At 44.9% G+C, this 42276-nt stretch carries 38 protein-coding genes (1 of these 38 running past the window's edge); 13 read left to right on the forward strand and 25 right to left on the reverse strand.

Annotation, left to right across the window (positions count from 1 at the left end):
* From AB5150_RS13710 to AB5150_RS13720, 3 genes are all read right to left on the reverse strand, one after another.
* Positions 1-124, reverse strand: the start of a protein-coding gene (locus tag AB5150_RS13710; RefSeq protein ID WP_349092866.1) for a PTS sugar transporter subunit IIB. It extends 896 nt beyond the left edge of the window; 124 of the gene's 1020 nt are visible here — the first part of the coding sequence; it begins with the start codon at positions 122-124; its stop codon lies beyond the left edge, outside the window.
* A 39-nt stretch (positions 125-163) separates the two neighbouring features.
* Positions 164-964: a DNA alkylation repair protein gene (locus tag AB5150_RS13715; RefSeq protein ID WP_015534538.1), complete on the reverse strand. Its 801-nt coding sequence runs from the start codon at positions 962-964 to the stop codon at positions 164-166.
* A gap of 62 nt (positions 965-1026) precedes the next feature.
* Positions 1027-1980 carry a D-2-hydroxyacid dehydrogenase gene (locus AB5150_RS13720; protein WP_055147368.1) on the reverse strand — a complete coding sequence of 318 codons (954 nt, stop codon included), beginning with the start codon at positions 1978-1980 and terminating at the stop codon, positions 1027-1029.
* Between the two features lie 257 nt (positions 1981-2237).
* Here AB5150_RS13720 and AB5150_RS13725 point away from each other — a divergent pair, with 257 nt between their 5' ends.
* The 3 genes from AB5150_RS13725 (at position 2238) to AB5150_RS13735 (ending at position 4324) form a co-directional block, all read left to right on the forward strand.
* Positions 2238-2489: an acyl carrier protein gene (locus AB5150_RS13725; RefSeq protein ID WP_015534536.1), complete on the forward strand. Its 252-nt coding sequence runs from the start codon at positions 2238-2240 to the stop codon at positions 2487-2489.
* A 39-nt stretch (positions 2490-2528) separates the two neighbouring features.
* A complete protein-coding gene (locus AB5150_RS13730) occupies positions 2529-3572 on the forward strand; it encodes a hypothetical protein (RefSeq protein WP_015534535.1) in 1044 nt (347 codons plus the stop codon).
* A gap of 185 nt (positions 3573-3757) precedes the next feature.
* Positions 3758-4324 (forward strand): TIGR00730 family Rossman fold protein, encoded by a 567-nt coding sequence (locus AB5150_RS13735; RefSeq protein WP_015534534.1) that lies wholly within the window; start codon positions 3758-3760, stop codon positions 4322-4324.
* On the opposite strand, the gene udp is transcribed toward AB5150_RS13735, so the two are convergent.
* The 3 genes from udp to AB5150_RS13750 all read right to left on the reverse strand — a co-directional run bounded on the left by udp (position 4314) and on the right by AB5150_RS13750 (position 5774).
* Entirely contained in the window at positions 4314-5078 is a 765-nt protein-coding gene (gene udp / locus AB5150_RS13740) for a uridine phosphorylase (protein ID WP_055147365.1), read from the reverse strand. The two genes, AB5150_RS13735 and udp, sit on opposite strands and share 11 nt — an antisense overlap.
* Positions 5079-5176: 98 nt before the next feature.
* Complete coding sequence (locus tag AB5150_RS13745; protein ID WP_015534532.1) at positions 5177-5410, reverse strand: HPr family phosphocarrier protein; 234 nt, start codon at positions 5408-5410, stop codon at positions 5177-5179.
* Positions 5411-5528: 118 nt separating this feature from the next.
* Positions 5529-5774 carry an HPr family phosphocarrier protein gene (locus AB5150_RS13750; protein WP_015534531.1) on the reverse strand — a complete coding sequence of 82 codons (246 nt, stop codon included), beginning with the start codon at positions 5772-5774 and terminating at the stop codon, positions 5529-5531.
* A gap of 377 nt (positions 5775-6151) precedes the next feature.
* On the opposite strand from AB5150_RS13750, the gene AB5150_RS13755 reads away from it, so the two are divergent.
* Positions 6152-7984, forward strand: coding sequence for an ABC-F family ATP-binding cassette domain-containing protein (locus AB5150_RS13755; RefSeq protein WP_117874381.1), 1833 nt, complete (start codon positions 6152-6154; stop codon positions 7982-7984).
* 67 nt (positions 7985-8051) lie between these two features.
* On the opposite strand, the gene AB5150_RS13760 is transcribed toward AB5150_RS13755, so the two are convergent.
* Complete coding sequence (locus AB5150_RS13760) at positions 8052-8228, reverse strand: DUF6472 family protein (protein WP_165852774.1); 177 nt, start codon at positions 8226-8228, stop codon at positions 8052-8054.
* Between the two features lie 174 nt (positions 8229-8402).
* Here AB5150_RS13760 and AB5150_RS13765 point away from each other — a divergent pair, with 174 nt between their 5' ends.
* Positions 8403-9677, forward strand: coding sequence for a transglutaminase domain-containing protein (locus AB5150_RS13765; protein WP_015534528.1), 1275 nt, complete (start codon positions 8403-8405; stop codon positions 9675-9677).
* Positions 9678-9775: 98 nt separating this feature from the next.
* Here AB5150_RS13765 and AB5150_RS13770 read toward each other — a convergent pair whose 3' ends face one another.
* Complete coding sequence (locus tag AB5150_RS13770) at positions 9776-10693, reverse strand: hypothetical protein (protein WP_349092865.1); 918 nt, start codon at positions 10691-10693, stop codon at positions 9776-9778.
* A 147-nt stretch (positions 10694-10840) separates the two neighbouring features.
* Between AB5150_RS13770 and AB5150_RS13775 the strand changes: the two genes are divergently transcribed.
* Both AB5150_RS13775 and AB5150_RS13780 read left to right on the forward strand, forming a co-directional pair.
* Positions 10841-12196, forward strand: coding sequence for a citrate synthase (locus AB5150_RS13775; RefSeq protein ID WP_015534527.1), 1356 nt, complete (start codon positions 10841-10843; stop codon positions 12194-12196).
* Between the two features lie 6 nt (positions 12197-12202).
* Positions 12203-12763, forward strand: a complete 561-nt coding sequence (locus AB5150_RS13780; RefSeq protein WP_349092864.1) for a SprT family zinc-dependent metalloprotease — start codon at positions 12203-12205, stop codon at positions 12761-12763.
* A gap of 5 nt (positions 12764-12768) precedes the next feature.
* Here the strand turns inward: AB5150_RS13780 and AB5150_RS13785 are convergent, their stop codons facing one another.
* The 8 genes from AB5150_RS13785 to AB5150_RS13820 form a co-directional block, all read right to left on the reverse strand.
* Positions 12769-13731: a beta-ketoacyl-ACP synthase III gene (locus tag AB5150_RS13785; RefSeq protein ID WP_022215985.1), complete on the reverse strand. Its 963-nt coding sequence runs from the start codon at positions 13729-13731 to the stop codon at positions 12769-12771.
* Between the two features lie 33 nt (positions 13732-13764).
* Entirely contained in the window at positions 13765-14817 is a 1053-nt protein-coding gene (locus tag AB5150_RS13790) for a glycoside hydrolase family 5 protein (RefSeq protein ID WP_022215986.1), read from the reverse strand.
* 154 nt (positions 14818-14971) lie between these two features.
* On the reverse strand, positions 14972-16708 hold the full coding sequence (locus tag AB5150_RS13795; RefSeq protein ID WP_015534523.1) for an acetyl-CoA carboxylase carboxyl transferase subunit: 1737 nt from the start codon (positions 16706-16708) through the stop codon (positions 14972-14974).
* A gap of 5 nt (positions 16709-16713) precedes the next feature.
* On the reverse strand, positions 16714-17952 hold the full coding sequence (gene fabF / locus AB5150_RS13800; RefSeq protein WP_055222324.1) for a beta-ketoacyl-ACP synthase II: 1239 nt from the start codon (positions 17950-17952) through the stop codon (positions 16714-16716).
* A gap of 141 nt (positions 17953-18093) precedes the next feature.
* Positions 18094-18519 (reverse strand): GtrA family protein, encoded by a 426-nt coding sequence (locus AB5150_RS13805; RefSeq protein ID WP_015534521.1) that lies wholly within the window; start codon positions 18517-18519, stop codon positions 18094-18096.
* On the reverse strand, positions 18506-19351 hold the full coding sequence (locus AB5150_RS13810) for a DUF6734 family protein (protein ID WP_015534520.1): 846 nt from the start codon (positions 19349-19351) through the stop codon (positions 18506-18508). The genes AB5150_RS13805 and AB5150_RS13810 overlap by 14 nt, the downstream gene beginning before the upstream one ends.
* 25 nt (positions 19352-19376) lie before the next feature.
* On the reverse strand, positions 19377-20321 hold the full coding sequence (locus tag AB5150_RS13815; RefSeq protein ID WP_208896152.1) for a hypothetical protein: 945 nt from the start codon (positions 20319-20321) through the stop codon (positions 19377-19379).
* Between the two features lie 142 nt (positions 20322-20463).
* Positions 20464-22254: a CAP domain-containing protein gene (locus tag AB5150_RS13820; RefSeq protein ID WP_055222326.1), complete on the reverse strand. Its 1791-nt coding sequence runs from the start codon at positions 22252-22254 to the stop codon at positions 20464-20466.
* A gap of 258 nt (positions 22255-22512) precedes the next feature.
* Here AB5150_RS13820 and AB5150_RS13825 point away from each other — a divergent pair, with 258 nt between their 5' ends.
* From AB5150_RS13825 to AB5150_RS13835, 3 genes are all read left to right on the forward strand, one after another.
* The gene (locus AB5150_RS13825) at positions 22513-23712 is read left to right on the forward strand and encodes a class I SAM-dependent rRNA methyltransferase (RefSeq protein ID WP_022215990.1); all 1200 of its coding nucleotides are present in this window, start codon (positions 22513-22515) and stop codon (positions 23710-23712) included.
* Positions 23713-23716: 4 nt separating this feature from the next.
* Complete coding sequence (locus tag AB5150_RS13830) at positions 23717-24319, forward strand: transglutaminase family protein (protein WP_015534517.1); 603 nt, start codon at positions 23717-23719, stop codon at positions 24317-24319.
* A gap of 70 nt (positions 24320-24389) precedes the next feature.
* Positions 24390-24974 carry a rhomboid family intramembrane serine protease gene (locus tag AB5150_RS13835; RefSeq protein ID WP_015534516.1) on the forward strand — a complete coding sequence of 195 codons (585 nt, stop codon included), beginning with the start codon at positions 24390-24392 and terminating at the stop codon, positions 24972-24974.
* Positions 24975-25308: 334 nt separating this feature from the next.
* Here the strand turns inward: AB5150_RS13835 and AB5150_RS13840 are convergent, their stop codons facing one another.
* From AB5150_RS13840 to AB5150_RS13870, 7 genes are all read right to left on the reverse strand, one after another.
* A complete protein-coding gene (locus AB5150_RS13840) occupies positions 25309-25971 on the reverse strand; it encodes an HAD hydrolase-like protein (protein ID WP_055272058.1) in 663 nt (220 codons plus the stop codon).
* A 128-nt stretch (positions 25972-26099) separates the two neighbouring features.
* The gene (fabV, locus tag AB5150_RS13845; protein WP_015534514.1) at positions 26100-27263 is read right to left on the reverse strand and encodes an enoyl-ACP reductase FabV; all 1164 of its coding nucleotides are present in this window, start codon (positions 27261-27263) and stop codon (positions 26100-26102) included.
* A 30-nt stretch (positions 27264-27293) separates the two neighbouring features.
* Entirely contained in the window at positions 27294-28625 is a 1332-nt protein-coding gene (gene dnaB / locus AB5150_RS13850; RefSeq protein ID WP_015534513.1) for a replicative DNA helicase, read from the reverse strand.
* 16 nt (positions 28626-28641) lie between these two features.
* Entirely contained in the window at positions 28642-29088 is a 447-nt protein-coding gene (rplI, locus tag AB5150_RS13855; RefSeq protein WP_015534512.1) for a 50S ribosomal protein L9, read from the reverse strand.
* A gap of 3 nt (positions 29089-29091) precedes the next feature.
* Positions 29092-31230, reverse strand: coding sequence for a DHH family phosphoesterase (locus tag AB5150_RS13860; RefSeq protein WP_368292071.1), 2139 nt, complete (start codon positions 31228-31230; stop codon positions 29092-29094).
* Between the two features lie 180 nt (positions 31231-31410).
* On the reverse strand, positions 31411-32766 hold the full coding sequence (locus tag AB5150_RS13865; protein ID WP_015534510.1) for a glucose-6-phosphate isomerase: 1356 nt from the start codon (positions 32764-32766) through the stop codon (positions 31411-31413).
* A gap of 148 nt (positions 32767-32914) precedes the next feature.
* The gene (locus AB5150_RS13870) at positions 32915-37723 is read right to left on the reverse strand and encodes a YDG domain-containing protein (RefSeq protein ID WP_368292073.1); all 4809 of its coding nucleotides are present in this window, start codon (positions 37721-37723) and stop codon (positions 32915-32917) included.
* 215 nt (positions 37724-37938) lie between these two features.
* On the opposite strand from AB5150_RS13870, the gene AB5150_RS13875 reads away from it, so the two are divergent.
* On the forward strand, positions 37939-38742 hold the full coding sequence (locus tag AB5150_RS13875) for a MerR family transcriptional regulator (RefSeq protein ID WP_161171399.1): 804 nt from the start codon (positions 37939-37941) through the stop codon (positions 38740-38742).
* 31 nt (positions 38743-38773) lie between these two features.
* On the opposite strand, the gene AB5150_RS13880 is transcribed toward AB5150_RS13875, so the two are convergent.
* Positions 38774-39751, reverse strand: coding sequence for a polysaccharide deacetylase family protein (locus tag AB5150_RS13880; protein ID WP_368292075.1), 978 nt, complete (start codon positions 39749-39751; stop codon positions 38774-38776).
* An 85-nt stretch (positions 39752-39836) separates the two neighbouring features.
* Complete coding sequence (locus tag AB5150_RS13885) at positions 39837-40535, reverse strand: hypothetical protein (protein WP_238051074.1); 699 nt, start codon at positions 40533-40535, stop codon at positions 39837-39839.
* A 253-nt stretch (positions 40536-40788) separates the two neighbouring features.
* On the opposite strand from AB5150_RS13885, the gene AB5150_RS13890 reads away from it, so the two are divergent.
* The gene (locus AB5150_RS13890) at positions 40789-41037 is read left to right on the forward strand and encodes a TIGR03905 family TSCPD domain-containing protein (protein ID WP_015534506.1); all 249 of its coding nucleotides are present in this window, start codon (positions 40789-40791) and stop codon (positions 41035-41037) included.
* 20 nt (positions 41038-41057) lie between these two features.
* Positions 41058-42131, forward strand: coding sequence for an undecaprenyldiphospho-muramoylpentapeptide beta-N-acetylglucosaminyltransferase (locus tag AB5150_RS13895; protein ID WP_173795007.1), 1074 nt, complete (start codon positions 41058-41060; stop codon positions 42129-42131).
* Positions 42132-42276: the final 145 nt, after the last annotated feature.

A 42276-nucleotide genomic window follows, 5' to 3' on the forward strand; every position in this document is an offset into this window, starting at 1 on the left:
TCAGACATACCGCAGCCGCCAAACAGACAATCACCAGCACCATTGCCACCATAAACTCATTTTCAATATTATTGATCTCAGCCAAAGCAAAAAGGACATCCATATCCGCATTCAAATTTCTCATAAGAATTCCTCCTGCAAATATAATGTCCTTCTCTTAATTTTAATATTCATTTATAACTTCCGCAAACCTGTTCACATCCGCTTCCGGCAGCCTGTATATCTTCTCTATCTTGTTCTTCGTCATCTCCAGAATCTGCCTGTCAAACTGTGCACCTTTTATGTACTCAATCGTCTTGTCCGGGAACACGAAATAGCTCTCCGCCAGGCCAAAGGCTACACCGTCCTTTGCATAGTAGCCGCCATCCTGCATATGTTCAAATGCATAAAGGCATTTGTCGATATACTTGTCATTCACAAAGTAGCACTTCAGCATGATAGCCACGAACCTGAGTCTGAAGTCATCGGACATATCCTGCCAGGTTCCTACTGCGATGCCTCCCTGTCCCTCTGGAATCTCTGCCTCCTCCTTCTTTCTCCACGCAGGATTCAGCTCGGAATCTCCCATATACTTCATGATGAATTCCCACACTATCTCCGGGTACATGGATGCCGCCACAAATGTACTGCAGAACGAGTCACACACCCACCAGTTGTCTATCTTGGGAACAAATTCATCGGCATATGCAAGTATCTCCTCCAGCTTGCCCTGTGCGAATCCAAGGACAAGCCCCTGAATGACCACATCCTCCAGCGTATCATCCGGCGCATGCTTCAGATACTCCTTCCAGTTTATGTCGGCTATCTGTCTGGCTATCTCCTTCAGGTCATCCAGCCTCACACCTATTATATTGCCACAGCCCGGAAGGTTCATGGCCAGATATTTGCCAAATTCCGGATCCATGTGCTCATACAGTTCAGACCTAACCAGTCTGTTCACATCCTCAAAAGAACTGCTCTCCATCTTCCTGATCTATCCTTTCTTCTTACAGCTAAATTTCTGCTCAATGGCTAATCTTATTCTTTTTATACTGTATTTACAGGCTTTCCATTGAGAAACGCCTCTATATTGCCACCCGCTATATTGAGAAGTCTCTCCCTGACCTCCTTCGGTGCCCAGGCGATATGTGGTGTTATGATCACATTCTTTGCCGTGAGAAGCGGATTGTCCGCCGCCATAGGCTCCTGTGCTATGACATCCACCGCGGCTCCAGCTATACGTTCCTCGTTCAGGGCATCTGCCAGATCCTTCTCCACTATGCAGCCGCCTCTGGCAGTGTTTATGATGAATGTAGTCTTCTTCATCCGGCCTATCGCACTCCTGTCTATCATTCCCTCCGTCTCAGGGAACAGAGGACAGTGTATGCTTATCACATCCGACTGTGCGAACAGTTCATCCCTCTCAGCCCAGCTTATCCAATCGCCATCCGGCAGGGCTTTCCTCGTCCGGCTGTTCACCAGCACCCTCATGCCAAATGCATGTGCGATCTCAGCCACCTTCATACCTATACTGCCATAGCCTATGATACCCATAGTCTTGCCCGCAAGCTCCATGGTCGGCATCACACTGTAGGAGAAATCCTTACTTCTCACCCAGCCACCGTCCTTCACTGACGCATCATGCGCCCCGACCCTGTTTGCCAGTTCCAGAAGCAGTGCAAATGTAAACTGCGCCACAGCATCCGTACTGTATGCCGGAACATTTGTAACCACTATGCCGTGCTCATGTGCCGCCTCCACATCGACCACATTGTAGCCGGTGGCAAGCACACCTATATATCTGAGGTTCGGACAGGCCTCGATCACAGCCCTGTCTATCACCGTCTTGTTCGTTGTTATGATCTCCGCATCGCCTATCCTTGAGACCACCTCTGACCTGTCGGTTCTGTCATACACCGTCAGCTCGCCATACTTGCCAATACTGTCCCAGCTAATATCGCCGGAATTCGCCGCACATCCATCCAGAACAACTATCTTCATGTCCATCACCCTGCCTTATCGTATATTGTTGTTCTATATTTTACATCAACTGTCTGATTTTTTTAAAAAAATTATAATATTTTATTCAACTATACCATATTTTACACCATATACTTCACGGTAATTTTAACATTTAACACAAAAATGCACAAATATTTCTGTACGGATTGAATAATTTTATTGAAAAATACTGTCAAACACATTAAAATATAAGTAACGTGCATTGGTAACATATCAAAACGAATGGGAGGTTTGAAATGGACAAAGACACATTAACAAAAAAAGTATTGGAGGTTTTTTCTGATATTCTTCCAGACATAGATGCGGGCAAGCTGGACATGACTGCAGAACTCACCACCGAATATGGCGTGAATTCCGTTTCCATCATTCAGTTCATCGTCGGACTTGAGCAGGCTTTTAACATTGAATTTGATGATTCTGAGCTTGCACTTGGTCTCTACTATGACATGAACGATGTAGTCAAGGCTGTAGCAGCCAAGGTCAGCTAACATCACGTAATCTTAATATGAAATGGAGGTAATAAGCACATGAGCAAAAAGATTTTGCCAATAAGCTATCCAATGATAACATCCTGGCAGTGGCATGCCACACTTTTCTCGATCATAGGGGACGACGAGAAAGCCAAGAATTGGATATTCAGCAATTATATACAGTTAAGATGTTACAACATCGAAGAGATCTTCACAGGAGATGAGATGCTTCTTGCAGATATGATGCCGGGAAGCAGTTCACTTAAGGAATGTCCTTATCTTCTCTTCTCTCTCATGACAAAGGAGCAGGTGGAGAGCTACTGCGGAGATATTCTCACTTTCATCAAGAAGACCATCAATCTGGGCGGATATGTATACGGAGTATTTGACGAGGCTAAGATCCTCTGCGATTCCGGTGCCGACTACAAATTCCCACACGAGCTCTTCATCTACGGATATGACGACGAGGAGCAGCAGTTCTATGTTGGAGATTTCACATTTGGCGAGCATTATTCCTACTCAAAAGTATCATACTCAGATGTGAGAAACGGCTACGACACAATCACAGCCCAGGAGGATCATATTTTCAAGGACGACTACAAGGGACGCCGTGGAATATACGTGATCCAGAAGAATCTGGCTGATACATACTACGAACTCGACACACAGTATATCAAGGATACCATCATCGAGTACCTTGAGTCAAAGGATACCAAGAATCACTTCCGTATGATGAGGAATCGTTTTAAGGACACAGTATTTGGGGTTGATGTCTACGATGCGGTTCTGAAGCAGATCGGCAAGCAGCTTTCAGCAGAGGATCCAGACTTTGATATACGTGCTCTTCACATCCTGTATGACCACAAGGTTCTCATGATGGAGAGACTCAAGTACATGATGGATCACGGATATATCGAATTCAACGGTGATATCCTGAATGATTATATGGAGGTTGAGAACACCATGCTCACCGCCAGAAACCTTCTCATCAAGACTTCCATCACAGGCAAGGTTGACTGTATGGACAGATTTGAGAAGTACCTTATGGGTGCAAAAGAAAAAGAGATCGCAGTTCTGGGCAAAGTTGTTGAGCTTCTGTAATCTCATATCATTCTTTTCATGTTTTCCCTTTGCGGGGCAGTCCTATGGCTGCTCCGCATTTTTTTGCGATTTTACATTATTTTATAAATAATTTCTTCCAAATTATCATTTACTTCTATATACTGTTTAATAAATGGTTTTTCGGCAGTTCAGGAATACCTGGCATTGTCACATTGGAGGTTTTTATGAATATATGTGTATACGGCGCGTCAAGCAACGACATTGACAGATCTTATATAGAAGAAACAGAATATTTAGGAAGGGAAATCGCCAAAAGAGGCCACACTCTTGTGTACGGCGCTGGAGCAAATGGGCTCATGGGCGCAGTGGCAAGGGGTGTATACGAGGAAAATGGCACCATAATAGGCGTCACTCCTTCATTCTTTAATGTTGACGGAATACTGTTTGAGAATGTCTCCGAGCTGATAACCACTGAGACCATGAGAGAGCGCAAACAGATCATGGAAGATAAGGCAGACGCTTTCATCGTAACGCCCGGCGGAATTGGCACTCTCGAGGAATTCTTTGAGATCCTCACGCTCAAGCAGCTCGGACGCCACGGCAAAGCAATCGTAATTTTCAATCAGAACGGATTCTACGATCATCTTCTGTCCATGCTCAAAGAGACGTCGGACAAAGGCTTTATGACGCCTGCGACCAACGAGATATATACCGTCATGGATAATTCAGATGAGATCCTTGACTATCTTGAAAGCTACAAGACAGACATAGGTCGTGTATTCAAGTTCTGATAAGCTTCTTCACAGCTTCAATAGCCACACGTATGGCTTTATCGGTGTCGTGTACCTCAGGATTCGGGAGACCGGCTGCAGCCCTCTCCTGATTCGCCACCACAAGGAAGCACGCACCGACCCTGACCCGCAGGAACGCTCCAACTATGAACAATGCAGCAGATTCCATCTCAGAGGCCTTGCAGCCCATCTTCTTCCACGCTTCCCATTTGTTCATAAGCTCATATCCAACCGGCATGATTCCCGGCGAATGCTGTCCATAAAATGAGTCCTTGCTCTGAACCACACCTGTGTGTGCCGTCACTCCAAGTGCTCCTGCTGACTCTCTGAGCGCATTCACCACATCTATATCCGCAACCGCAGGGTACTCTATAGGCGCATACTCTCTTGACGTGCCCTCCATCCTGACAGCTCCCGTGGCGATCACCACGTCTCCGCCGACGATCTCAGTCTGCATACCGCCACAGGTTCCAACCCTGATAAAAGTGTGGGCACCGGCGTGCACCAGCTCCTGCATGGCTATGGCCGCCGACGGGCCGCCTATACCTGTGGACGTGACACTGACCTTCTCTCCATCCAGATAGCCTGTATACGTGACAAATTCCCTGCTGTCCGCCACCAGCTCCGCATCTTCGAGATACGCTGCTATCGCCTTACATCTCTTAGGATCCCCCGGCATGATAACATACTGGCCTATCATATCCTCATTTACCTTTATATGGTATTCCAACCCCTGATCCGCTTCGTATATCATAATCATCCCTCCTGACACTTGTCTCACAGCATAGGAAAAGCAGGCTTGCAGAAAATCTGCAGCCTGCTTTTCTAAGCTTTCTTATGTATCCTATAGAATTAGCACTTAAACTCATCAAGCTTTGCCTGAAGCTCTGGTGCAACTTCTCCATGAAATTTCACTGTAAGTGGCTTCTCAAGATTTAAACTGAACACACCTAAGATTGACTTTCCATCTACGACGTACTGAGCTGATGAAACGTCAACATCATTTGGAAACTGATTCAGGTATGCAACAAACTTCTTGATGTCATCCATAGTGTTAACTTTAGCTTTCATCTCTGTAATCTGCATTGGCTGCGCCCCCTAATATCTCTTAATATTTATAAGGACATTCTAACACTCCATCAACGAATGTGTCAATGCATACAGACCACGAATTAGCTATGAAAATTATTGTAATAAATACTCCTTATGCAGCCAGCATAAATGGCTGTAATGTATTTATAAACGACTCTGTCGCTCCGTTATAGAACTTTACTGTGAGTTCCTGATCAAGTCCAAGACTAAAAACTCCCAGTATTGATTTGCCATCTACAAGATAATTCCTGTTGGATGAATATACATCAACGTCTCCATCATATTTTCTCATTGTCTCTACAAACTGTCTTACCTGCTCTACTGAATTGAGCTTAACCCTGATATTTGTTGATTCCATGATAATTACCTCCATTCCTGTCCGTAATCAATGTTCAATTTATACTACTTTTTGGAATAATTTGCAAATTACAAAATTGTAATTTTGTAAACCAATTTGTGCAAATGGCTTGTTTTTATTAACCTAAAGCGCCTTTTCAGGTTATTTTTTAGTCATGTTGTATAAATTCAGGAATGTTTTTTTACAAATATACTGTCGGGTGGAGATCATTGTCTTATATATTTTCGTCTATTTTTAATTATTCTCAAATGGTATTTCTATTATGATATGCTTCTTGACTCGTCAATTCTCCCCAATTACAATAATACTTACATGCAAAGCCGTTTTCACGGCTCATTTTGACGAAAGGGCGGGCACAAAGCCCCATAAGAACATATATGAACCTACTTACAATAAAAGGATTTTCAAAAGCATACACTGACAAGATTCTGTTCGATGACGCAGACTTTTCAGTAAATTCAGGAGAAAAGATCGGTGTCATAGGCGTAAACGGCACGGGTAAATCAACACTCCTCAAGATCATAGCCGGCATAGACGAATGTGATTCAGGACAGTTGTCAAAGGGAAACAACGTGGTCATAAAATATCTTCCACAGACCCCCGACTTCGCAGAGAAGGTCAGCATATACGACTATGTCATCACTGCAAATGTCGACGAGGAGAACAAATGGAGCATAGAGGGTGATGCCAAGGCATTTCTTCACCGTCTCGGATTTGACGACACCAGCCTCATGGTGAGCACACTTTCAGGAGGTCAGCGAAAAAAGGTCGCTCTGGCTGCGGCACTGCTGTCAAGATGTGACATTCTTGTTCTGGACGAGCCCACCAACCACCTCGACAACGATATGACAGAATATCTGGAGGATTACCTTAACAACTACAAGGGCGCTCTGGTCATGGTCACCCACGACAGATACTTTCTTGACAAGGTGTGCAACCGCATAGTAGAGATCGACAAAGGCAAAACCTACAGCTACAATACCAACTACGAAGGCTATCTCATGCTGAAGGCAGAGCGTGAGAACATCGCACTTGCCACTCAGAACAAACATCAGAATATCCTGCGCAAGGAGATCGCATGGATGCAGAGAGGTGCTAGAGCCAGAAGCACAAAGCAGAAAGCCCATATCCAGAGATATGAGAAGCTTGCAAGTGAGGAGCTTATAAAGGAAACTCAGTCTGTTACCATGAGCTCAATCGCGAGCCGGCTGGGAAACAAAACAATAGAGCTCTCCCATATAGCCAAGACCTGGCCGGGCAGACCAAGTCCGGTCATAACGGACTTCTCATACAACTTCCTGAGGACTGACAGGATAGGTGTTGTTGGCCCAAACGGCTGTGGCAAGACAACGCTCATGAAGCTCATAACCGGTGTCACCAAGCCGGACAGCGGAACCATAGAGATCGGAGACACCGTAAGGATAGGATATTTCTCTCAGGAAAATGAAGCCTTGGATCCCAACATGAAGGTACTCGACTACGTCAAAGAAACCGCAGAGTATATCCAGACCACCGAAGGTCTCATGTCAGCATCCACAATGTGTGAGAGATTTTTATTTGACGGCACTCTGCAGCACCAGCGCATAGAGAAGCTCTCAGGAGGCGAGAAGCGAAGACTGTATTTGTTGAAGGTTCTCGTATCATCTCCAAATGTACTGATCCTTGACGAGCCGACCAACGATCTGGACATTTCCACACTGTGTATACTTGAGGACTATCTCGATTCCTTCCAGGGCATATTGATAGTCGTATCACACGACAGATATTTTCTGGACAGAGTCATAAGAAAGCTTCTGGTGTTTGACGGCTGCGGCGGGATCTCACAGTTTGAGGGCGGTTATACCGATTATTATCTGACCCACGGTTCATTTGCCAACAGCACATCGGCAGGGGCAAATACCCAGACAAAGCCGGAGCGTGTCAGCACAGCGGACAAGGAACCTGCCCAGAAAAAGAAAACGCAGAATCCATCCGTGAAGAAAAAGTTCTCCTTCAATGAACAGAGGGAATATGACACCATAGAGGACACCATCGCCCAGAAAGAAGCTGAGATAGAGCAGACGGAGACCGATATCAACAACTCTGTGTCAGATTTCGTGAAGCTTAACGAACTCACGCAGAAAAAGGAACAGCTTGAATCAGAGCTGGATCAGCTTCTGGAGAGGTATGTGTATCTCACGGAGCTGGCGGAGTCATTTGAAAAGAACTGATCACATTGATCATTTGCCAGAAAAACGGGAGACGCGCTGCTGCACATCTCCCGTTTTTCTTCAATCGTCACATCTGATGTCTCACTATCCTGTATTCATCATCCAACTGAAAATACGGACAATTGTCGTAGCCTCTTGCCACAAATCTGGCAAAGTCATCCTCATCCATATTCACCAGGCACTCATAAAAATCATCTTCGTCATCGTACACATAGTGTGCACACATATCGCAACTGGAAGCCATGTGTTTCCTCCTTCCATCCGTTAACCATCAGGTTTTTACTATTATACACATATGCGAAGCAAAATCCAACCGCTTTAACCCATTTTCTCTGGCAATAATAACCATAATGTGTTATTATTGAAGGAAGTATATAAAGGGGCTTTGCATAAGCAAAAGAAGGAGTGTGTTCCAGTTATGAAGAAAAAATTTCTTGTACTGCTGCTTACGCTTACCATGATATTATCATTTTCTCCATATGTCGCAAAGGCGGCGGATACAGATGATACGGACAGCAGTAACAAAACCGATACCATAGATGGCAGAACTTATTTCTATGACCAGTTTGACAACAGTGCGTACAGAACCGTCTACAAACAGATCAACGATGCAGCTCAGAAATTCAACGAGTCGACATCCAATGCTTCTTATCAGGACGGCGGATATTACACAGCATTTACATTGTCGGTCAGCAACAAAGACTGGGAAGTTATCGGAAACGATGGAATGGATCAGATCGTCAACGCTGTACTCGCCGATCATCCTGAGTATTTCTGGATGTCCGACAGCTATCAGTGCAAGCAGGAATCCTCGGGAGAACTCAGATATACAGCTCTCACCATCGAGTGCTATTCACTGTATGCCAACGGAGATACACGTTCCATATACAAGAACAACTTTGACCTGACCGTCAAGAATTATGCAGCTTCTCTGGATGAGAGCGCAAAGGATTACGAGAAGGTATATCTCATACATAATTCGATCATCAACAAAGTTTATTATGCCTCAGATGCAACATCTAAGAGCAAGGACAACATATACGCATACACCGCAGACGGCGTGTTCAACTCCAAGTATCAGTCGGCAGTCACCTACGGATATGCAAAGGCTTTCAAGGCCATTATGGATTACGTCGGTGTGCCATGTCTGTACATTGAGGGACAGAATTCAGATCTTCTGGACGACTCGATGGACACACAGAAGCAGCTCAAAGAAGAGAGTTACATCAACAACTGTGCATGGAATGCCGTTTATCTCGGCGGAGAGTGGTATCTCATCAATCTCGGTCTGGACGATCCTATAACCACAACAGGTAAGGAGGCATTGTCATATACATACTTCAATGTAACCGACGAACAGGCAAGCAACCTTACAGCCATCACATCAAGACTTCCGGGTATACCAAAGTGTACCGGAACAAAGTACTGCCTCTCAAAGGTTCAGGCAGATCTTGAAGCGGATGGACTGTGGGAGAAGTCAAGCTACAACATAATCGACAAGATACTGGACAAATACGGTTTATCCGTAGTCCTCATAAGCATAGGTCTCATCCTGCTTCTGGTGGTAATGCTCATCAAGAACATACACAAGAGCAGATCGAAGAAGAAAAAGGAAAAGGTTAAAAAGACCAAGACAACAGTGGTTGACAACTCAGAGCTGGATGCAGAGCTGAGAAAGCCGCCTATCTCATAAAATACTAAAATCAAAAAGCTCAATGCTTTCGGATTTCATCCCCGTCAGCATTGAGCTTTTTTCTGTCATTTTTCAAGATATTTTATTTCGTTCACACCCTACTCATCAAAGTTACTCTTGAGTACATTTACGATGATCTGTCTGGACGCCTTGTTGCCTGCCCAGTCCTCCGCTGTGAGAGTCACTGTTACGGTTCTCTCCTTGCTTGTGTCCACATCCTGAGAAGCTTTAAGCGAATCCTGCACATCCGGATCCTCATCTGTGACATTGTAATAATCACTCCAGTTTATATCCGTTCCCATAGAAACGTCTATCTCGTCCGGGCCGTCTATGTATGGATTTACCTCATCAACAACATTTATCACAGCCTTTTTTGTCTTGCTTAACTTTCCACGTCTGATCTTATATTTGATGGTGTACTTACCAAGCTTATCCGGTGCAAATTCTGAGTTGTCATATTCCAGCCTGGCATCATTGCTGTCCGGCTCAATATAGTTTGTTATATCAAATATATCACCCATATTATAATCCGTCTGGATCTGCTTGACCCTGAGCATGCTGGATCTCATGATCATCGTGATCACAAGTGCAAGCACTATTCCAACCACCAGAGCCGCCACGACCATCATTTTCGTATTCAGCTCATATCGCTTCTTTTTATTTCTGCTCTGCGCGGATTTTTTACCGGAACCTGTTGACGATCTGCTATTCGCCGGTCTCCTGGTCTTGCTTCCTGAAGACACGGACTTCACCGACTTTTCAAGTGGACGTCCCGTACTTGTGCGCCTTTTGTCCTGCGCAGTTGCACTTTTCGGACGACTCGCCGATGATAAGTGGCTGCCCGATGCCGGACGATTTCCCGACACAGGACGGCTGCCTGATGCTGACCGACTGCCTGACGCTACTCCCTTGCCCGGCTGTGTCTTTTTCACACTGCTCGTTGTTGCACGGCTCACAGTTCCCTTATGAGCTCCTGCGCTCCCTTTATTCTGCCCCATATCCTGTCTGTCTGCCAATTTATATTACCTCCTAAAACATTTGTCTTAACTTTATTCTCAGTACATTATACATAATATTTTACACCCATACAATCATTTCGGATTGCAATAGTTGTAAATAAGTGAGATAATTCAATGAAGACTTACCTGAAAGGAGTATTATATATGTCAATCAATAATCTTAGTTCATTTACGAAGGAGCGTCTTGGTCTCTGTATTGAGAACGATACCATAGATAACAACCTCTACGAGGAATACGGCGTAAAGCGTGGACTTCGCGATCTGAATGGAATAGGAATAAATGCCGGCATCACCAACATTTCACTAAGCCGGGCGTATACAATGGAGGACGGAAAGCATACTCCTGCTGACGGTGAATTATATTACAGAGGTTACGAGATCCGCCAGTTGATAGACGGATTTACAAAGGAAGGACGATTCGGTTTCGAGGAGTGTACATATCTGTTACTGTTTGGAAAGCTTCCGGACGAGAATGAGCTTGCCAAGTTCAAACAGGTCCTCAACCTTGCATACGACCTTCCACACAACTTTATACAAGATGTCATAATGAAGAACCCTACCAAGGATATCATTTCAAATATGACCAAGAGTATCCTTGCCCTCGGATCATACGATAAGTCTGAGACGGATATATCTCTGGACAACGTTCTTCAGCAGTGTCTTATGATAATAAGTGTATTCCCAAGACTCGCTGTATATTCTTTCCAGGGATACAGACATTATGAGCTTGGCAAGAGCTGTTATATACACAAGCCGGATCCTGAGCTTTCATTTGCGGAGAATATCCTGAGCATGCTCCGTTCAGACAGAAAGTACACACAGCTTGAGGCAAAGGTTCTCGATCTTGCCCTTGTTCTCCACATGGAACACGGAGGCGGAAGCAACTCTACGTTTACAACACGTGTTGTCACATCATCCGGCTCAGATACATATGCCACAGTCGCAGCAGCACTCTGCTCACTCAAGGGACCGCTCAACGGCGGTGGAGACCTCAAGGTCATGGAGATGATGAAGAACATACACTGCAATGTCGAGGATGTTACGGACGAGGAGCAGATCCGTGAGTACATCAGGAAGATCGTGCGCGGCGAAGCATTTGACAAATCGGGCGTGGTATACGGAATGGGCCAGCCTGTATACTCTCTGTCAGATCCAAGAGCTGTCATTATCAAGGAGTATGTAGAAAAGCTCGCCGAGGAGAAGCACGAGAAGGACGAATTCAAATTATACGAGCTCATAGAGCGCATCGCACCTGAGGTCATTGCCGAGGAGCGCAAGATCTACAAGGGTGTGTGCATCAACATAGATTACTATTGCGGATTGTTATACAAGATGCTCAAGATCCCTTACGCCCTCTACACACCACTATTTGCCATTGGCCGAGTGGTTGGATGGAGTGCGCATCGTATGGAGGAGCTGATCAACAGCTACAAGATAATGCGTCCGGCTTATCCAAGTCTTGTAGAGCCTAAGGACTACGTACCTATCAAAGACAGGTAATATGCCATGAACAATTCTGATAAATTCGAACATTCTGTCGTCAGGAGCAGGCGCAAATCTATCTGTATCGAGATAGACAGAGACCTCAACATAAAGGTCCGTGCGCCCCTCAGAATGACCGACAGTCAGATCCAAAGCTTTGTGGATTCCAGACAAAACTGGATCCGCAGCCATCTGGAAATCATGCAGAAAAGAATTTCCAATATGTCAGACGAAAAAAATCCAAGCACTGCCCTGACAGATGCCGATATAAAGGCACTGTCAGAACAGGCTCGGATATATATTCCTTCACGTGTAGAACATTTTGCTCAGATAATAGGCGTGACCTACGGAAGGATCACCATCAGGCATCAGAAGACCCGCTGGGGAAGCTGCAGCTCCTCCGGTAACCTGAATTTCAACTGTGCACTGATGAACACCACTCCCGAAATCATAGACTACGTGGTAGTCCACGAGCTGTGTCACAGAAAGCAGATGAACCACTCCGCACTTTTCTGGGCCGAGGTAGAGAAAGTACTCCCAAACTACAAGGAGCTCCATTCCGCCCTCAAAAATTACAGGTGTTAAAGCCTCTACCACTCCATAACCACAGCGCCGTATGTGAGCCCTGCGCCGAATGCCGACATTGCGATCTTGTCGCCGCGCTTCAGGCCGTGCTCTCTCACGAGCTGGTCGAGAAGTACAGGTACACTCGCCGCAGACATATTTCCTGTGTAGTCGAGAGTCGTAGGGAACTTCTCAAGCGGTGCCTTAAGTCTCTTGGCAACAGATTCAATAATTCTTACATTTGCCTGGTGGAGTACGAAGTAATCCACATCGTCAACGGTCATTCCAGCCTTGTCAAGGGCCTCCTGGAGGCACTTAGGACACTGTCTCACCGCAAACTTGTACACCTCCTGTCCATCCATATACAGATAGTCATGATTGATCTCATCTTTTACAAATATATTGTTGGTCTTTCTGCTCTCGCAGTTGAGCACCATACCCTTCTTGCCGATTGAACCCTGGACAATGCTTATGATTCCCTTGTCAGACTCCTCTATATAAGCGGCACCTGCGCCATCTCCAAACAATACGCATGTACCTCTGTCATTCCAGTCAAGTATCTTTGACAGCGTCTCCGAACCTATTACAAGAGCATTCTTCACAAACCCTGTCTCTATATACATCTTTGCAACATTGAGGGCAAATACAAAGCCCGAGCATGCCGCATTCACATCAAACGCAATCGCCTTATCCGCACCTATAGCCGCCTGAACCTGACACGCCCCGCTTGGTGTGTAATAATCCGGAGTGACTGTGGCAAGCACTATAAGCTCCACATTCTCTGCGGACTTCCCTGCCATCTCAAGTGCCCTCTCAGCAGCCTCAACAGCCATGCTCGTCGTCGTCTCCTTAACAGCTATTCTTCTGTTCTTTATACCTGTTCTTGAAGATATCCACTCATCAGATGTATCAACATACTTTGCAAGCTCATCATTTGATACCTCTTTCTCCGCAAGGCAGCTTCCTGTTCCTAATATTCTGATTGCCATTATATATTTTCTCCCTTTTATCCGTTATTCTCTTTATTCTTCCTTGTCTCCAAGCAGCTCAGTCACATACTCGCCCCATTTTGTGAGTTTCTTATATCCCTTAGTAAACATGGATGGCTCCACCGTATCGTCATATCCAACTGCAATCCATCCTATATCATGCTTTTCCAGATATCTGGTAAATTTTATTCCAAATACATTTCTGGTGCCCTTCAGCTTCTCATTCTTGACCTCGACATCATCGTCTGCATATCCCCACTCTGTCACTATAAGAGGATAACTTGTCACATAGCCCGACAGGAACTTCTGCCAGAACACCTTGTCTGGGTAAACATGAACAGAGAACGCAGTATTGTCATTCTTCACGCCAAGCTCGTCAAGCCATCCGAGATCATAACAGTAATCCGGACTTCCAACGATTATAAGCTGCTTTGCGCCGGCATCCCTTATAACTCCTATAAGGCTCTCCGCGCATCTCTTCCACTCTGAATCACTCATGCCAACCGGCTCATTGTATATCTCAAATATAACATTTGGAGTGTTCTTGAAATAATCCGCAATGTTCTTCCAGAATTCAGCAGAATAATCCAGCGGATTCTCGTCGAGATCCGGCATCTCATCCCCGGAACCATCTATCGGGTTACCTGTATAATCCCAGTCGAGAATAACATAGTTATCGTTCTCTCCGGCCCAGGTAACTATGCGGTCAAGATATCTCCACATATAGTAATCGTCATTCTTGTACTCCACAGGGCTTATTGGCACCCTTATGGCATTACCACCCTTGGCAAATACATCCTTGTAGAAATCCTCATTAAACTTCTTCTCCTCATACAGACTGCGCGACTCTGGAACCATCACACCCTTGAGAACAACCTGTTCTCCGTCTGCATTCAGGATCTGAGTCCCCTTCGCTGTAAGCATGGTAGGATATTTGTCTGTATCACCGATAAATTCTGCACGTGTTCCCACAGGTGTCAGCAGATCCTGCTCCTTGCCCCGCAGGTACATCACGTACCATATGATTGCTGCCGCAATGATGGCGGCCACGATAACTATCAAAGTAACCTTTATCTGTTTCTTCATAAACGCTCCTCCAATTCAAGCTGTATCTTCAGCCATATACATAAAGTTTACCAAAAAAACACCATCACTTCAACATATGCATGAATAAAAGGCATTCCCCGTGAGATAAATTTCTCACTTGAGAAATGCCTTTCATCTATAGTATATCTGTGATCTACAGATTTCTGAATCTGTCGTATCTGTCCTGTGCGATCTCCTCAGGAGTCTTGTCTGAATACTTCTTGAGGAATTCCTTAATGTTCATCTTAAGGTACTTGCCTATATATGGAACTGACTGCTCATCTGCTCCGCCGTACTCAGGTACGACCTGCTCGATAACGTTCAGTCTCTTGAGATCCTGCGCTGTAATCTGCATAACTTCTGCAGCCTCCTCAGCTCTGTTGCTGTCCTTCCAGAGGATAGACGCATATCCCTCAGGTGAAAGGATTGAGTATGTCGCATTCTCAAGCATCCATACCTCATTGCCGACTGCAAGGGCAAGTGCTCCACCGCTTCCGCCTTCTCCGATAAGGATACAGAGTACAGGAACCTTGAGTGATGACATCTCATAGAGATTTCTCGCTATGGCTTCACCCATTCCTCGCTCCTCAGCCTCAAGTCCACAGAACGCACCCGGTGTATTTACAAATGTAATGATAGGTCTGCCGAACTTCTCAGCCTGCTTCATCAGACGAAGAGCCTTTCTGTAGCCATCAGGAAGAGGCATACCAAAGTTTCTCTCCATGCACTCTGCCATGGAAGCTCCCTTGACCTGTGATATAACTGTTACAGGCTGTCCATCTATATGACCGATACCACCCACAATGGCTCTGTCATCATTCATGGTTCTATCTCCGTGGATCTCACGGAAATCATCGCATATATACTTCACATAGTCGAAACCTGAAGGTCTGCTCATCTGACGAGCACCTCTGAGCTTCTCCCACGGAGTCTTAGGCTCGTCATCCTTGAGTCTCTCCTTGAGGATCTCGCTTATGTCAAATTTCTCATCTTCAACAGCACTGTCAAAGTTAGCATAGCCCTGTCTCTGCTTATGTGTGACGATGAGATCATACATTGTGTCCTTCATCTTGTCTCTTGTGATTATGCCATCTATGATACCATGCTCAACAAGGAACTCTGATCTCTGGAAGCCCTCTGGAAGCTCCTGACCAATAGTCTGCTTGATAACTCGTGGTCCTGCAAATCCTACGAGCGCACCTGGCTCTCCAAGGATAATATCTCCAAGCATTGCAAAGCTGGCTGTAACACCACCTGTTGTAGGATCTGTAAGAATAGATACATACAGAAGTCCTGCATCAGAATGTTTCTTGAATGCAGCGGATGTCTTGGCCATCTGCATCAGAGAAATAATTCCCTCCTGCATACGTGCACCGCCTGAACAGCAGAACATGAATACCGGAAGCTTCTCCTCTGTAGCCTTCTCGACAGCTCTGGCAATCTTCTCACCCACAACATATCCCATGCTGCTCATGAGGAATCTTGCATCACATACACCAACTACAGCAGGCTCACCATTGATGGTTGCCTTTCCTATAGTAACAGCCTCCTTGAGGTTTGTCTTGGCCTGTGCAGCCGCAACCTTATCCTCATAGCCCTCTGTTCCAAGAGGATTTGAGCTTGGCATATCCTCAAACCATGGCTCAAATGACTTTGGATCTGTGACCATTCTTATTCTGTTCTTGGTCTTAACTCTGAAGTAAGAACCGCACTCATAACAAATGTACTTTGCGTTCTTCACTCTTTCCTTCTCAACTTCTCTTCCGCACTTAGGGCACTTTACAAGCTCCACCTTTGGTGCTTCCTGAATTCCCTCAGCAGCCTTTGCCTCCTCTGCAGCCTTTGCTGCAATTATCTCGGCATCCTTTGCCTTTTTTTTGATAAATAACATAATATTTACTGCTCCTTATACTTCTGTAAGACGATACATGCATTGTGTCCGCCAAATCCAAGTGAGTTGCTGATCGCAACATCAACGTCCATCTCGCATGGCTCCTTACAATAATCCAGATCAAGCTCCTCCTCGCTCTCCACAAGGCCTCTTGTTCTGTGGATATAACCTTCCTCTATACTCTTGACACAGGCAATACACTCGATGGCTCCTGCTGCACCGAGAAGATGTCCTGTCATAGACTTTGTTGAATTGATCTTGATGTCCTTTGCGTGATCGCCAAATGCCTTCTTGATAGCACGTGTCTCAACAAGATCGTTCAGATGTGTGCTTGTACCATGAGCATTGATGTACTGAACCGCATCAAGTGGAAGTCCTGCATCCTTAACCGCATTGGTCATGGCAACTGCTGGTCCCTCACCTGACTCCTCAGGTGCTGTGATGTGGTGTGCATCACTTGAACATCCGTAACCTGAAAGCTCTGCGTAGATCTTTGCACCTCTTGCCTTTGCGTGCTCAAGCTCCTCAAGAATAACAATACCTGCACCCTCACCGAGAACGAATCCGCTTCTGTCCTTATCAAATGGAATAGAACATCTGTCTGGATCTGTTGATGATGTAAGTGCTGTAAGTGAATCAAATGTTGATATACCGATAGGTGTAACTGCTGCCTCACATCCGCCGGCTACCATGACATCAGTGTCTCCGTACTGGATCGTTCTGAATGCCTCACCGATACTGTTTGTTCCTGAAGCACATGCTGTTACAACATCTATACTCTTGCCCTTGAGACCAAACTGGATCGCAACGTTACCTGCTGCGATGTTGCTGATCATCATAGGAACTACGAATGGACTTACACGAAGTGGTCCCTTTGTAAGTATGGTTCCATATGCGTTCTCAAGCTCCTGAAGTGAACCAACACCTGAACCAATACATGTACCAACTCTGTAAGCATCTTCCTTTGTCATATCAAGTCCTGAATCTGCCATAGCCTCCTGGGTTGCCTTCACAGCAAACTGTGTGAATCTAGCCATACGTCTTGCAGACTTTGGATCAATGTAGTCCTTTGCTACAAAGTTCTTAACCTCGCCGACAAGCTTGCACTTGTATGCTGAAGCGTCAAACTGTGTAATAGGTCCGAAGCCATGCTTTCCTTCCTTAAGTGAATCCCAATACTCGTCAACTGTATTGCCGACTGGAGTTATGGCTCCTATGCCTGTTATTACTACTCTCTTCTTCATACTTATCTCCTTGCATTACTTATTCTGCTTTTTATACATATTTAACCATTCAATTATACTCCAACTGTCAAATGTTTGGAAGTAATTGTGTCCATGTTTTTCTATAAAATTTCGATAAACATTCGCATTTATACATATCTCTTACAGTTTTTCCTTTATCTTTCTGAATATAAACTTCTTGCTTATATAATAATTGAGGAATATCACCAGCACTGATGTGAACGTCTTTATGCCCATCGCCCACAGGTGAAGCCTGTCAACCAGTATATAAATCAGGCCCTCCTCCACCACCAGTGTGAACACCCTGCTCACGTAGAATGACACCAGTTCTTTTATGAACTCCCACGCAGTCTCTGCGACAGTGTGGAACACCGATTTTCTATTTGTTATGAATGACACAAAATTGTACAGTATCCATGCCAGGAAGTTGGCCCTGACAGGTTCTATCCCGCATTTGTACATAAATATCCAGGCGGAGCCAAGATTTACCGCTCCCACGACAATTCCCCACAGTATATATATGTATATCTCCCTGGGTATCTTCTTCAGCACTTTATCTACAAACATGTAACTCCCTTATAACATCCGCCTCTTCCGGAAACTCCCGCTCTATCCGCTCGCAGAGACGTCCGTTAAACTCAACCCTTTTCCCATAGTTAAACTTCAGAATATTCTTATATCCCCACAAATGTGTGAACACATCCTGTCTCTCTATATCCGCCGCCTCAGGAAAAAATGAAGCAATGATCTTTCCCTTTCTCGCAGCACACATCGCAAGCAGTCTCTGCTCCGCAAATACCATGTGGCACAGATTTTCCTCAGTCTCCCTACAATTCTCCATAAATTGTATGGAGCTGTCCACATAATAGTTCTTAAATTGCTCCTTAGCCATATATAGCATACAGGTATTTACCGGCGGAACATCCCAGCTCCACAGGGGATCAAAGCTGTACGAACTGTCCATATTGAAGAAGTCCCTGCCGGGATATACATCCGGATATATTCCTTCTCTGTGTATTGCACAAATATCCGTCCCCGCTATGTATTCCCCTATATTCTTCCACACTATAAGGTCCAGATCCACCATGACCGCCGGCATATGCGCCGCCTTAAGCGCATACAGCTTGCCCGCAGCCCAGAACACTCCCGGGGATATGCTGTCAGGAACCTGTATCTCTTTTATACCGCCATTCCATATATGCGACAATCCCTGTCCCTCAACATAATCAATGGCCCTTGCATCACCGTAAAGTGTGATAGGGCCATTCATTTTTCTCCACATAAGAGCAGACAGGATCATGGTCAAAAGCTCATAATCCTGCATGCTGTAAGTGTCATCTTTACTTTTCTCAAAATAAGGAGCAGTCCACAATATGTGGAATCCCTCTATATCCTTCATATATCCTCCAAGATCCGGTCATGTACTAGATCAGATCCAGTCCATATCCAAACTTAGCATTGCCACCAATCCGGCTGGTCGGTCTTCTGCTTCTGTTGATAAGCTGCCACTCCTGAGGGAACTCAACCATCAGCTCCTGGCTTGTTCTGATTGAATCCATACTGTCCTGTGGCTGCTGTGTGTCACTTTCAAGCACCATCGGCATATTTTTTATCCGCTGGCTGCCAAATATTCTATATTGGCTTCCTGACAATATTCTCTGGCTACCCAACAACATACGCTGGCTGCCAAACACTCTGTACTGGCTTCCCGCCAGGTATCTGAAGCCTCCCTGACTTCCAAACAGCAGTCTCATCTGACTGCCATTCCACCGGAACCGCTGACTTCCTATCATTCTATACTGGCTACCCGCCAGGTATCTGAAGCCTCCCTGACTACCGAATAACTGTCTCATCCGGCTGCCATTCCACTGAAAACGCTGGCTTCCTGTCATTCCACTCTGACTTCCCATCAAAAGCTTCCGGCTTCCAGTATCCACAGTCTGTTTCGCAGCTTCGCATCCAAGCTCTTCGTATCTGTCCTCAAAAGGGATCAGAACTCCACCGCCGAATTCCACACTGAAAGGTCTGCCGTCCATCATGACATATGTCCTGTAAGGATACAGTCTGCCATTCTGCGCTATCAACTTCATATATACCGGCAATCCACTGTCGAGCCTGTGGAATCTGTACGCCTGCAGTGTGGTTGCTTTGACGAAATATCCTCCCGCCGGCAGTGAATATCCAAGCACTGCCTCAAGCTCACCATCCCATTCAATATATACTCCGAATTCTCCAGTCTGGGCATCATAATTCCTGAGGTCAAAATATGCCTTTCCCGTGACAAAAGGAAGCATCCTGGCTATTCTATTGTCAAATAGTGCCACACTCTCGCCGGCACCTCTATTTAAAGACGAATATATGAAACCCACACACAATCTCCATTCCCAAACTAGCCAAATTCTATATCCGACTATTTGCCTTATACTATGTATGGTACTCTATTTCTCCATATAATTCAATTTAATTTGAGGGATTTAACAGTCTTATTTTCCACTAATTTCCTAATTAAAATTACTTACCAAATGTAAGGACATAATATCTCTTATATCCCTGTTTATCATTTTTGAGAGCCACAAATACTGCAACGCCCATGGTCTTGTATGTAGTATTCAGCATATTGCTGTCATGTGCGGTCGACTTGGACCATGCTCTGAATACGAGATCTCCACCACTGAAACCACATGCAAGATTCTCTCCGTACAACTCGTACATGGAGTTGAGACACAGTGTTCCATTTGGTCTGTAATGGCTGTACTTGTTGCTTATCTCCTTTGCTCTTGTGGTAGCGGTCTCTGTCAGAGATGTTGACACCTTAAGGCTTGAAAGTCCATTTTCTGCACGATGCTGGTTGACCATCTTACTCAGTCTGTTTGCCGCGCCTATATCATAATATCCATATACTCTTGTCTTTCTGCCCTTACCAAGATCGATAGTGTAATATCTCTTGACCGAGAGATCGTACTCTCTCTTATATACAACGCCTCTTCTGTTGACATATGCTATGTAGCCATCGGCTGTCTTATACTTTCCAGCCTTTACAACTCGCTTTGCAGCGCTGTTGAAATAGTAATTGGCATTTCCGATCTTCATTATGAGCTTCTTTGCAGGCTTCCACTTTCTGCCTGTAAACTTGTATGCCTTCTTGGTGCTGTTGTTATAGCTCATTGTGGCTACGCCTTTAGAGCCGAAATAATATCTGCTGCGGTAGACAGTCTTCCACATATTTTTCTTCTGCACCCATGTGTTCTTCGAGTAATCAAAGTCGTATACCTTCTTTGTCCCCTTCTGATCTGTATATCTTGAGGTAACATATCCGCCGTCACATACGTAGTAAGCGGTACTTCCATTTACCTTCTTCCATCCTGATGATGTACGTCTGTTTCCATTTGCATCATAGAAGTAGTATCTGCTTCCGTTGAGCTTGTCGATCACATTTGAGACTCTCTTGTATGACTTGCTGCTTGATATGTATCTGTACAATATATTCGATGCCTGATCATACAGAATGGTACATGTGCCTGATCCATCAAAATACATCAGCTTTCTGCCTGTATTCTTCCACAGGTTCTTGTTCATATCCCAGCTCTTCTTTGAATCGTTAAATGAATACTTTCTGAAAATGCCTGATGCCTTGTAGATCCTCTCCTTTACATAGTGGGATCCACCGCCTGTTACAAATACCATATTGTCATAATTTATATGATACCAACCGCCCTTTGTGACCTTGTCACCATTTGAATTGAAATAATATGTTCTGCCATCGTTGAGAATAAGCATCTGGTTCTTCACCTGGACAAGCTTGCCGCTGCTCAGTGACTTTGCCTTCTTGCTGCTATTATCGTATATCTTTTCACACAGTCCGGAATTGTTCAGATAATAGAGAACGTTATCCACTGTCTGCCACTCGTTCTTGCAGATCGTCCAGTCCTTTGAATCAGCGCTGAATCTGTATATCTTGATGGTATCGCCAGAACGTGTAAACTTCATAGCTGCCACGCCATTTTCATCTATAAGATATCTGGTGCCATCATCGGCATCTATCCAGCCTGCAGTTTTCTGCACTTCACCATTAACATAATATCTGAAGTAACCATCCTCATCCTGTATCACTCCACTCTGAACTACATCTGATGCTGTGGCCAGAACTGCCGTGCCGTCAGCTCCCATCTCATCTGCCTGTGTCACCACATTTGTAGAAAAAATCACAATAGCCAATACAGCAATCGCCATAAGACTGCCTATAACTTTTGCCGCCATCAGGCTCTTTTCTCTCTTTGCAATATTAGTCTTCATTGTAGACATCTTTACTGTCCTCCTTTTTATTAAGCATCAGTTTCCGCAGGGAATCTGATGTTTGTGTGCATTCTGCTACGCTCGTAGTATACACGTGTTACATATTTTTTACAAGTATAACTTTTTTACAAGTTTTTTGTTACAAATGTGTTAAGCTGCCCCATCTTGGATTATTTGTCTACATATGGTAAAATAAATCCGCAAAATTCAAAAACAGACAACGAAAAATGTCTGCCAACGGCAGTACAGAGAAAGGATACATATATTATGGGAGCTATTGTTACATTAAAAAAGGGAGAGGGACGACTTCTGAAGTCCGGCGGAGCATGGATATTTGACAATGAGGTCGACACCATAGTCGGCAGCTTTGAGAACGGCGACATCGTCATAGTAAAGGACTTCGACGGTTATCCACTCGGCAAAGGATTCATAAATACCAACTCCAAGATCTTCATCCGCATGCTCACAAGACATGTGGACACCGAGATCGACGAGGCATTCTTCACAAAGAGACTTCAGGATGCATGGGATTACCGCAAGAAAACCGTCGACACCAGTAGCTGCCGTGTCGTATTTGGCGAGGCTGATTTTCTGCCGGGAATCGTCATTGACAAGTTTGAAAACGTGCTTGTTGTCGAATCACTGGCACTCGGCATCGACAAAGTTAAAAATTTGTTAATAAATATTTTAAAAAATATACTTAAAAATGATGGTATAATAATCGAGGGTGTTTATGAACGAAGCGATGCAAAAGTCAGAAAACACGAGGGGATGGATACCTACAAAGGGTTTATTGGTGACGAATTTAACACAAAGGTTCATATAAATGAAAATGGCGTTCGATATATTGTTGATGTGAAAGACGGTCAGAAGACCGGATTCTTTCTGGATCAGAAGTATAATCGTCTTGCTATTCAGAGAATATGTAAAGATGCAAAGGTTCTTGATTGCTTTACACACACAGGCTCCTTTGCTCTAAACGCAGGCATAGCCGGTGCTTCCAGCGTTTTGGGAGTAGACGCTTCAGAACTTGCTATTGCCCAGGCCAGAGAAAATGCAGCGCTCAACGGATTGGAGAGCACTGTCTCTTTTGAGTGCAGAGATGTATTTGATCTTCTTCCTGAACTGGAATCAAAAGGCGAACAGTTTGACGTTGTCATACTTGACCCGCCGGCATTCACAAAATCAAGAAATTCAATAAAGAACGCAGTCAAAGGCTATCGCGAGATTAATCTGCGTGCTATGAAACTCGTAAGGGATGGTGGATTCCTTGCAACTTGTTCATGTTCACATTTTATGGATTTCGAGTTATTTACCAAGACCATAAAACAGGCCGCCATGAATTCACATGTAAGACTTCGCCAGGTAGAGTTCCGCACACAGGCTCCTGATCACCCAATATTATGGGCTGCAGATGAATCTTATTATCTGAAGTTCTACATATTCCAAGTAATAAAGGAGAGATGACACAATGCAACTAATTCAGAGAAATAAGGATTCAGCATATTTGCAATACGACAAGTATGTAAATTATGACAATCCTATCGTCGCTGCAAAGGCAAAGGAACTTGCTGCAGATTGCAAGAGCAGTGATGAGATCATACAGGCATGTTACTATTTTGTCCGGGATAGGATTTCTCACACATATGACAGCAACTTTTCAGTAATAACTATCAGCGCTTCCGATGTACTGGAAGCCAGCACGGGCATCAGCTATTCAAAGGCCAATTTGCTGGCAGCACTGCTTCGTGCCAACAACTTATATACAGGATTCTGCTATATCCGTATCAAGCACAAGGGCGGACTTATGGCTATGCATGCACTTAATGCGGTATATCACCCGGATCTCAAGAAGTGGATACGTCTTGATGCCCGTGGCAATAAATACGGCGGTTTCAACGCCGATTACACACATAATGAGACTCAGATGGGACATGTGATTGATTCAGCAGCCGGAGAGTATGAGTTCAACGACCTCATCGCCGTACCGCTTCCATCAACCATGAGGGTTCTCGAACAGAGTACCAACTTCTACAAGATGTACTTTAACGATATGCCAGATTATGACGCTTAAAAAAATATTACCAGCGGATGACCGCTGGTAATATTTTTCTATACTATATGAATAAGAGGGGAACCGATCCATGTCAAAGACAAAATCCAAAACCATATTAAGAATATCCTTTAACTCACCTGTGGTACTTACATTTGCACTCATTTGTCTGGGAGCTTATCTCCTGAATATCCTCACAGGCGGCAAAAGTAACTTTCTTCTATTTGAAGTATACAGAGCCCCTCTCACCGATCCTTTAACCTACATCCGCATGTTTGCCCATGTGTTTGGTCACGCAAGCTGGAGTCACCTTATCAACAACATGACGCTGCTGCTTGTGATCGGCCCACTACTTGAGGAAAAATACGGCTCAAAGGATCTGCTCATCGTAACCATCACCACCGCACTGGTGACAGGAATCGTGCATTTTATATTCTTCCCTGGTACAGCATTGCTCGGCGCCAGCGGAGTGGTATTCGCATACATTCTTCTGTCTTCTTTTGCATGTATAAAGGACGGCTCCATACCGCTCACCTTCATACTTGTTGCAGTGCTTTATATCGGCGGACAGGTGGCTGACGGAGTGTTTGTGAAGGACAATGTGTCGAATCTCACCCACATTATCGGGGGGATCATCGGAGCGTTCTTCGGGTATATCTCAAATGTCAGGAGATGATATGACGAACGGACGGATGACATACTCTCCAGGGACAGAAATTGGGTCTCTATATATGTAATCACGCTCGACTTACATATATAGAGACCCAATTTTATATTCCCAGGGAGTATGGCATCCTGGTCTTGTTGGATATATACTTTTCAGATCATGTTCCTGACATATTTCGCTGAAAAATATATTTTATACACCACACTATATTATAGATATCGACTCTTACCTGTTTTTCTTTTATTCAGTTCCCCAGAGTGTCATCCCACAAAAATAATCATAGATATTTAATAAAAAATATATATCAACACAAACATCTATAAACTATAAGCTACCTTTCTATCTACAGATTCAGGATTTCCTCCGGTGTCTCTACTATGTTGTCTGCGCCGACTGCTTCGAATTCTTCTCTGCTGCCGTAGCCGTAGAGGACTCCTATGGTCTGGAGGCCGCAGGCTTTGCCACCTTCTATATCGTAGCGTCTGTCGCCTATCATCACAACCTGGTTTGATTTTATTATATCTTCTGTCAGTCCGTGATCTTTCTTGAGGCTTTCAAGGACCTGGGATATGATGTGCTTCTTGTCTGATCCTGTTCCGTCGGGATTACTTCCAACTACAACGTCAAAATATTTTCCCACACCGAACTTCTCAAGGATACGGAGTGTCGGCTCTGTCGGCTTGCTGGTTGCAACTGAGAGTATGCAGCCCTTCTCCTTAAGGGCACGCAGGGTGTCTGCCACTCCGTCGTACACCTCAGCCTCGAAGAGACCTACCACGTTGTATCTCTCTCTGTACTTGGCCACCATCTCCTTTGCCCTTGCATCATCCATGTCGAATTCTCTCACAAAAGAATCATACAGGGACGGCCCTATAAAGCTTCTGAATACTCTGTATTCAGGATATGGAATCCCAGCCCAGTCCAGAGCGTATTTTATACAGTTGAATATTCCTTCCTCAGACTTGGTGATGGTTCCATCAAGATCAAATAATAAATATTTGTACATATACCGTCTTCCTCCTTGCGAAAATAATGGGTCAGGCACACCAAAAAAGCGCTTACCGAAATGCCCCGCAAATTCTATGAATCTGTGGGGCATTTGTAGTATTTATATATTGAAACTACCCATGAATATTACATGATATCAACATCTGCTGAGTAATCCACACCGTCGATCTTGAAACCGAACATGTTGTAGAAATCCTCCCAATATCCATCGATGTCTGCTATATCCTTGACATTGTCATTGTTGACTGTATCCCAGTGCTCAGCAACAACTTCCTGAACATCATCTCTCATCTCCCAGTCGTCCATACGGATGAATCCGTTGTCGTCCACCTGGGTGTCATCCAGGATCTTATCCATGAACAGTCTCTGCATCTGCTCTATGCATCCCTCGTGGAGTCCCTTCTCTTTCATAACTTTGTAGAGAAGTGTGATATACAGAGGTACGATAGGGATAGCTGCACTTGACTGTGTGACAAGAGCCTTGTTGATGGCTATCTTCGCCTTTATGTTAGGGAACTTTTCATTTATAATGTCTGCTGACTTGTACAGATCCTTCTTTGCCTGTCCGATCGATCCCTCAGCGTAGATAGGGAATGTGATCTTTGGTCCTATGTATGAGTATGCAACTGTGATCACGTTATCTGCCAGAACTCCGGCATCTGAGAGTGCCTGCATCCAGTCGATCCAGTCCTCACCGCCCATTACCTTGATGGTGGCATTGATCTCGTCATCATTTGCTGCTGTTATATGTGCATCTGTGATGGTGTTGTCCTTGAGTACAAGTGTCTTGTTGGTGTACTCCTCACCAACCGTCTTGAGTACTGATGTGTACTTTGTTCCATCTGGAGTTGTTCTTCTAGGCGCTGCCAGGCTGTATACGATCATGTCTATCTTGCCCATGTCTGCCTTGATGGTCTCGATGACCTGCTCCTTGATCTCGACTGAGAACGCGTCGCCATTGATGGACTTTGCATAGAGTCCGGCCTTGTGAGCCTCCTCCTCAAATGCTCTGTTGTTGTAGAAGCCAGCGGTTGCTGTACGGCGTCCATTTGACTCCTTCTCAAACATAACGCCGAGGGTATCTGCGCCATAGCCAAATGCAACTGCGATACGTGATGCAAGTCCGTATCCTGTTGACGCTCCGATCACCAGAACCTTCTTAGGTGCGTTATCGCTCTTAACTGTTCCCTTTGACTTGACATACTCGATCTGATTCTTTACATTCTGTGCGCATCCCACCGGGTGAGCTGTTGTACAAATAAAATCTTTAACTCTTGGTTCAACTACCATTTTCAATTCTCCTTATAAAACATAATATATTTAGTGCTCTTTGTTGGCAAACTTCGTGTATTCCTGCAGCCATACCAGATCCACAGATCCGGTGGCACCTTTTCTCTGTTTAGCTATGATTATCTCCGAGATACCCTTCTTGTCGGTATCAGGATTGTAATAATCATCTCTGTATATGAACATAACCACATCGGCATCCTGCTCGATAGATCCCGACTCTCGGAGATCCGCAAGCACAGGCTTGTGATCCGGTCTCTTATCAACCTCTCGGTTAAGCTGTGACAGCGCTATGATAGGCACATCCAGCTCCCTGGCAAGCATCTTCAACGATCTTGACATATCAGATACGAACTGCTGTCGCGACTCAACTCGTCCCGTCGTGCTCATAAGCTGCAGGTAGTCGATGATGATGAGTCCAAGATTGTTCTTGCTCTTGAGCTGTCTGCATTTTGATCTCAGCTCGGATATGGTGAGTGCTGAACTATCCTCTATGTACAGCGGTGCGGCAGCTATACTCTCCGCACTGGCAAGCACCTGATCCCAGTCGTCCTCAGCCAACTGTCCCGTCTGTACCTTCTGGGAATCAACCAGGGAATCCATGGCTATCATACGCGTTACAAGCTGCTCCTTGCTCATCTCCAGGTTGAATATCGCAGTGGCAATTCCCTTGCGCACGGCAACATGGTGGGCAATATTAAGAACAAATGCCGTCTTACCCATGGCAGGTCTAGCAGCCACCAGTATAAACTCCGATCCATGGAGACCGGTGAGCATATTGTCCAGATCTATGAATCCCGTAGGGATACCTGTTACTCTTGTGTTCTTTCTGGAAGCCTCCTCTATCTGCTCGATAACGTTCATGACGATCCTGTCGATCCCCACAAATTTGCTGGAGCCGTTCCTCTCCTTTATCAGATTGAACACACCACTCTCGGCCTGTTCAAGAAGCTGTTCAACTCCCTCCGAATCAAGATAACAATCCTTCTCCACTTCCTCGCACAGCTTTATCATCTTCCTGAGTATGGATTTGTCCGCCACGATCTCTGCGTAATGCTTGGCATTCACCGATGTCGGAACCGTCTCCAATATCTCCGCTATGGATTTGGTGCTTATGACCTCATCAGGTACATTGTTCTCCTCAAGCTTGTTCTTCAGGGTTACCAAATCGACCGCCTTACCCTCCTTGAACAGCTCTACCATATTCTCGAACAATATTCCATACTGACCGTAGTAAAAATCCTCCTTGGTCAGCATATCGGACGCCTCCACTATGGCGTCTCTGTCCATGAGCATGGAACCAATAACAGACTTCTCGGCATCCAGATTGTAGGGAAGCTTTTTTCTTGCAAATGCATCTTCCATGTTTTATCTATACTCCTTATGCTTCCTCGACCTTTACAGCAAGCTCTGCCTGAACCTCAGGGTGAAGTTTGACCTTCACTGAAAAGCTTCCTAACGCCTTGATGGAGTCCTTCATAACGATCTTCTTCTTGTCTATATCCTTGCCGAGCTGGCTCTTGATGGCATCTGAGATCTCCTTTGTGGATACTGAGCCAAATGTTCTTCCGCCCTCTCCAACCTTAATCTTAACAGTTACTGAAGCCTTCTCAAGCTCTGCCGCAAGTGCCTTGGCATCAGCAAGATTCTCTGCTGCCACCTTTTCCTCATGAGCCTTGCGGAGCTTGAAATCATTCATATTCTTTGGAGTTGCCTCCATGCCGAGCTTCTTAGGAATGATGAAATTTCTTGCGTAACCCTCATTTACCTCTACCATTGCGCCTTTCTTTCCAAGGCTTTTAACATCCTGTAATAATATGACCTTCATATCCTAAATATCTCCTTCCTTATACATCTCATTCAGGAGCCCAACAAGCTCCTTCTTTATATCCTCTGCTTTCGCATTTTCAAACTGAGCTGCCGCGATATTTGCATGACCGCCGCCACCCATTCTCTCCATGATTATCTGGACATTGACATCGTCAATGGCTCTTGCACTTATCTTGACATCCGCACCCATCTGCGCTATTACAAATGAAGCTCTGACACCTGCGATGTTCAGCATCTCATTTGCAATCTTGGCGGTGAGTACCACCGGCGACTCAGGGCCATCCCCAGGTGTAATGATTGATATGGCAAATGCATCAAGCACCATCTCTGCGTGGCTGACACCCTCCGCCTTCTGTCTGTAGGTCTCTATGTCAGTTCTGAACATCTTCCTTACTCGCATGACATCCGCACCGCTTCTCTTCAGGAACGCGGCTGCCTCAAAGGTTCTGACACCGGTCTTGCTCAGGAAGTTGTCGGTGTCAATGAGTATTCCGGCATACATGGCGTCCGCCTCTGTAGGCCTGAGCTTTATCTTCTCATCCATGTACTGGAGCATCTCTGCGATCATCTCACATGCAGATGACGCAAATGGCTCTATATACGACAGTGTCGCATTTGCAATGACATCCTTTGTCTGCCTGTGGTGATCGAATACCACTATGCTCTTCGCATATGCCAGCAGTTCCTCACACTCCGTGAGCGTAGGATTATTCACATCCGTCACAACTACGACCGTGTCGTCATCGACCAGACTGAGCGCCTGATCGTTGTTGATTATCATATCTGCCGGGTAGGAATTGCTCGAAGTGAAATTGCCGTATATCGGACTTATGGCCGATGACACCTCATTTACAACTATATGCGCCGTCTTGCCCAGCGCAGTCACCATCTTGTATATTCCTATACCTGAACCAAAAGCATCCATGTCTGGATTCTTGTGGGCCATGATTATAACCTTCTCCTTGGTCTCAAGAAGCTCCTTGAACGCAAGAGTCTTAACCCTCGCCTTAACTCTCGTGGACTTCTCCGTTCCCTGACTCTTACCACCAAAGTAGGTGATCCTGTCGGCGGACTTGATAACCGCCTGATCGCCGCCTCGGCCCAGAGCAAGCTCCATGGCGGAACGCGCTGCCTCAAAGTTTTCTATAAAGCTCTTGTAATCAGTACCAAGACTTATACTGAGTGTAAGCGGAAGATCATTTCCGATATTTATAGCCTTGACCTCATCGAGCAGGGCAAATTTGTTCTCCTTGAGCTGATCCAGATACTTCTGTGGCATCACGAACATGTACTTGTCCTTCTCAAGGCTCTTGACTATGGCGTCGACATTTGCCATGTATTTGTTAATCTTTCTGTCGACCAGGGCAACAAGAAGAGAGTGTCGTACTTCCTCAAGCGACTCAAATATCTCATCGTAGTTATCAATATATATGAGACCCGCAACCAGCTTCTGGTCATGGTTCTCCTGAGCGAGCTGATTCACCACTGTCACATCAAACATGTAGAACGCAAGGAAGGTGTCCGTCTTGCCGTGGTGTCTTGAACCACCGTGCGAAGACTTCGTCTCTTTCTTCTGCTCATCAGCCCCATCTCCGTCTGTGCCGGCCTCACCCGGCTGGGCATCCGTCTCTTCCATAGCAGGCTCAACCTTATTCACCTGTACACGTCTGATCTCATAACGGTATTCTCTTCCGTTAAATGCTATCTCTCCCTCGGTGACATCCTCCTGATAAGGAAGACTCTCCTCGGTAACCTCCTCAAATACCTGAACTATATTCAGCTTCATGAGCTTTCTCTTACTGGTCTCCGTTATACCTGAGAACTCGTCGTTCACCCACACAACTTTTCCATCCTCGTCAAGCAATGCGTACGGAACCGGGAACTCCTTTATGAGCTCCTTCTGCATCTTGCCGTGCTCCATGGCAAATTCCACATATCTGTCGCGGGACAAAGCATTCATCCTCAGGAAAACAACAATGCTCACCGCTCCGTATACTGCCGTAAAAATGGTGGCTATAACGCCGGCTCCTATTCCGACAAAATACATGAACACTGTCATCAGACAAAACATTCCTATCAGATACAATGGAACCTGTCTATATCGGTTGTACAGCCCCTCTACCTCTCTCTTTTCATTCATATGTCACTGCCCTTCTTATCCTTCCATTCACAATGCAAATGATCAGGCTCAATTCTGAGCCTATACACTTCATAAGTATAACATTGTGCGATTCTGATTACAAGAAATATAGAATTGCAAAAAAATGCAGGTGTGGCAAAACACACCTGCATCTCTTATATATTAATCTGTAAAGATTTATTAACCGTTGATTCTTGCAAGAAGCTTCTTGCCAAGCTCCTCGTTGCCCGGCTTGCCGAGAAGAGCGAACATGTTCTTCTTGTAGCTCTCAACACCTGGCTGATTGAATGGATTTACACCAAGTGTGTATCCACTCACACCACATGCAAACTCAAATGTGTAGAACAGCTCACCGAGAGTGAACTCATCAATCTTGTCGATGTTGATCTGGATGATAGGAATTCCACCATCTGCGTGTGCAAGGATAGTTCCGTTCATAGCACTCTTATTTGCAAAATCAACTGTCTTGCCTGCAAGATAGTTAAGTCCATCAAGATCTGAGTCCTCTTCCTCCATAACAATCTCACATGTTGGGTTAACAACATTGATAACTGTCTCGAAATGGTTCTGTGAACCCTGCTGGATGAACTGTCCAAGTGAATGAAGGTCTGTTGTAAAGTCCGTAGCTGTTGGGAAAAGTCCCTTGCCATCCTTACCCTCGCTCTCGCCGTAGAGCTGCTTCCACCACTCTGATACATAGTGAAGTGCTGGCTCAAAGTTAGCAAGGATCTCGATTGACTTACCCTTGTTGTACAGTACATTTCTTACTGCTGCGTACTTCATAGCATCTGAATCGTCGAAGTCCTGTGCAAGACAATCCTTTCTTGCTGAAGCTGCGCCTTCCATAAGCTTATCTATATCAGCACCGCTTACTGCTATTGGCAGAAGACCAACTGCTGTGAGAACTGAGAAACGTCCTCCTACATCATCAGGAACTACAAATGTCTCATAGCCTTCCTCTGTTGCAAGTGTCTTGAGAGCTCCCTTTGCCTTGTCCGTTGTGGCGTAGATTCTCTTTGCTGCGCCCTCCTTGCCATACTTCTCAACAAGCTTCTTCTTGAAGATTCTTGAAGCGATACCAGGCTCTGTTGTTGTACCCGACTTGGAGATGATGTTGATAGAGAAATCTCTGTCACCGATCACCTGAAGCAGATGAGCCATGTATGTGCTGCTGATGTTTGATCCTGCATAGTAGATCTCAGGAGTCTTACGGATTGACTTGTCAACTGAATTATAAAAGCTGTGTCTTAAAGCTTCGATGGCTGCTCTTGCACCCAGGTAAGAACCACCGATACCGATTACTACAAGCACGTCTGAATCTGCCTGGATCTTAGCTGCTGCCTTCTTGATTCTCGCAAACTCTTCCTTGTCATAGTCTACTGGAAGGTCGATCCATCCAAGGAAATCATTTCCCTCACCGGTCTTGTTTACAAGTGTTGCCTTTGCAGCTACTACCTGATCCTTGATTGCTGCGATATCAGCGTCTGTAGCCATGGCTTTTGCATTCTTAAAATCGAAACTTACTGTCTGTGCCATTTGTTTTCTCTCCTTACTTGTATTAAATTTTTCACATTGAATCAATTTTAGCAAATAGGTATACCATAATCAACTATTAATCTCAAAAAACTCCCCCAAAGCCACAACCGGTTTGGAGGAGTTTTCAATTATAACCATGTCTAAAGCACTACTTAACCGTCACTTTGATCTTTGCACAAACACCATTTTCAGACATTACATAAACCGTACATGTGCCCTTACGCACTGCCTTTATAACTCCTGCAGATGAAACAGTTGCCACCTTTGCATTGGATGTTATGAACCTTTCCTTCTTCGTAAGATGGTTTAACGCCTTCTTCTTTGGATTCTCAAGCTTAACCTTCTTGGTGATCTTAAATGTTTTACCTTTTGCAAGGTTAGCCTTGGTCTTGTTCACAGTAACTTTCAGGACATTTGTCTTTGCTGCATAAGGCATTGCAACATGGACTGTATTTGTCCTGCCGAGATATACCTTCTTGCCACCCGACATCTTGTATGCGACTGTAAAATACTTGTATTCTCTCTTATTATTGAGGTTCTTATCGGCATATTTCTGGGACTTCGGTACATTAGCAAGCTTATTGAAGTTGTTCTTTCCATTACAGTATGACCAGTATACATCATATCCTGTTGCACCTTTGACCTTATCCCATGTCAGATCTATTCTTGTTCCTGTTCCCTTTCCTTTCATAAGGAAGAACGGAAGTGTCTTCTTATAGAGTTCTGTTCCACTAGGTTCAACATTTGGAGATTTCTTTACAACAAGACGGCCAATGGCAAATGTTATATTGTAGTTTGGATTTGCACCCTTCTTCTGGCTTGCTGTGATCGTGTATGTTCCGGACTTCTCACCAGCAGCTCTCTTGAGAACAATTCCTGTAAGCTTATCCTTGCCAACAAGTCCCTCCGCTGTAAATGTAAACTTCGGATCCGCCTTGCCTTCATACTTAGATGCGTCATTTGCAGTTACTCTGATGGCTTTTTTGTTTACCGTGATCGCAACCTTTGCAGCTGCTGCCTTATAGTTCTGATTTGCCGCAACGGATACTGTCACAACCGCCTTGCCTGCACCAACTATAGTTACCTTGCCTGTGCCATCCACCTTGACAACCTTTGTATTGCTGCTTGTAAATGTTTTCTTGTCATTTCTACTGCACTTCACATTGAGGGCAAACTTTGCACCTCCATATGTCTTAGCTCCAACCTTTTCTACAGTAAGAGTTGTTCCCGCAGGAGTGATATCTGCCTTTGCTGTCTGCTGCTGGGCATCTTCTGTAAGTACATAGTTTGAAGCGGTCTTTCCGCTGATCTTTATATCTGTGATGCTTACAGTTTTGCCTGTTCCCACATCTGCACTGTCAAATGTTCCTGTAGCTGTAACTGCAATCACATCTGCGCTGACCTTACCATTCAGAACAACGCCTGAATAGTCAAGCTTTGCCTCTGTCTGTCCATCGTAAGCCTTTGATGTAGCTTTGATTCCCGATACAGCAAGTGGTCTTCTGTTGATGGTGATAGTTGCATGTCCGGATATCGTGTCATATCCCCTTGCTGCAACCTTATAATATACAGTGTATGGTTCATCTGAAGCCTGACTGTACTTCGGACTTACAGTCTTATCGCATGCATCCTCAGAAGTTCCATACGTCACAACCGCATCCTCTGGAATATCACCTGTAACTGTTATTCCATATGACTTGCCGTCATATGTCTTTACAATATCTGCCGCTGTTATGTCTGTCGGAGCTTCTCTCTTTGCAACTGTGAACTGAACCGGTTGTGTTACATACTCATTGTAATTGGTTGTAGCACAAACCTTGGCATACATATAATATGTGCCCGGATCTGCCGATCTGGAGTTCTCCCACAATGTTCCATCCGTGTTGCTGTTCTCTGTTGTGTAGTAATACTCTATAACAGGATCCTCTTGTGCTCCTGTAACCGCTGGAGCCTCTACACTGTCGCCAAATGTGTAATCGATTACATCAAATTCAACATTCTGATCAAGTCTCTGTATTTCAAATTCTGCATAAGCCGTAACATCAGCTATCTTCACAACAAACTTATAAGTACCTGCATTTACCGGCGCATTCTCATTTTCCGGATAATCGGTATCACCTGTTCCCTCATAATATGTAACAGCAGCCTCTCCGGTCTTCTCTGTTATCCAGTTATTAACAACTGCACCTGCATATTCTGTGCCGTCATACGCTCTGCTTTCTGCTGTCACAGTACAGCTGACCGCCTCGTTTCTGCCCTGATATGCGCAGTGTGCCGGATTCTCAGTTTCATTGCAATATGCAATTATCTTGTTACTGTGGCCTTCTTTTATCTCATACGTCCAGTCATGATAATGAACCATATCCCATGACTTGTTCTGAAGCATGTAATTGGCTGCATTTCCCGTAGTTGCAAGCCCAAATCTGTATGTAGTTACAACCTTCTCTATTCCTGGTGTAACGTCCCACAGTACCACAGTATAATCCTCGTCATATACCAGTTCTTCTCCATCCAGCAATCCTGAGAACTGGATTCCCTGTATATATGCATTTTCATCAACGATTACCTTATCCGCTGTGATCGTTTTCTTTTCGATAGTCACAGTCACATCGCCAAATACCGGTGAACACTCATCTGCTGTAACAAGGTAATACACCTTATATGTTCCGGCATTTTTAAGTTCTGGAACCGTCTGTGTGTACGGCTCACCTGCTGCCAATGAATAACGGATAGAAGCTCCATCCAGGCCATCTGCAATTGTAACAGATGGGCTATGTATCAATCCATCGTAAGTGCAGGTTGTATCTTCCGCAGTTACTCCGGCGATCAGATCACGTGAGACTGCCTTGGCATCTGACCACAATGAAGCTGGTTTTGTCGTATTAGCCACGTATCTTGTGCGAACATATACCCTCTGATTCTCTTCAAGTCCTGAGATAACATAATTATCTGACACATTCAGATCATCGAGAACTGTCCATGTCGCTCCATCCATCGAATACTGATACTGCTGTCCGCCAAGCGGGCTTACTGTCACAGAATCGCCAGTCACGCTTACTATCTCAATGCCTTCGCCGTCTGCAGCACTTTCCATATCAGCTGGTGTTGGATTCTGTATGTCTGCAAGAGTCTTCGGTGCAGATGGCGCCTCCGGTCTTGCTGCAACAGTTATATCAGCAGGTGTATCCTGACTGTCCTTCTTGCTGATACTTATATTTTTACCAAACAAACTATATGATACGTCGTTATCATCTGTTCCCTCAAGAGCTATATCACCATACATATCACTCACAATTTCATATGACTCGCCATCGACAGTGATGATATATGAAGTATCGCCATCAAGATCTGTCAGATTTTCTGTTATATAATCAACCTGTCCTGTAACTGCTCCTACATCAGCCACCGCTCCAACGCTGAATTTGAAACCTATATGTCCGCCATCTTCAACATTTGTCCATGACATTGTCAATCCCGAATCTATTCCTTCAACCAGGGATGCAGCATTCTGACCATTTATTTCAGCAGTTTCCTTTATGTAGCTTGATGAACCTGTATTGTACTCAAATATTCTTCTGGAATCATAGTCCCCGATCCAGTAATAACTTGCCTGTGTTATAGGGGCAAGAACAAATGATGGAGTATCATCTGCCGCATCCGCCGCTTTAGCAACTCCCATCATCGCTATCTGCTGTAATTCACCATTCTTGACAGTGGCAGCAAGCACCGCTTCATCTGCACTGTCAGAGCTTGTAATACTATTTCCAATGTTCGCATCCGCTCCTATTGCAAATGAATGCTGTCCCTCACCAAGTTCAGCATCAAAAATCAGATCGTGAGTATTCATAGGATCAAACGACAATCTTAGAGCTGCAAGCGAAGCCACAGATACTTGTGATGTAGCCGTTTCTGCTGAAGGCTCTGAATCGCTTCTGCTGTACAATCTCCATACTTTGTCGTAGCTTGTTCCAAGCATATAGTTCTTTCCGTCCTTGGTATACAAGCCAACAATATCAACCCCTTTGTCATTGGCCATGTAAGCCATAACTCCATTGCTTATATACCAGCAAGTATTTGGCTTTGTCCACGTATTTCCATTGTCACTGGTAGGGATAACTGCCTTTACCGCTCTGCTGGCTGTACCATCCACCACACACCTGTACCAGTATCCATGAGTCGGGGTGAACGTATATGTACTTCCATTTGCACCTTCAATATCTGTAAATGGTCCACGCTTACTGGTTGCGCTCTGCCACTGATATGTTGCAGCTTCCCCTGTCACGTCCATAACGAGAGTGATTGAACTATTTGTCATATTCTTGCCATATGGATATCCATTGTTCATGAATACAACTTCTTCCTCCGAAGGATCTGTATTGCCTCCGCCTGAAAAGCCACCGATCTGGAATGTTATTTCATTGCCGCTGGCATCCACTATCTTGCCCGCATCCAGATCAATACTTCCTATGTAAATATCAGGGAATACATAACCATTGTAATATGTCCACGTATACAGATAATACACACCCGTGGTACCCATATCTATTCCCTCTCCGGAAATGGTATCCGTTCTATCATATGTACCTGAACTCCTTGAGAACGAGTTCTCTGTTATCCAGCCTTTAAATCCGCAGCCTTCAGGTGACTCGGCACTCGCCCATCCACTGTACCTATGGCTGCTCAGATAATCACCAAAGTTTGTGAGATCTCCAGTCGTGAACTTCTCAGACTGAATGCCAAGCTTGCAGCTCGCGCTGGCATAACCGCTGGTTGTCCACCCCCACTTGAGACCTCTCAGATGTCCATCTGTGCTGATATCCACGTCTGTTACCTTGATATTCTCCATAGCCGCTGCGTAGGCAGTATTCTTACCACCTATCGAAATCAAACACGTTATGACCATGAAAGCTGTCATGAGCCATGCCATAACTTTTCTGCATAGAATTCTTTCTTTCATACACTTCCCTCTCTTTCTCAATAAAACCTCTTTTTCGTGTGTCCGTTAATGTTTTCTCTCTGCAACCACTACCTCCTGTTAATTCTTGACTCTTTCCCTTTAACAATTTATGATAATTATAATTCGTACATCAATGTTCAAGTCAACAATATTTTTGCGGTATTTATGCAATATTCACAATTTTTTTTGTCTATTTTTAAGGGGAGGGAAATCATATGAATCACGCAAATAAAAATCTATATCAAATTGGGGAAGTCACTAAAATGCTTGGAGTGACAAGAAGAATGCTGTTAAACTACGAAGACCTGGGGCTTCTGACACCCGCATACAAAAATGAGAGCAGCGGTTTCCGCTACTACTCTGCCGATAACATCGTACATATACGAATTATAAAAGTTCTTCAGGGACTAGGATTATCGTTATCCGAGATTAACAAGTACTTCAATAATACCGAAAAGCTTGAGGATGTCATTGAACGTATGACTGCGCTCCGTTCCCAGCTGGATCTGTGCATAGCCCAGCTTCAGCTGCGTCAGTCCCAGACATCAGAACCGGAGATCCATTTTACCACTCTTCCCTCATTCACTGCATTTTGTCAGGAGTTCAAAGACTCTGATCTGGCCAGAAAAACTGAAGATCTGCGCAAGACCTTTATCGAGGCAACAAAAAAATATCAACTGGACACCACAGGCAAAATGTGTACAGAGGTTTTTGTCGAATCAACATCCGAAGGAAGATATGTCATACCTGTCGCAGCAGATCCTGACACCAATGACGAACACATAAAAAAACTTCCACAGACTGCAGCTATCTGTATATACTATCGTGGTCCATATGAAAATTTCGACACTGTCCAGAAGAAACTATTGGACTATGCAAAAGAAAACAATCTTGCTACTTGTGGTTATTTTCGCAATTCATTTATGGAGGGTCCTCCAACCCACGGAGCAAATAAAGATGCTTATATCACACAGATCGCACTGCCAATACACAAAAGCTCTCCGTTCGGATCGGCATGATCCGCACAGAGAGCTTCTGTTTCTGATACCACTATTCAATTTTCATCTCATTCAAAGACCTGAACTCATATCCCTCCTTCTCCAGGTTTGTGAGAACCGTATCAAGTGCCTGCGCATTGGACGACGACACATTGTGTATGAGAGGAATGGCTCCCGGATGATGATATTTCGCAAAATGATCAATGACATAGTCCGTCCCCGGCTGATTGTTCACATCATAATCAAGGTAAGCCATACTCCAGAATATGGTCTTATACCCCATATCCTTAGCCAGCTGCAGAACCTGTTCACTGTACTCACCGCTCGGCGGTCTGAAATACATATCCATTTCATACCCAGTTTCATTCCTCATAAAGTCTGAGCACTCCTTTAACTCACTTTTCTGCTCCTCCACACTCTTCTCCGGCATGCACGGATGATGCACCGTGTGGTTTCCCACCTGATGTCCCTCCTCCTTCATCCTCTTTACTATATCCGGATTGTCCCTTATGTAAGTCATCGTCACGAAGAAGCAGCCCTTTGCATTGTGCTTTTTAAGCACATCCAGCATCTGCTCTGTATATCCGTTCTCGTACCCACAGTCAAATGTCAGATACATCACCTTTTCATTCTTCTCAGCACACACTCTGTCCACGTAGAACGCATCGTACTGCTCCAGCGGAAAGCTGTTGTCACAGCCACTCATTCCATGATTTTTGTCCCGCACTATGTACCATGAATATTTCTTTGTCGATATCTGGCTGTAATCCCTGAGTCTGGTCATATCCTCACCCCGACTCTCCCCGTCTGTGTCCGTGTTACTCTCCGCATCTTCCGTCTTGTCTCCCGATTTTTCTTTTCCTTCCGCATCACCTTCCCCATTCTTCGCACCGTCCGCCTGACACTCTGCGTCCCCCGGAGTCGCCACAATCTTGGACAGATCCTCCTTGTCATATATGGAGCATCCGCTGAGCACGGCTCCGATCACGCAGGCAGCATACAGTCCTGCTATCAAGTACAGCTTTCTCACTATCTACCATCCTGAATTTATTGGCTTCTGCAGGCGGCTTTCACCTGCATTTCATCTGCCACGCACCTGCTCATCAACACCCCTGCTATCCGTCCGCAAGCATTTTCTTCATTATTCCGTCAAGCAGAGCATCATAATCTGACTTATCACTCCGCTGTGCTTTCCGCGCAGGCTTCGCCTTTCTTTTTATCCTGTCATTTTCATCTGTCTCACTGCATGCTGCCATGGCCTCAACAGTATCCTGCTTCGTTGTCTGTTTCTCTTCTTCCTTTTTCAATCTGTTTGCCAGGCTGTTGCCCAGATAATTTCTGGCGCTGTCACGCAGAGTCCTCATATGCCATTCACAATTCCACTGGTTATGAGCAGCCACCAGCACTATGCAGGCTGCCAGTCCACACCCCAGCATCTTCAATGTCTCCACGCCATCGCCTACTACATAATATTGATACGCCGCTGCAAATATGCCTGTCCCAGCTGCGGCCAATCCCATATTTTTCACAAATCCATTCCACACATTTATCGGTATAAAACCTATCTTCAGCCTGTCTATGTACTTGTCCACAAATGCGGCAGTGTCATGTATGTTCACATCCAGCGATGTTATATCCTCATACCGCCTGCGCATCTCCATCAATTGTTTTTTCCGCGTCGTTCCCATGCGCTCAGCCGCCTTTGCCAGTCTTGCAAGATAACTGCTCATCACAGCCCGTCCTGTCAGCCCTATACACCCACACACTATCATCACATACATACACACATTCTGATTCAACAAAATTTCAAACATAGTTTTCCCTCTCTTTTCAATTATTCGATCATATCCTGTCAGGGCTTAACCCCACATCCGTTTGGCCGGTCCGGATGGTAGTATTATATGAGCGACATTCCGGGGTATACAATTATTTTCGCTCGACAAATGTTTGTCTTTTGCATGCTCTTTTGATATACTTCAAGATGAAAAAAGCAGGATACATATATCTTAGAATGTATCAGCGAATATTAAAATGATTGGTTAAGTACAATAGAAAAGAGGTATTGTTATGGTTTATAAGACTAAAGGAACCTGCTCTGTCGAGATCAACTTTGACGTCATCGATGGCAGGCTGCATGATGTAAAGTTCACCGGAGGATGCAATGGTAACCTCAAGGGTATCGGAGCTCTCGTAGAAGGCATGAAGCCAGAGGACGTCATCGCCAGACTCGAGGGCACAACCTGCGGTTTCAAGCCGACTTCATGCCCGGATCAACTGGCTCAGGCACTCAAGCAGTATCTGGCTTCAGCACAGTAACAGGAGGATTAACAATCATTATGAAGAGAATTATATTGACAGGCGGCGGTACAGCAGGTCATGTCACACCAAACATGGCACTTATGCCGGAGCTGAAGAAGCACGGATATGACATCCAGTACATCGGTTCATATGACGGCATGGAGAAAAAGCTTATAGAAGATATGGGCATCCCTTATCACGGCATAGCTTCAGGAAAGCTCAGAAGATACTTCTCAATGAAGAACTTCTCAGATCCGTTCAAGGTACTTAAAGGAATATCTGAAGCAAAGAAGCTCATGAAAGAGCTCAAGCCTGATGTAGTATTCTCAAAGGGAGGATTTGTCACAGTCCCTGTGGTATTTGCCGCACACTCAGCAGGTATCCCTGTGGTGATACACGAATCAGATATGACTCCCGGCCTTGCAAATAAGCTCGCCCTTCCAAAGGCGACAAAGGTATGCTGTAACTTTCCTGAGACAAAGGATCTCTTCCCTGAGGGCAAGGCAGTCGTAACCGGAACCCCTATCAGAGAGGAACTTTTCCGCGGCGATTCCGCATTTGCATATAACTACTGCGGTTTCACTGACAACAAGCCTGTTCTCCTTATCGTGGGCGGAAGTTCAGGAAGCGTCATAATCAACAACGCAATAAGAGACAATATCGACCGTCTTCTGGAGACCTTCAACGTCATCCACCTGTGCGGCAAGGACAATCTGGATGAATCCCTCAAGGATAAGAAGGGCTATGTTCAGTACGAATATGTAAAGAAGGAACTTGCAAGCATGCTGGCACTCTGCGATATCATAATCTCCAGAGCCGGTGCAAATGCCATATGTGAGCTTCTCGCACTCAGAAAACCGAACATCCTCATACCACTGTCAAAGGCTGCATCAAGAGGTGATCAGATTCTCAACGCCCAGTCATTTGAGAAGAGCGGATACAGCTATGTGATCCAGGAGGAAGAGCTTAACACAGAGTCTCTGTTCGCCGGAATAAATGAAGTGTACAACAACAAAGAGAAATATATCCAGGCTATGGAGTCCAGCAACCTGACCGACTCAACGGGAATCATCATCAACATGATAGAGGATCTCGTAAACAGCCACGACTGATCTGCATAAGATCTGCAAAAGCAATTATAAAAAGGCAAAATAAAACTCCACACCGTCTAAATCATAGTTGATATGTACCCTCTTTACTGGACAACCAGTAAGGAGGGTATTTTTATGCGTTATAGTTATGAGTTTAAAATGATGT

This window comes from Coprococcus sp. RTP21281st1_F1_RTP21281_210402 (assembly GCF_040915325.1).
Classification (GTDB): domain Bacteria; phylum Bacillota; class Clostridia; order Lachnospirales; family Lachnospiraceae; genus Coprococcus; species Coprococcus aceti.

Bases quoted from the DNA above. Each gene is read 5' to 3' on its own strand.
- AB5150_RS13715 (WP_015534538.1), bottom strand. From the start codon at position 964: ATGGAGAGCAGTTCTTTTGAGGATGTGAACAGACTGGTTAGGTCTGAA.
- AB5150_RS13720 (WP_055147368.1), bottom strand. From the start codon at position 1,980: ATGAAGATAGTTGTTCTGGATGGATGTGCGGCGAATTCCGGCGATATT.
- AB5150_RS13725 (WP_015534536.1), top strand. From the start codon at position 2,238: ATGGACAAAGACACATTAACAAAAAAAGTATTGGAGGTTTTTTCTGAT.
- AB5150_RS13730 (WP_015534535.1), top strand. From the start codon at position 2,529: ATGAGCAAAAAGATTTTGCCAATAAGCTATCCAATGATAACATCCTGG.
- AB5150_RS13735 (WP_015534534.1), top strand. From the start codon at position 3,758: ATGAATATATGTGTATACGGCGCGTCAAGCAACGACATTGACAGATCT.
- udp (WP_055147365.1), bottom strand. From the start codon at position 5,078: ATGATATACGAAGCGGATCAGGGGTTGGAATACCATATAAAGGTAAAT.
- AB5150_RS13745 (WP_015534532.1), bottom strand. From the start codon at position 5,410: ATGCAGATTACAGAGATGAAAGCTAAAGTTAACACTATGGATGACATC.
- AB5150_RS13750 (WP_015534531.1), bottom strand. From the start codon at position 5,774: ATGGAATCAACAAATATCAGGGTTAAGCTCAATTCAGTAGAGCAGGTA.
- AB5150_RS13755 (WP_117874381.1), top strand. From the start codon at position 6,152: ATGAACCTACTTACAATAAAAGGATTTTCAAAAGCATACACTGACAAG.
- AB5150_RS13760 (WP_165852774.1), bottom strand. From the start codon at position 8,228: ATGGCTTCCAGTTGCGATATGTGTGCACACTATGTGTACGATGACGAA.
- AB5150_RS13765 (WP_015534528.1), top strand. From the start codon at position 8,403: ATGAAGAAAAAATTTCTTGTACTGCTGCTTACGCTTACCATGATATTA.
- AB5150_RS13775 (WP_015534527.1), top strand. From the start codon at position 10,841: ATGTCAATCAATAATCTTAGTTCATTTACGAAGGAGCGTCTTGGTCTC.
- AB5150_RS13780 (WP_349092864.1), top strand. From the start codon at position 12,203: ATGAACAATTCTGATAAATTCGAACATTCTGTCGTCAGGAGCAGGCGC.
- AB5150_RS13785 (WP_022215985.1), bottom strand. From the start codon at position 13,731: ATGGCAATCAGAATATTAGGAACAGGAAGCTGCCTTGCGGAGAAAGAG.
- AB5150_RS13790 (WP_022215986.1), bottom strand. From the start codon at position 14,817: ATGAAGAAACAGATAAAGGTTACTTTGATAGTTATCGTGGCCGCCATC.
- AB5150_RS13795 (WP_015534523.1), bottom strand. From the start codon at position 16,708: ATGTTATTTATCAAAAAAAAGGCAAAGGATGCCGAGATAATTGCAGCA.
- fabF (WP_055222324.1), bottom strand. From the start codon at position 17,952: ATGAAGAAGAGAGTAGTAATAACAGGCATAGGAGCCATAACTCCAGTC.
- AB5150_RS13805 (WP_015534521.1), bottom strand. From the start codon at position 18,519: ATGTTTGTAGATAAAGTGCTGAAGAAGATACCCAGGGAGATATACATA.
- AB5150_RS13810 (WP_015534520.1), bottom strand. From the start codon at position 19,351: ATGAAGGATATAGAGGGATTCCACATATTGTGGACTGCTCCTTATTTT.
- AB5150_RS13820 (WP_055222326.1), bottom strand. From the start codon at position 22,254: ATGTCTACAATGAAGACTAATATTGCAAAGAGAGAAAAGAGCCTGATG.
- AB5150_RS13825 (WP_022215990.1), top strand. From the start codon at position 22,513: ATGGGAGCTATTGTTACATTAAAAAAGGGAGAGGGACGACTTCTGAAG.
- AB5150_RS13830 (WP_015534517.1), top strand. From the start codon at position 23,717: ATGCAACTAATTCAGAGAAATAAGGATTCAGCATATTTGCAATACGAC.
- AB5150_RS13835 (WP_015534516.1), top strand. From the start codon at position 24,390: ATGTCAAAGACAAAATCCAAAACCATATTAAGAATATCCTTTAACTCA.
- AB5150_RS13840 (WP_055272058.1), bottom strand. From the start codon at position 25,971: ATGTACAAATATTTATTATTTGATCTTGATGGAACCATCACCAAGTCT.
- fabV (WP_015534514.1), bottom strand. From the start codon at position 27,263: ATGGTAGTTGAACCAAGAGTTAAAGATTTTATTTGTACAACAGCTCAC.
- dnaB (WP_015534513.1), bottom strand. From the start codon at position 28,625: ATGGAAGATGCATTTGCAAGAAAAAAGCTTCCCTACAATCTGGATGCC.
- rplI (WP_015534512.1), bottom strand. From the start codon at position 29,088: ATGAAGGTCATATTATTACAGGATGTTAAAAGCCTTGGAAAGAAAGGC.
- AB5150_RS13860 (WP_368292071.1), bottom strand. From the start codon at position 31,230: ATGAATGAAAAGAGAGAGGTAGAGGGGCTGTACAACCGATATAGACAG.
- AB5150_RS13865 (WP_015534510.1), bottom strand. From the start codon at position 32,766: ATGGCACAGACAGTAAGTTTCGATTTTAAGAATGCAAAAGCCATGGCT.
- AB5150_RS13870 (WP_368292073.1), bottom strand. From the start codon at position 37,723: ATGAAAGAAAGAATTCTATGCAGAAAAGTTATGGCATGGCTCATGACA.
- AB5150_RS13875 (WP_161171399.1), top strand. From the start codon at position 37,939: ATGAATCACGCAAATAAAAATCTATATCAAATTGGGGAAGTCACTAAA.
- AB5150_RS13885 (WP_238051074.1), bottom strand. From the start codon at position 40,535: ATGTTTGAAATTTTGTTGAATCAGAATGTGTGTATGTATGTGATGATA.
- AB5150_RS13890 (WP_015534506.1), top strand. From the start codon at position 40,789: ATGGTTTATAAGACTAAAGGAACCTGCTCTGTCGAGATCAACTTTGAC.
- AB5150_RS13895 (WP_173795007.1), top strand. From the start codon at position 41,058: ATGAAGAGAATTATATTGACAGGCGGCGGTACAGCAGGTCATGTCACA.